At 69.0% G+C, this 57,671-nt stretch carries 42 protein-coding genes (1 of these 42 running past the window's edge); 17 read left to right on the top strand and 25 right to left on the bottom strand.

Going from position 1 to position 57,671, the window contains the following annotated elements:
- Both DI276_RS17285 and DI276_RS17280 read right to left on the bottom strand, forming a co-directional pair.
- On the bottom strand, positions 1-587 hold the 5' portion of the coding sequence (locus DI276_RS17285; RefSeq protein WP_112264498.1) for a sensor histidine kinase. 520 nt of this gene lie to the left of the window's left edge; the window shows 587 of its 1,107 coding nt (coding positions 1-587); the start codon lies at positions 585-587; its stop codon lies off the left edge, out of view.
- Entirely contained in the window at positions 584-1,243 is a 660-nt protein-coding gene (locus tag DI276_RS17280; protein ID WP_112264496.1) for a response regulator, read from the bottom strand. Before DI276_RS17280 ends, DI276_RS17285 begins: the two co-directional genes overlap by 4 nt.
- Before the next feature lie 332 nt (positions 1,244-1,575).
- On the opposite strand from DI276_RS17280, the gene DI276_RS17275 reads away from it, so the two are divergent.
- The 6 genes from DI276_RS17275 to DI276_RS17250 all read left to right on the top strand — a co-directional run bounded on the left by DI276_RS17275 (position 1,576) and on the right by DI276_RS17250 (position 11,090).
- On the top strand, positions 1,576-2,988 hold the full coding sequence (locus tag DI276_RS17275; RefSeq protein WP_112264494.1) for a cellulose binding domain-containing protein: 1,413 nt from the start codon (positions 1,576-1,578) through the stop codon (positions 2,986-2,988).
- Between the two features lie 344 nt (positions 2,989-3,332).
- Entirely contained in the window at positions 3,333-6,209 is a 2,877-nt protein-coding gene (locus tag DI276_RS17270; protein ID WP_112264492.1) for a glycoside hydrolase family 48 protein, read from the top strand.
- 11 nt (positions 6,210-6,220) lie between these two features.
- The gene (locus DI276_RS17265) at positions 6,221-7,480 is read left to right on the top strand and encodes a lytic polysaccharide monooxygenase (RefSeq protein ID WP_198680708.1); all 1,260 of its coding nucleotides are present in this window, start codon (positions 6,221-6,223) and stop codon (positions 7,478-7,480) included.
- On the top strand, positions 7,480-7,932 hold the full coding sequence (locus DI276_RS17260; protein ID WP_112264490.1) for a hypothetical protein: 453 nt from the start codon (positions 7,480-7,482) through the stop codon (positions 7,930-7,932). The genes DI276_RS17265 and DI276_RS17260 overlap by 1 nt, the downstream gene beginning before the upstream one ends.
- Positions 7,933-7,952: 20 nt before the next feature.
- Complete coding sequence (locus DI276_RS17255; RefSeq protein WP_112264488.1) at positions 7,953-9,671, top strand: glycoside hydrolase family 6 protein; 1,719 nt, start codon at positions 7,953-7,955, stop codon at positions 9,669-9,671.
- Positions 9,672-9,812: 141 nt separating this feature from the next.
- On the top strand, positions 9,813-11,090 hold the full coding sequence (locus tag DI276_RS17250; RefSeq protein ID WP_112264486.1) for a beta-L-arabinofuranosidase domain-containing protein: 1,278 nt from the start codon (positions 9,813-9,815) through the stop codon (positions 11,088-11,090).
- Between the two features lie 68 nt (positions 11,091-11,158).
- Here DI276_RS17250 and DI276_RS17245 read toward each other — a convergent pair whose 3' ends face one another.
- The 7 genes from DI276_RS17245 to DI276_RS17215 all read right to left on the bottom strand — a co-directional run bounded on the left by DI276_RS17245 (position 11,159) and on the right by DI276_RS17215 (position 22,273).
- Entirely contained in the window at positions 11,159-12,487 is a 1,329-nt protein-coding gene (locus DI276_RS17245; RefSeq protein ID WP_112264484.1) for a ricin-type beta-trefoil lectin domain protein, read from the bottom strand.
- A gap of 124 nt (positions 12,488-12,611) precedes the next feature.
- Complete coding sequence (locus tag DI276_RS17240; protein WP_112264482.1) at positions 12,612-13,901, bottom strand: ricin-type beta-trefoil lectin domain protein; 1,290 nt, start codon at positions 13,899-13,901, stop codon at positions 12,612-12,614.
- 18 nt (positions 13,902-13,919) lie between these two features.
- Positions 13,920-15,215, bottom strand: coding sequence for a cellulose binding domain-containing protein (locus DI276_RS17235; protein ID WP_112264480.1), 1,296 nt, complete (start codon positions 15,213-15,215; stop codon positions 13,920-13,922).
- Positions 15,216-15,260: 45 nt separating this feature from the next.
- A complete protein-coding gene (locus DI276_RS17230) occupies positions 15,261-18,098 on the bottom strand; it encodes a glycosyl hydrolase family 95 catalytic domain-containing protein (RefSeq protein ID WP_112264471.1) in 2,838 nt (945 codons plus the stop codon).
- A gap of 18 nt (positions 18,099-18,116) precedes the next feature.
- Entirely contained in the window at positions 18,117-19,421 is a 1,305-nt protein-coding gene (locus DI276_RS17225; RefSeq protein WP_112264568.1) for an extracellular catalytic domain type 1 short-chain-length polyhydroxyalkanoate depolymerase, read from the bottom strand.
- Positions 19,418-20,800 (bottom strand): glycoside hydrolase family 43 protein, encoded by a 1,383-nt coding sequence (locus DI276_RS17220; protein ID WP_112264469.1) that lies wholly within the window; start codon positions 20,798-20,800, stop codon positions 19,418-19,420. Before DI276_RS17220 ends, DI276_RS17225 begins: the two co-directional genes overlap by 4 nt.
- 81 nt (positions 20,801-20,881) lie before the next feature.
- Positions 20,882-22,273, bottom strand: coding sequence for an endo-1,4-beta-xylanase (locus DI276_RS17215; protein ID WP_112264467.1), 1,392 nt, complete (start codon positions 22,271-22,273; stop codon positions 20,882-20,884).
- A gap of 562 nt (positions 22,274-22,835) precedes the next feature.
- On the opposite strand from DI276_RS17215, the gene DI276_RS17210 reads away from it, so the two are divergent.
- On the top strand, positions 22,836-24,209 hold the full coding sequence (locus DI276_RS17210; RefSeq protein ID WP_112264465.1) for a glycoside hydrolase family 6 protein: 1,374 nt from the start codon (positions 22,836-22,838) through the stop codon (positions 24,207-24,209).
- 187 nt (positions 24,210-24,396) lie between these two features.
- Here the strand turns inward: DI276_RS17210 and DI276_RS17205 are convergent, their stop codons facing one another.
- Positions 24,397-26,772, bottom strand: coding sequence for an RICIN domain-containing protein (locus DI276_RS17205; RefSeq protein ID WP_232836722.1), 2,376 nt, complete (start codon positions 26,770-26,772; stop codon positions 24,397-24,399).
- A gap of 320 nt (positions 26,773-27,092) precedes the next feature.
- On the opposite strand from DI276_RS17205, the gene DI276_RS17200 reads away from it, so the two are divergent.
- The 6 genes from DI276_RS17200 (at position 27,093) to DI276_RS17175 (ending at position 35,459) form a co-directional block, all read left to right on the top strand.
- Positions 27,093-27,866 carry a FadR/GntR family transcriptional regulator gene (locus DI276_RS17200; protein WP_112264463.1) on the top strand — a complete coding sequence of 258 codons (774 nt, stop codon included), beginning with the start codon at positions 27,093-27,095 and terminating at the stop codon, positions 27,864-27,866.
- A gap of 175 nt (positions 27,867-28,041) precedes the next feature.
- Positions 28,042-29,094, top strand: coding sequence for a LacI family DNA-binding transcriptional regulator (locus DI276_RS17195; protein ID WP_198680707.1), 1,053 nt, complete (start codon positions 28,042-28,044; stop codon positions 29,092-29,094).
- 211 nt (positions 29,095-29,305) lie between these two features.
- Positions 29,306-30,325, top strand: a complete 1,020-nt coding sequence (locus DI276_RS17190; RefSeq protein ID WP_112264459.1) for a cellulose binding domain-containing protein — start codon at positions 29,306-29,308, stop codon at positions 30,323-30,325.
- A gap of 31 nt (positions 30,326-30,356) precedes the next feature.
- Positions 30,357-31,811: a non-reducing end alpha-L-arabinofuranosidase family hydrolase gene (locus DI276_RS17185; RefSeq protein WP_112264565.1), complete on the top strand. Its 1,455-nt coding sequence runs from the start codon at positions 30,357-30,359 to the stop codon at positions 31,809-31,811.
- A 73-nt stretch (positions 31,812-31,884) separates the two neighbouring features.
- Positions 31,885-33,519: a glycoside hydrolase family 27 protein gene (locus tag DI276_RS17180; RefSeq protein WP_112264457.1), complete on the top strand. Its 1,635-nt coding sequence runs from the start codon at positions 31,885-31,887 to the stop codon at positions 33,517-33,519.
- Positions 33,516-35,459, top strand: coding sequence for a family 43 glycosylhydrolase (locus DI276_RS17175; RefSeq protein WP_112264563.1), 1,944 nt, complete (start codon positions 33,516-33,518; stop codon positions 35,457-35,459). The genes DI276_RS17180 and DI276_RS17175 overlap by 4 nt, the downstream gene beginning before the upstream one ends.
- Here DI276_RS17175 and DI276_RS17170 read toward each other — a convergent pair.
- Together DI276_RS17170 and DI276_RS17165 are read right to left on the bottom strand one after the other, a co-directional pair.
- Positions 35,456-35,722 (bottom strand): hypothetical protein, encoded by a 267-nt coding sequence (locus DI276_RS17170; RefSeq protein ID WP_112264455.1) that lies wholly within the window; start codon positions 35,720-35,722, stop codon positions 35,456-35,458. The genes DI276_RS17175 and DI276_RS17170 overlap by 4 nt on opposite strands.
- A complete protein-coding gene (locus tag DI276_RS17165) occupies positions 35,719-36,555 on the bottom strand; it encodes a phytanoyl-CoA dioxygenase family protein (protein WP_198680706.1) in 837 nt (278 codons plus the stop codon). The genes DI276_RS17170 and DI276_RS17165 overlap by 4 nt, the downstream gene beginning before the upstream one ends.
- Before the next feature lie 72 nt (positions 36,556-36,627).
- Here DI276_RS17165 and DI276_RS17160 point away from each other — a divergent pair, with 72 nt between their 5' ends.
- Entirely contained in the window at positions 36,628-37,392 is a 765-nt protein-coding gene (locus DI276_RS17160; RefSeq protein WP_112264453.1) for an AraC family transcriptional regulator, read from the top strand.
- 4 nt (positions 37,393-37,396) lie between these two features.
- Here the strand turns inward: DI276_RS17160 and DI276_RS17155 are convergent, their stop codons facing one another.
- The 4 genes from DI276_RS17155 to DI276_RS17140 all read right to left on the bottom strand — a co-directional run bounded on the left by DI276_RS17155 (position 37,397) and on the right by DI276_RS17140 (position 43,877).
- Entirely contained in the window at positions 37,397-37,612 is a 216-nt protein-coding gene (locus DI276_RS17155; RefSeq protein ID WP_232836721.1) for a sigma factor-like helix-turn-helix DNA-binding protein, read from the bottom strand.
- A 105-nt stretch (positions 37,613-37,717) separates the two neighbouring features.
- Entirely contained in the window at positions 37,718-40,294 is a 2,577-nt protein-coding gene (locus DI276_RS17150; RefSeq protein WP_112264558.1) for a glycoside hydrolase family 9 protein, read from the bottom strand.
- A gap of 156 nt (positions 40,295-40,450) precedes the next feature.
- Positions 40,451-41,929, bottom strand: a complete 1,479-nt coding sequence (locus DI276_RS17145) for an arabinofuranosidase catalytic domain-containing protein (protein WP_232836720.1) — start codon at positions 41,927-41,929, stop codon at positions 40,451-40,453.
- A gap of 148 nt (positions 41,930-42,077) precedes the next feature.
- Positions 42,078-43,877 carry an RICIN domain-containing protein gene (locus DI276_RS17140; protein ID WP_112264449.1) on the bottom strand — a complete coding sequence of 600 codons (1,800 nt, stop codon included), beginning with the start codon at positions 43,875-43,877 and terminating at the stop codon, positions 42,078-42,080.
- 246 nt (positions 43,878-44,123) lie between these two features.
- On the opposite strand from DI276_RS17140, the gene DI276_RS17135 reads away from it, so the two are divergent.
- Entirely contained in the window at positions 44,124-46,127 is a 2,004-nt protein-coding gene (locus DI276_RS17135) for a glycoside hydrolase family 31 protein (RefSeq protein WP_112264447.1), read from the top strand.
- Between the two features lie 164 nt (positions 46,128-46,291).
- Here DI276_RS17135 and DI276_RS17130 read toward each other — a convergent pair whose 3' ends face one another.
- Genes DI276_RS17130 through DI276_RS17110 form a run of 5 tightly spaced genes read right to left on the bottom strand, consistent with a single transcriptional unit; the run spans position 46,292 to position 50,854 of the window.
- On the bottom strand, positions 46,292-46,624 hold the full coding sequence (locus tag DI276_RS17130) for an L-rhamnose mutarotase (RefSeq protein WP_112264445.1): 333 nt from the start codon (positions 46,622-46,624) through the stop codon (positions 46,292-46,294).
- A gap of 13 nt (positions 46,625-46,637) precedes the next feature.
- Positions 46,638-47,816, bottom strand: coding sequence for a mandelate racemase/muconate lactonizing enzyme family protein (locus tag DI276_RS17125; protein WP_112264442.1), 1,179 nt, complete (start codon positions 47,814-47,816; stop codon positions 46,638-46,640).
- 1 nt (position 47,817) lies between these two features.
- Positions 47,818-48,639, bottom strand: coding sequence for a carbohydrate ABC transporter permease (locus tag DI276_RS17120; protein ID WP_112264440.1), 822 nt, complete (start codon positions 48,637-48,639; stop codon positions 47,818-47,820).
- Positions 48,639-49,586: a carbohydrate ABC transporter permease gene (locus tag DI276_RS17115; protein WP_232836719.1), complete on the bottom strand. Its 948-nt coding sequence runs from the start codon at positions 49,584-49,586 to the stop codon at positions 48,639-48,641. The genes DI276_RS17120 and DI276_RS17115 overlap by 1 nt, the downstream gene beginning before the upstream one ends.
- 5 nt (positions 49,587-49,591) lie before the next feature.
- Positions 49,592-50,854 carry an ABC transporter substrate-binding protein gene (locus DI276_RS17110; RefSeq protein WP_112264436.1) on the bottom strand — a complete coding sequence of 421 codons (1,263 nt, stop codon included), beginning with the start codon at positions 50,852-50,854 and terminating at the stop codon, positions 49,592-49,594.
- Between the two features lie 146 nt (positions 50,855-51,000).
- On the opposite strand from DI276_RS17110, the gene DI276_RS17105 reads away from it, so the two are divergent.
- The gene (locus DI276_RS17105; RefSeq protein ID WP_112264434.1) at positions 51,001-51,777 is read left to right on the top strand and encodes a FadR/GntR family transcriptional regulator; all 777 of its coding nucleotides are present in this window, start codon (positions 51,001-51,003) and stop codon (positions 51,775-51,777) included.
- Here the strand turns inward: DI276_RS17105 and DI276_RS17100 are convergent.
- On the bottom strand, positions 51,764-52,369 hold the full coding sequence (locus DI276_RS17100) for a TetR/AcrR family transcriptional regulator (protein WP_198680705.1): 606 nt from the start codon (positions 52,367-52,369) through the stop codon (positions 51,764-51,766). The two genes, DI276_RS17105 and DI276_RS17100, sit on opposite strands and share 14 nt — an antisense overlap.
- Positions 52,370-52,454: 85 nt before the next feature.
- On the opposite strand from DI276_RS17100, the gene DI276_RS17095 reads away from it, so the two are divergent.
- Positions 52,455-53,021 carry an NADPH-dependent FMN reductase gene (locus DI276_RS17095; RefSeq protein ID WP_112264432.1) on the top strand — a complete coding sequence of 189 codons (567 nt, stop codon included), beginning with the start codon at positions 52,455-52,457 and terminating at the stop codon, positions 53,019-53,021.
- Here the strand turns inward: DI276_RS17095 and DI276_RS17090 are convergent.
- The 3 genes from DI276_RS17090 to DI276_RS17080 all read right to left on the bottom strand — a co-directional run.
- Positions 53,000-54,583 carry a cellulase family glycosylhydrolase gene (locus tag DI276_RS17090; protein ID WP_112264430.1) on the bottom strand — a complete coding sequence of 528 codons (1,584 nt, stop codon included), beginning with the start codon at positions 54,581-54,583 and terminating at the stop codon, positions 53,000-53,002. The genes DI276_RS17095 and DI276_RS17090 overlap by 22 nt on opposite strands.
- Positions 54,584-54,605: 22 nt before the next feature.
- Positions 54,606-56,624, bottom strand: coding sequence for a cellulose binding domain-containing protein (locus tag DI276_RS17085; RefSeq protein WP_112264552.1), 2,019 nt, complete (start codon positions 56,622-56,624; stop codon positions 54,606-54,608).
- A 111-nt stretch (positions 56,625-56,735) separates the two neighbouring features.
- A partial coding sequence (locus DI276_RS17080) for a LacI family DNA-binding transcriptional regulator (protein ID WP_112264411.1) occupies positions 56,736-57,671 on the bottom strand: 936 nt, incomplete at its 5' end.

Genomic DNA, 57,671 nt, shown 5'->3' with positions numbered 1-57,671 from the left:
TTGAGCGCGCCCGCCTGCACCGCGATCAGACTCACCTGGTGGGAGACGACGTCGTGCATCTCGCGGGCGAGCTGGTTGCGTTCGCGGGCGAGGATCGCCTCGGCGTCGAGTCGCCGCTCGTGCTCGCGGGCCTCCTTGACCTCCTCCAGCCGCAGCGCCAGCTCCCGCTGCGTGTGCAGGAACTGACCGAGCAGGATCGGTGCGAGTGCCGTCATCGTGAAGTAGATGACGCCGAGCAGCGCGTAGGAGTCCCAGATCGTCGGGGCGAACTCCGTGGTCGGGAAGACGAAGCTGGCGGCGGCGAGCAGCCCGCAGCCGGCGAGCAGCCACCAGTCGCGGTAGCGGCTCGAGACCACGTAGAGGGCGACGATCGCCGGGACGATCGCGCCGGGGTACAGCACGGCCGGCAGGGTTGCCAGGAACGCGGCCAGCGGCCAGCGTTCGACCACCACGAGCGCGAGCACGGCGATCGCGATCGGGATGAACCCGTACGGGTCGTCCTCGGTGATCGTGGTCAGCACGCCCTCGGCGACGGCGACCACGAGCACCAGGACTTCGACGAGCCGGTCGGACAGCCGGGAGCTCATGGCCGTTCCCCGTTCCCGTCGAGCAGGCCCGCCCGCTGCGCCACCAGTGCCGCCTGGACCCTGCTGCCCACGCGGAGCTTGGTGAGGATGGCGCTGACGTGGTCCTTCACCGTGCCGACGCTGACGTGGACGCGGGCCCCGATGTCGGTGTTGGACAGCCCTTCGGCGATCAGCACGAGCACGGCGCGTTCGCGTTCGGTCAGCAGGCCGACCTGCTCGGAGGCCTGCGAGCCCGCGCCGGAGCCGAGGTAGCCGTCGACGACCGTGCGGGTGACCTTGGGGGAGAGCACCACGCCACCGCTGACCAGGGTGCGCACCATCTGGGCGAGCTGTTCGGGCCCGGTGTCCTTGAGGATGAACCCGGCCGCGCCCGACCGCAGGGCCATGGCGATGTACTCGTCGGAGTCGAACGTCGTGAGCATGGCGACGACCGGCGGGTTCTTCAGGCCCTGCAGCTGGCGCAGGACGGTGAGCCCGTCCACGTCCGGCATCCGGATGTCGAGCAGCACGACATCGGGTTTGTGCAGGCTGATCTCGCGCACCGCCTGCGCGCCGGTCGGCGTCGCGACGACCTCGATGTCCCCGGCCGCCTGGAGGATCAGGCGGAACCCCGTCCGCACCAGTTCCTCGTCGTCCACGACGACCACTCGGATCATGTCACGCTCCTCTGTGGATCCTGCACGTGCTCAGTCTCGCCAACACCGGTGCGGTTCTGCCATCCGAAACCTGGCAGGTGGCACCCGCCGACTGACGGGTTCTCACCAGCCGGTCGGCGGGGGTCAGCATACGGTGGTTAAACGTTCAACTACTGCTCGTGTTGCACGCACTCGGCATCGACGACGTTTCGACGATTCACCGTCGAACGTCGTCGATTCGACGGAAAACGTTGTGCTGCAACGGTCTTCACGGTGTCGTGCGAGTCGGCTACGGTCCGCTTGAGAACGTTTCCATCGGATTCGAAGTCCATAGTGGACAAGAGGAGCTGGGTGTGCACCGGTCAACGTCGACGGCAGCTGCCGTCCTCGCCGCCGCACTGACGGCGGCTGTCACGTTCAGCGGCGCTCCCGAGGCGAAAGCCGCCGCCGGGTGCCGGGTCGACTACGAGGTGACCAACGAGTGGCAGGGCGGGTTCATCGCCTCCGTGAACGTCACGAACCTCGGCGACGCGGTCACCGGCTGGCAGCTGACCTGGTCGTTCGGCGGCGGCCAGACGATCACCCAGAGCTGGAACGGGACGGTGCGCCAGTCCGGCGCCCAGGTCGCCGTCGACAACGTGAGCTACAACGGCTCCCTCGGCACCGGTGCGAGCGCAGGCTTTGGCTTCGTCGCGAACGGACCGACGGCGCCGGTGCCGGCCAGTTTCGCGCTCAACGGCACGACCTGCACGGGCACCGCACCCGCGCCGGACGTCCTGGCGCAGGCCCACACGGCAGGCAGGGTCACGAAGTCCGGTCAGTACTCCTGGCCCGGCGTGTACTTCGAGGGCAGGTTCCGCGGCACCGGTGTCGGGATCGCGCTCAACGACTCGGCCAACGAGTTCGACGTGCAGATCGACGGCGCGACCGTCGCGCGGGTGACGAAGCCCGGCAGGACCACCTACTGGGTGAACAACCTGAGCAACGCCCAGCACACCGTCCGGCTGGTCAAGCGCACCGAGAGCACCTGGGCGTCGGGGGAGTTCGGCGGGTTCGTCGCCGCGGCCGGCGGCGAGATCCTCGCGAAACCCGCCGCGCGCACCCGGCAGATCGAGTTCATCGGCGACTCGCTGACCGCGGGCTACGGCAACCTGTCCACGACCCGCGACTGCTCGGCCAACGGCGGCGTCGACCGCAACACCAACACCGACGTGAGCTTCGGCGCGCTCACCGCCCGCTCGCTCAACGCCGACTACCAGGTCAACGCTTTCTCCGGTCGTGGCATGGTCCGCAACTACAACGGTGGCGATCCCGGCAAGAGCTACCGCACCTACTACGACCGCGCGTTGCTCAACGTCGAAGGTGACGTCTGGCAGAACCCCGGCACGTGGCACCCGCAGCTCGTCGTGGTCGGCCTGGGCACCAACGACTTCTCCACCGCGCTCAACCCCGGCGAGCAGTGGCCGGACCAGCAGAGCCTCGTGACCGCGTACAAGGCGGCGTACCAGGAGTTCCTGACCAAGCTGCGCAACCGCTACGGCTCCGGCACGACGATCCTCGTGGGCGTGCCGCAGGCCTCCGGCACGTTCGCCGACGCGGCCAGGCAGGTCGTGCAGGAGCGCGGCGACGGCCGGATCCGCCTCTGGAACTTCGGCGACGTGGCGGTGGACCTGCTCGGGTGCGACTGGCACTTCTCGCAGCGCGACCACCAGCTGATCTCGGGACGCCTGGGCGAGGTCATCGCGGGGCTGAACCTGGCCTGGTGATCGGACAGAGCCCGGACAACGGCCGGTGGGTCCCAGGCGTGCGTCCTGGGATCCATTGGTCGCCGTTTCCGGTCGTGCCAACGAAAACTGGTTAACTTTTCGGAATTTTTCGGCCGTGCGAAGTGTGGCAAGGGGCCAATACGTCTTCTGGGAGCGGTCCCAGGATTCCACTCGAAGGGAGCAGTAAGAGGGTTCGGCAGACGAGCGTCCGCTGCATCGAACCGCCCAAAGTGCAGCGACGACCGGGGTAATCGCGACTGCTCCGGTGCCCGATTGGCCGGTATGAGCCACGTTACAGTGCCGTGAACTCTGGGAGCGCTCCCATTTGTCGAGAGGGCGGCGGCATGACTCGGCGAACAACGGCACTGGCGGTTGCGGCGGTGATGGTGGCCGGCGGGGTACCCGCGATGGCGGCACCGCTCGCGGTTGCCTGCACAGTCACCTATCAGGTCACCAACGAGTGGAACAACGGATTCGGCGCCAGCGTGTCGATCCGCAACGACGGCGACGCGTTGAACGGCTGGAACCTCACCTGGACGTTCCCCGACGGGCAACGCGTCACGCAGGGCTGGAGCGGCAACTTCAGCCAGACCGGGGCCGTGGTCACCGTGACCAACCCCGACTGGGCCCGCACGATTCCGACCGGCGGTACGGCGCAGGTCGGTTTCAACGGCAGCAAGGGTGCGACCAACCGGCCACCCACGGACTTCGCGGTGAACGGGGTCGCCTGCACCGGCCCCAACAAGGCGCCGACGGTCGCGCTCACCGCGCCCACTGCGGGCAGCACCTACACCCTGCCCGCGCAGATCCCGCTGGCGGCGACCGCGTCGGACAGCGACGGCACGGTGGCGAAGGTCGACTTCTACGCCGGTGACACGCTGATCGCGTCCGACACCAGTTCGCCGTACACCGGCACGTGGACGTCGCCGACGGCGGGCGATCACCCGATCACCGCACGGGCGACCGACGACCGCGGGCTGGTGAGCAGCTCCGCGCCGGCGATGGTGAAGGTGTTGGCGGGACCCGCGGTGCTGGCCTCGCCGAGCACGGTCTCGGTGAAGCAGGGGCAGACGGCGACGTTCGACGTCTCCCTGGCCACGGCGCCGAGCCAGCCGGTCACCGTCACGCTCGCCCGCAGTGGCAGCGCGGACCTCACGGTGACGCCGGAGACGCTCACGTTCTCCGGCACGGCGAAGCAGACGGTGACGGTGCGGTCGGCGAACAACGGCGGTGAGCTCGCGACCGCGACCTTCACCGCGTCGGCGCCCGGCCACAGCCCGGCGACCGTCACGGTCAAGGAGATCGACCCGTCCACTTCGGACTTCAACAAGGCGTTCCTGGACCAGTACAACAAGATCAAGGATCCGGCGAGCGGCTACTTCCGCAAGTTCGGCGACCTGCTCGTGCCGTACCACTCGGTCGAGACGCTGATGGTGGAAGCACCCGACCACGGTCACCAGACGACGTCGGAGGCGTTCAGCTACTACCTGTGGCTGGAAGCGAGCTACGGCCGCGTGTCCGGTGACTGGGCGCCGTTCAAGTCCGCGTGGGCCTCGATGGAGAAGTTCATCATCCCGGCCAAGGCGGACCAGCCGACCAACGACTCGTACAACGCGTCGAAGCCGGCGACCTACGCACCCGAGCACCCGCGGATGGACCGGTACCCGGCCGTGTTGGACAGCAACATCCCGGTCGGTTCCGACCCGATCGCGGCCGAGCTGAAGTCCGCGTACGGCAACTCGGACATCTACGGCATGCACTGGTTGATCGACGTCGACAACACCTACGGCTTCGGCCGGTGCGGTGACGGCACGACGGCGCCGTCGTACATCAACACCTACCAGCGCGGTTCGTCGGAGTCGGTGTGGGAGACGATCCCGCAGCCGTCGTGCGACACGTTCAAGCACGGTGGCCCCAACGGGTTCCTGGACCTGTTCACCAAGGACGCCTCCTACGCCAAGCAGTGGAAGTACACCAACGCGCCGGACGCGGACGCCCGCGCGGTGCAGGTGGCACTGCTCGCGCAGGAGTGGGCGAACGCGCAGGGCAAGGGAGCCCAGATCGCGCCCGAGATCGGCAAGGCCGCGAAGATGGGCGACTACCTGCGGTACGCCATGTTCGACAAGTACTTCAAGCGCATCGGCAACTGCTCCAGCCCCAGCTCCTGCCCCGGCGGCACGGGCAAGAGCAGCGCGCACTACCTGATGTCCTGGTACTACGCCTGGGGTGGCGCGTACGACACGAGCGCCGGCTGGGCGTGGCGCATCGGTGACGGAGCCTCACACCAGGGCTACCAGAACCCGTTGGCAGCACACGCTCTCGCCAACGTGCCCGCGCTCAAGCCGTTGTCCGCCACCGGACAGCAGGACTGGGCGACGAGCCTGAGCCGGCAGCTCGAGATGCTGCAGTGGCTGCAGTCGGCCGACGGCGGCATCGCCGGTGGCGTCACGAACAGCTGGGAGGGCCAGTACGCCGCGCCTCCCGCCGGCACGCCGACGTTCTACGGCATGTACTACGACGCCCACCCGGTGTGGCGTGACCCGCCGTCGAACCGCTGGTTCGGCTTCCAGGTGTGGGGCATCGAGCGCACGGCGGCGCTGTACCGGCTGACCGGCGACGCTCGGGCGAAGAAGATCCTCGACAAGTGGGTGCCGTGGGCGATCGCGAACACCACCACGGGCACCAACTTCCAGATCCCCGCTGATCTGGAGTGGACCGGCGCACCCGACACGTGGAACGCCACCAACCCCGGCGCGAACGCGAACCTGAAGGTCCGCGTGTTGAACCGCAACCAGGACGTCGGTACCGCGGCCTCACTGGCCAAGGTGCTGCTGAACTACGCGGCGAGGTCGGGCAACGCGGCGGCGAAGACCACCGGCGAGGGACTGCTGACCTCCTTGCTGGCGCACCAGGACAGCCTCGGCATCGCCACGCCGGAGACTCGTGCGGACTACAACCGCTTCGACGACGTCTACAACGCGTCGAACGGTGAAGGCCCGTACGTGCCACCGGGCTGGACCGGCCGGATGCCGAACGGTGACCAGATCGGTCAGGGTTCGTCGTTCCTGTCCATGCGGTCGATGTTCCGCAACGACCCGCAGTGGCCCAAGGTCCAGTCCTATCTGGACGGTGGTCCGGTGCCGACGTTCACGTACCACCGGTTCTGGGCGCAGGCGGAGATCGCCACCGCCTTCTCCCTGCACGCCGAGATCTTCGGGTGAGGAGCATCGAGATGAGAAAACCAATCGCACTCCTGGCGATCGGCGCGGCGGTCGGCGCGCTTCTGGTGCAGACCAGCGCACCCGCGCTCGCGCACGGTTCGATGGTCTGGCCCGGCAGCCGCACGTACCTCTGCTACCAGGACGGCCGAGCGGGCAGCGGCGGTGGCGACCTGCAGCCGACCAACCCCGCGTGCGTCGCCGCGGTGGCGCAGGGCGGCAAGCAACCGCTGTGGGACTGGTACGGCAACCTGATCAGCAACGCCGCCGGCCGGCACCGGGAGATCGTCCCTGACGGCGACCTGTGCGGCCCGACCACGAAGTACGACGCCTACAACCAGCCGCGGGCCGACTGGCCGACGACCCAGGTGACCGCGAACGCCACGGTCACGTTGAAGTACAACGCCTGGGCACCGCACCCCGGTACGTGGGAGCAGTACGTGACCAAGGACGGCTTCGACGTCACGAAGCCGCTCAAGTGGTCGGACCTGGAACCGGCACCGTTCGACAAGATCACCAACCCGCCGCTGGGCAACGGCGAGTACAGCTGGCAGGCCAGGCTGCCCAACAAGTCGGGCCGGCACATCATCTACTCGCTCTGGCAGCGCTCGGACAGCCCCGAGGCGTTCTACAGCTGCTCGGACGTGGTGTTCGGCGGTGGCGTGCCGGACACCCAGCCGCCCACCGCGCCGGGTGCGCCGGTCGCGTCCTCGGTCACCGGCAGCTCCGTGCGGCTGGACTGGCCGGCGTCGTCGGACAACTTCGGGGTGACGGAGTACCGCGTCTACCGCGGTGACCAGGTGGTCGCCACCACGACCACGAACTCGGTCACGGTCAGGGGATTGTCGTCCAACACCGACTACACCTTCCGCGTGGTCGCGGCCGACTCGGCGGGCAACGCCTCGCCGTCGTCACCGGGCGTCACGGTGCGCACCGGCAGCGGCACCGGCACCGGCGCCTGCACGGTGACCTACACCAAGCCGAGCACCTGGAACGGCGGCTACACGGCCAACGTGAAGATCGCCAACGGCAGCTCGGAAGCCGTGCGCGCATGGGAGCTCGTCTGGGACTTCCCGGCCGGGCAGCGGGTTTCGTCGTACTGGTCGTCCTCGATCACCGTCGCGGACGGCAAGGCCACGGCGAAGGGCGCCTCGTACAACGCGGACATCGCCGCCGGCGGCACGGCGGAGTTCGGGTTCAACGCGGCGACGACAGGGGCGGTGACGGACCCGGTGAGCTTCACGCTCAACGGAGTCTCCTGCGCCATCCCGTGATGAGGGTCCTCCTCGCCCTCTTCGTGGCCGGTTCGGTCGTGTGCGCCATCTTGGTCGCACGCGCCGAACCGGCCCCGGACCCCGCGGGCGGCGTCGACGGGATCGCCGCCTGGCTGCAGCAGGTCACCGGGGAATGCACCGGCGTGCGCAAAGGCGAGGACTTCGCCGCGTTCGTCGGCCCGGTGCGGGCGAAGGTCTACGGGCCGTACATCGCGGAGTGGGGCACGTGTTCGAAGCCGCCCTACGAACAGCTGGGCCTGCTGGTGCTCCGGCCGGGACTGGAGGAGGGCTGGCGCGCCGCGCTCGCTCGCGGCGAGGTCAAGGGCGACCCGGACCTCGTGTTCGGGGACGGCTTCGCGATCACCGGCTCGACCGGTATGGAGCACCTCGGCCTGAAACGACTCGAGTGCACGCTCACCGCGTGCGCGCTCATCCCGATCAAACACCATTGACAGACAGGAGATCCGTGGCAATGAGGCTCAACGGACGAAGGCGGTTGGCCGCGGCAGGAGTCGTGGTCGCCACCGCCGTCGCGACGTTCGGGGTGGCGCTCAGCGCACCCGCGGGCGCCGCACCCGGTTGCCGGGTGGACTACACGGCGAACAACTGGGGCGGCGGCGGGTTCGGTGGCAAGGTGAAGATCACCAACCTGGGTGACGCCCTGTCTTCGTGGACACTGAAGTTCACGTTCCCGGGCTCGCAGAAGGTGACTCAAGGCTGGAGCGCCAACTGGTCGCAGTCGGGCGCGGACGTGACGGCGACGAGCATGTCGTGGAACGGCAGCCTGGGCACCGGCGGGTCAACCGAGATCGGGTTCAACGGCAGCTACACCGGTGCCAGCAACGTGGATCCGTCGTCGTTCTCCTTGAACGGCACGGTCTGCACGGGCGTGTCGCCGACGACCACCACCACGACGACCAGTGACACCAACCCGAACCCAGGTAACCGCGTCGACAACCCGTACGTCGGCGCGAAGCAGTACATCAACCCGGACTGGGCGGCGAAGGCCAGCGCCGAGCCGGGCGGCAGCAGGGTCGCGAACCAGCCGACCGGTGTGTGGATCGACCGCATCGCGGCGATCAACGGGACGGTCGACTCCCGTGGCGTGGCAGCGCATCTGGACGAGGCGGTGCGCCAGGCGGCGGGTGCGCCGCTGGTGATCCAGTTCGTCATCTACAACCTGCCCGGCCGGGACTGCTCGGCACTGGCGTCCAACGGTGAGCTCAAGCCCACCGAGATCGACCGGTACAAGACCGAGTACATCGACCCGATCGCGGCGATCTTCGCCAAGCCCGCCTACAAGGACCTGCGGATCGTCACCACGGTCGAGATCGACTCGCTGCCGAACCTGATCACCAACGTGACGCCGCGCCCGACCAAGGTGGACGCGTGCGACGTCATGAAGAACAACGGCAACTACGTCACGGGTGTCGGTTACGCGCTCGCGAAGCTCGGCGCGGTGCCGAACGTCTACAACTACCTCGACATCGGCCACCACGGCTGGATCGGCTGGGACGACAACTTCGGCCCGACCGCCGAGCTGCTGTACACCGCGGCCAACGCGTCCGGTAGCACGAAGGCGAACGTGCACGGGTTCATCGCCAACACCGCGAACTACGGCGCGCTGAAGGAGCCGTACTTCTCGATCAACGACACGATCGACAAGTCCGTGCGCGAGTCGAAGTGGGTGGACTGGAACCGCTACATCGACGAGCTGTCCTACGCGCAGGCGTTCCGGCAGCGGGCTGTGCAGGCCGGCTTCGACTCCGGCGTCGGCATGCTGATCGACACCAGCCGCAACGGCTGGGGCGGCGCGGCCCGTCCCACCGGTCCTGGCCCGCGCACGACCGTGGACGCCTACGTCAACGGCGGCAGGCTCGACCGGCGCATCCACCTCGGCAACTGGTGCAACCAGTCGGGTGCCGGCCTCGGCGAGCGCCCGAAGGCCGCACCGGAGACGGGTGTCGACGCCTACGTGTGGATGAAGCCGCCGGGCGAGTCCGACGGTGCCAGCAAGGAGATCCCGAACAACGAGGGCAAGGGCGCGGACAAGATGTGCGACCCGGCCTACACCGGAAACATCCGCAACGGCAACAACATGTCGGGTGCCCTGGCGGACGCTCCGTTGTCCGGCAAGTGGTTCTCCGCGCAGTTCCAGGAGCTCATGCGCAACGCCTACCCGGCGCTGTGACAACCGAGCTGTGAGCACAGGACTGCTGTGAACCGGTTCCCGCGCGACTTCCGCTCGTGCGGGAACCGCCCGCCGCCGTCGCGGCCGCACCCGCGACGGCGGCGCTCGGCATGCAAATCTCTCCGCGAAAGGCCAAGTGCCATGTCCGAAGCAACGGTCCTCCACGAGCCCAACGGCGTCGCCCGGCGCGACCTCGGCGTGTCTGCGGACCCGTTCCCGCTCAGCGCGGTGACGCTGTTGCCCGGACCGTTGCACGACCACATGTCCCGCACGCACGCCAAGCTGAAGTCCCTCGACCCCGACCGGCTGCTGCACACCTTCCGCCGCAACGCCGGCCTGCCCTCCGAGATGGTTCCCTGCACCGGGTGGGAGTCACCGGCCGCGGAACAGCGCGGCCACACCACCGGGCACGTGCTGACCGCGCTGGCGCAGGCGTTCGCCACCACCGGCGACCGGGCGTTCTCGGTGCGGGCGCACTACCTCGTCGACCAACTGGCGCTGTGCCAGGACCGGGCCAGGTTCGCCGGGTTCAGCACGGGCTACCTGTCGGCCTTCCCGGAAGGCTTCATCGGCAGGCTCGAGGCCGGAGAACCGGTCCAGGCGCCCTACGGCACGTTGCACAAGATCATGGCGGGCCTCCTGGACGTGCACCTGCTCGTGGGCGGCACGCGCGCGTTGACCGTGCTCACGCGGATGGCGGCCTGGGTGGGCTGGCGGATCGGCAGGTTGTCGCAGGCCCATCGGCACACCGTGCTGGCCACCGAGTTCGGCGGGATGAACGAGGTGCTCGCGAACCTCTACCAGGCCACCGGCGACCCCGCGCACCTGACGACCGCGCGGTACTTCGACCACGCCTACGCGAGGCTCCCTGCGGCACTCGGTGCCATCCGCCTGTACCACGCCACCGGCGAGACCCGGTACCGCGACATCGCCGTGCACTGCTGGGAGAACGCGGCCGACGAGTGCCGGTGCAGCACCCACGACCTGCGGAAGCTGACCCACCAGCTGTTCCGCGGTGATCCCGGCCAGATCCGGTACTTCGACTACTACGAGCAGTCGCTGAACGACCGGGAGCCGGACACCCGCGACGACTTCTCGTGCTGCTACGGCACCGGCATGGCGACCGAGCACCGCGACAGCATCTACTTCCACGCCGGGAACGTGCTGTACGTCAACCTGTTCGTCCCGTCCGTGCTCAGCTGGGCCGGCCGCGGTGTGCTGGTGCGCCAGGACCCGGCCACCAGGCTGACGATCACCGGTTCCGGCTGGATCGACCTGCGGGTGCGCGTTCCGTCCTGGGCACAGGGTGCGGTGCTGCGGGTGAACGGCGTGGCGGAGCAGCCCGTCACCGCTGGGACCTACGCACGCGTCGACCGCCACTGGGTGAGCGGAGACGTCGTCGACCTGAGCCTGCCGTAGCCCACCACCCGGCTGACGGCACGGCGAAAGCGGGCGGCGCGGGGGAGCGCCGCCCGCTCTTCGCTCGGCTAGGCCTTGGCCCAGCGCTGGTTGGTGCCGCCCGAGCAGGTTGCCACCGTCACCGCGGCGTTGTTGCCGGTGCCGGTCGAGTTGAGGCACAGTCCTGTTTGGACGCTGGTGATCGTGCCGTTGGCAGTGATGTTCCAGTTCTGGTTGGCGCCGCCGTGGCAGTCCCAGATCTGGACTCTGGCACCGGAAGGCGCGTTGGTGGGCTCGTCCAGGCACTTGCCCGACACCCTCAGGGTCTGGCCGTTCTGGGTGAACCGCTGGTTGGCGTTGGTGTGGCAGTCCCACGTGATCAGCTGCGTGCCGTTGGCCGTGCCCGCGCCGACGACGTCCAGGCAACGCCCGGAGGCCTCGCCGCGCAGCCGGAACGCGGTCGGGTCGGGAGGTGTCGTGGTGGTGCTGGTCGGGCCGGGGTCGCCCGTGAACTGGGAGATGAACTTCCACGCCTCGCCGGAGGTCCAAGTTCGCCAGCCGTCGCCGCCGCCGTCGATCGGGCCCGGAGTGTGGCCGCCGTCGAACGCCGCCCAGACCACGGGATAGCCGGCCCGGCAGCCGCTGTAGGCGGTGACGATGTGGGTCCTGCTGCCTGAACCCGGTTCGCGCGGGTTCTGCGCTGTGCAGCCGTTGTTGCGCACGAACCGGTCGCGCAGCCCGCGGCCCAGGCCGATGCCGAGCACGTTGTCGCTGATGCCGTGGATGCCCATGTAGGCGATGGGCTGGTTGCCGCCGTTGCAGCCGCTGAGTTCGGCGCCGGAGTAGACGACGACCGCGCGGAACACGTTGGCGCGTGCACACGCGATCGCGTAGGACATGCCGCCGCCATAGCTGAAGCCGCCGGCGAAGCGCTGGGTCGTGTCGATGCACAGGCTGTTGTCGAGCAGCCGGACCAGGTCGTCGATGAAGGTGAGGTCCTGGCCGCCGGGGTTGGCCCAGCCGTTGCCGTTGCCCTGTGGCGCGACGAAGATCGTGCCGTTGTTCGCGGCGTCGGACAGGCGCCGCAGCCCGTAGTACGACCAGTTGTAGCCGTCGGACCCGCCGGAGTCGACGTCGTTCATGGTGCCGCCGCGCCAGTGTAGGCCGATGAACACCCGATACTGGCGGTTGTTGTCATAGCTGGGTGGCAGCCGCAGGATGTAAGAGCGGTTCTGGCCGCCGCTGTTGATGGTGTGCTGGCCGCTGTTCAGGGCGGGTGGCTTGCCGCATCCCGCGGTCGCCGCGGTCGTGCCGGCGTGGCCGTCGGGGATCGTGCCGCCGAGCGCGATGCCGGCGGCGGCGAGGGCCACCACGGCGCCGGCGGCGATCATCGCGATCACGCTTCTAGGCCTGATCATGGCATCGCCCCTTGTACTGGTGGAACATCGTTGTCCCTTCCGTTCGTCACAGTGGTTGCCGTGGGAACCGCTTCGCCGCAAGCGGGTGACGACGGGCTGCGCGACCGCCGTCACCCGCTGCCCGCTAGGCCTTGGCCCAGCGCTGGTTGGCGCCGCCCGAGCAGGTCGCCACGGTCACGGCCGCACCGTTGGCCGTGCCGCCGGAGGTCAGGCACAGTCCTGTTTGGACGCTGGTGACCGTGCCGCCCGCGACGTTCCAGTTCTGGTTGGCGCCGCCGTGGCAGTCCCAGATCTGGACCCTGGTGCCGGAGGCCGCGTTGTTCGGCACGTCCAGGCACTTGCCCGTCACCTGCAGGGCCTGGCCGTTCTGGCCGAACTGCTGGTTGGCGTTGGTGTGGCAGTCCCACGTGATCATCTGGGTGCCGTTGGCCGTGCCGGCGCCGTTGACGTCGAGACAACGGCCAGAGGACTCGCCGCGCAGCCGGAACGTGGTGGGCGTGGGTGGGGTGTCGCCGGTGAAGAACTTCCACACCTCGTTCTTCACCCAGCTGCGCGCACCGCTCTCACAACCCGAGCAGCCGTCGACCGGTCCCTGCTGGTGTCCTCCGTCGAAGGGTGCCCACGCCACCGGGTAGCCGGTGCGGCAACCCGAGTAGTGGGTGGTGATGTGGGTGTTGCTGCCGCGGGACGGTTCAGGTGCGTTCTGCGCGGTGCATCCGTTGTTGCGGACCCACCGGTCGCGCTGACCGCGGCCGGAGCCGATGTTGTCGCTGATGCCGTGGATGCCCATGTAGGCCACGGGTGCGGTGCCGCCGGAGCACCCGCTGATCTCACCCGGCGAGGCGATGGCCGCGATCGCCTTGAGCATCGTCGGCCGGGAGCACGCGAGCGAGATGCTCATCGCGCCGCCGTAGCTGAAGCCCAGGGAGAAGCGCTGCGCGGGGTCGACGCAGAGGTCGCCCTCGATCCGGCTGACCATGTCGTCGAAGAACCGGACGTCCTCACCGCCGGAGTTGGCCCAGGCGTTGCCCAGACCCTGCGGCGCGACGAAGATCGCCGAGTTGTTCGACAGCGCTTTCAGGCCGTAGTGGGCGTAGACCGCGCCGTCGCTGCCGCCGCCCGCCACCTGCTGGGCGGTGCCGCCCCACCAGTGGAAGCCGAAGACCAGCCGGTAGCGGCGGTTGGGGTCGTAGTTGTCCGGCACGCTCAGGATGAACTGCCTGGACTTGCCGCTGCTCTGGATCGTGTGGGTGCCGCTGCGCAGCGTGGGTGCCTGGCCGCAGGCGGCGGCCACGGGATCGGAGCTCGCGGCCGGTGGTTCCGCGCCGGCGACACCGGCACCGCTGAACACCAGGGTGGCGGCGGCCGCAGCGACCAGCCACCGCACCCGTCGGAGAACGTTGTTCTGTTGCATGGGGTTCCGCACTCTCTGTCAGGAGGAGATGGCGCAGGTCTTGCCGTTGAGGGAGAACGAGGCCGGTGCCGAGGTGTTGCCGGTGTGCGTGGCCTGGAAGCCGATGCTGATCGACGCGTTGGGCGCGATGTCGGGGTTGTAGTTGACGTTCTTGGCCGTCACCTCGCCCGAGGCAGGGGAGTAGGTGGCGCTCCAGCCGCCCGTGATGGTCTGCCCGCCGGGCAGGGTGAAGACCAGTGACCATCCGCTGATCGGCGTGGTGCCGGTGTTCGTGATGGTGATTTCCGACGTCAGCCCGGTGTTCCAGGCGTTGATCTTGTCGCTGACCCGGCATTCCGTGTCACCGGGCGGAGTTGTGGTGGTGGTAGTGGTCGTCGTCGTGGTGCTCGTGGGGCCACCAGGTCCGAACTGGGTGATGAACTTCCACGCCTCGCCGGAGGTCCAGGTGCGCCACCCGTCGCCGCCGCCGTCGACGGGTGCCGGAGTGTGACCGCCGTCGAACGCGGCCCACACCACGGGATAGCCGGCCCGGCAGCCGCTGTAGGCGGTGACGATGTGCGTCCGGCTGCCCGCACTCGGTTCGCGCGGGTTCTGTGCCGTGCACCCGTTGTTGCGCACGAACCGGTCGCGCAGACTCCGGCCCTGGCTGATGTTGAGCACGTTGTCGCTGATGCCGTGAATGCCCAGGTAGGCGATGGGGTCGTTGCCACCGCTGCACCCGCTGAGCTGTGCGCCCGCGTACACGACGACCGCGCGGAACACGTTGGCGCGGGCACAGGCGATCGCGTACGACATGCCGCCGCCGTAGCTGAACCCACCGGCGAAGCGCTGCGTCGTGTCGATGCACAGGCCCGCGTCCAGCCGCCGGAGCATCTCGTCGACGAAGGCGACGTCCTGGCCGCCGGGGTTGGCCCAGCCGTTGCTGTTGCCCTGCGGTGCGACGAAGATCGTGCTGTTGTTCGCCGCGTCGGAGAGCCGTCGCAACCCGTAGTACGACCAGTTGTAGCCATCGCCGCCGCCGGAGTCGACGTCGTTCATGGTGCCGCCCAGCCAGTGGAAGCCGACGAACAGCCGGTACTGGCGGTTGCTGTCGTAGTTGGGCGGCAGCCGCAGGATGAACGAGCGGTTCTGGCCGCCGCTGCTGATCGTGTGCTGGCCGCTGTTGAGGCCAGGGGGCTTGCCGCATCCCGCGGTCGCCGCGGCCGTGCCGGCCCGATCGTCGGGGGTCGTGCCGCCGAGCGCGATACCGGCCGCACCCAGGAAGACCACGGCACTGGCGAAGGCCAACGCGATGACGGACCTATGCCGGGACATGGCACGCCTTCTCGTACTGGGGGAACATCGTTGTCCCTTCGGTTCTCACACTTGTTGGAGTTGGAATCGCTGGTTGTCGGCCCCGCTCGGGGTCCACTGGGAGATGCGCGTGCCGTCGGCGGTCGCCGCGCCCCAGACGTCCAGGGCGAGCCCGCTCTGCCGGTTGGTCAGGCTGACCACGCCGCCGCCGTGGTCCGTCACGCGCCACTGCTGGTTGGTCGCGTTGGTGTCGGCCTGCTGGGTGATGTCCGCGCCGGTGCTCGAGCTCGCGGCCTGGAGCACGAGACCGCTGTGCCTGGCCCGGATCCGGTGGTAGCCGCCACCCGCGTCGATGAAGTCGAACTGCTGGTTGAGGCCGCTGGTCTGGGACCACTGCTGCAGCAGCGCGCCGGGCGCGGTGGACACTCCGCTGATGTCGGCGAACTTTCCGCTGTGCCGGGCGACGAGCCGGTAGTGAACGCCCGGCCGCACGCCGGATCCCGAGCCCTGGCCGGACGCCCGGTATGTGTGTCCTGTTTGGACGGCGAACACGGCCACGTCGGCTTCCGGCTTGGTCGGCTGGATCGCGGTGCCGGTCGTGGTGTCCCGCAGCTCGAACGTACCGGCGAAGATCCGGTTGCGGACCCGGACGGTGCCGTCGCGATCCGGCGTGACGGTCAACGTGATGGCGCCGTCGGCACCCCACGTCGCGCCGACCGTGTACCCGCCGCGCCCGCGCAGTCCCGTGACGCTGCCGGCCGGCCACGCCGGTGGCAGCGCGGGCAGCACGTGCAGCTCGCCGTTGTGGCTGTGCAGCAGCATTTCCGCGATGCCGGACGTTGCACCGAAGTTGCCGTCGATCTGGAACGGCGGGTGCAGGTCGAACATGTTGGGCGCGAGCCGGTCCGTGGTCACCAGGGACCGGATCAGGTCGTGTGCCCGCGCGCCCTCCTCCAGCCGCGCCCAGAAATTGATCTTCCAGGCGAGGGACCACCCGGTGCCCGCGTCACCGCGGATCTCCAGCGTGCGGCGGGCCGCCGTGTGCAGCTGGGGAGTGCCGCGCTTGGTGATCTGGTTGCTGGGGTGCAGGCCGTACAGGTGCGAGACGTGCCGGTGCTCGCGCTCGGTCTCGACCCAGTCGTGCAGCCACTCCACGACGTTGCCGCGCGAGCCGATCTTCGTCGGGGCCAGGCGCTGCCGTGCTGATCGCACCTGGGTGCGGAAGTCGGCGTCGACACCCAGCACCTCGGACGCGCTCGCGCAGCCGTCGAACAGGTCGCGCAGGATCTGCATGTCCATCGTCGGCCCCGCGCAGACGCTGGCGTTCGCGTGGTGGTTGAGCTCCGGCGAGTTCGACGGGTTGGTGACGAGGTACCCGAGGCTCGGCTCGGTGACGAGCGTGTCGAGGAAGAACTGCGCGCACCCCTTCATGGCCGGGTAGTACGTGCGCAGGAAGTTCACGTCACCGGTGAACAGGTAGTGGTCCCAGATCATCGTCGAGAGCCACGCCCCGCCCGTCTGCCACATGCCCGCCGCCGCGAAGTCGACGACCGAGGAGCCGCGCCACGCGTCGGTGTTGTGGTGGGTGACCCAGCCGCGCGCGTTGTACTGCACCTGGGCGGTGCGCGCGCCGGTGACGGTGAGGTCGTTGATCATTCTGAACACCGGCTGGTAGCACTCGCCGATGTTGGTGGTGTCCGCGTGCCAGTAGTTCATCGGCAGGTTGGCGTTCAGCGTGTACTTCGAGTCCCACGACGGGGTCATCTGGTCGTTCCAGATGCCCTGCAGGTTCGCCGGTTGCGTGCCGGGACGTGACGACGAGATGAGCAGGTACCTGCCGTACTGGAACAGCAGCGCGGCGAACTGCGGGTCGTTCGTGCTCGCGTGCCGGGTGATCCGGACGTCCGTCGGCTGGTCGGCCGCAGCGGTGCGGCCGAGGTCGAGGCTGACCCGCCCGAACAACGCCTGGTAGTCCGCGACGTGGCGGGCTCGCAGGGTGTCGAAGGCGAGGCCCTGCGCGGCGTTCAGGCGGCTGCGCGCGATGCCCTGGTAGTCGCCGTTGACCGTGCGGAAGTCGACGTAGCTGGTGCCGATGGAGATCAGCACGGTCACCGCGTTGGCGTTGCTCACCCGCAGCGTGCCACCGGAGCTGGTGACCGAGCCGCCCTCGGCGACGGCTTTGGCCAGCGCGAGGAACCGGACGGTGCCCGCGATGCCCCGCTGGGTACCGGAAACGCCGTCCAGCGCGATGGTCGTGCCGTCCGGGCTGGACGCCGTCGTGCGCTGGGGCGAGCTGAACGACGCGGTGAACGTGATCGAGCCGGGTGTCTCCGCGGTCAGGCGGATCGCGATCACCTGGTCCGGCGCGCTCGCGAACACCTCACGCCGGTAGCGCACGTTGTTCGCCGTGTACGTCACGGTGGTCGTGGCCGTCGTGAGATCGAGCTCGCGCCGGTACCCGGACGCGGTCGCGGACGGCAACGCCAGCCGGAGGTCACCGACCGGCTGGAAGGCGAGCTGCCCTGCCGGGTTGCCGAGCATGGTCTGGTCGATCAGCGACTGCGCCTGCGTCCACTGGTTCGAGAACACGAGCTGCCGGATCTGGGCGAGCGCACCGGCACCGCGCGGGTTGCTGTAGTCGTGCGGACCGCCCGCCCAGACGGTGTCCTCGTTGAGCTGCAGGCGTTCGGTGTCGGTGTTGCCGAACACCATCGCGCCGAGCCGGCCGTTGCCGATCGGCAGTGCGCGCAGCCAGTCCGACCCCGCAGGCCGGTCGTACCACAGGGAAAGGTCGCCCGCGGCCTGGTGGACGGGTGCTGCGGCGGCGGTCGCTGTCCAGCCTGCCTGGGTCAGCACGGCACCCGCGCCGAGCATCAGGAGCTGGCGCCGGTTCAGGTCGGACATGCCGGTCCTCCAATGGGTTCAGCCGGTGGCACAGCGCTCGCCGTTGAGGGAGAAGTCACCGGCTGCCGTGCTGTCACCGGTGTGCGTGGCCTGGAAACCGATCGACACCGAGCCGCCGGGCGGGATCTGCGCGTTGTAGTCGACGTTGCTCGCGGACACCTCGCCGGTGGCGGGGGAGTAGGTCGCGCTCCAGCCGCCCGTGATGGCCTGGCCGCCGGGCAACGTGAACCGCAGCTGCCAGCCGTTGACCGCAGCCGCCGCCGTGTTGGTGATCTTGATCGTCTCGGTGAGGCCGGTGTTCCACGCGTTGACCGACGCGGCGATCGCACATCCGCCTGGGGGCGGAGTTGTCGTGGTCGTGGTCGTTGTGGTGGTCGTGGTCGGTGGGTTGCTGTCCAGGCCGAGGAAGGTGATCGAGTACGCGAGCATCCCGGCCATCGGCAGGCTGTGTCCGGTGCCCTGGATGCTGATGCCCTCGACGGCGCTGCCGTACCGGGTGCGGGTCCAGCTGGGCTGCGGCTGGTCGGTCGACGACGGCGTCCTGCTCACCGCGTGCACGTTGGTCCACTGGTCGAGCGCTTCACCGAAGTTCGGGTACGCCAGCGTGGTGTCGGTCGTGCCGTGCCACAGCTGCATCCGCGGGTACTTGCCGGTGTAGCCCGGGTACATCGCCCTGGCCTGGTCGCCCCACTGCTGCGGCGACTTCAGCAGGTTCCCGCTCGAGCACTGGCTGTTCCACAGCGATCCGTTGGTCGTCGCGAAGCAGCCGGCGGGAACTCCGGAGAACGCCGAGCCGGCGCTGAACACGTCCGGGTACTGGGCGGCCAGCACGTTGGTCATCATCGCGCCGGACGAGAAGCCCGCGACGACGATCCGCGCCGGGTCGACGTTGTAACGCTGACGTGCGTGCGACACCATCGACATGATCCCGGTGGAGTCGCTGCCTCCGTTGCGGCGCAACGCGTTGGCGGTCGACACGTCGAAGCAGCGACCGTCCCTGGTGGCCTCCGGGTAGACGATCACGTAGCCGAGGCGGTCCGCGGCGGTGACGTAGTCGCGTCCGTTGCCGTTGTGCACAGCGGACGCCGAACCGCTGCAATAGTGCACCATCACCAGCATGGCCGGACGTGCCGCGAGCCGGTCAGGTGCGTAGACGTACATGTTCAGGTTGGTGGGGTTCGTGCCGAAGTTCGTGACCCGCACCAGCGACGCGGCCTTCGCCGGTTGCGGCACCAGGGAGAGCGCGATGGCGGCGAGCAGCAACAGCACCGCCGCCACGAGGGCGACGATGCCGAAGCCGTCCCGATGTGATCGTGCGTTCATGACGCGGTGCGGGCGAGGTTGCCGCCCGTGCCGAACTGCCACCAGTTCATGTTGAGCAGGTAGTTGCTACCGCCGGCGAATCGCAGGTAGAGGTCGCGGGTGCCGGTCAGGCCGCTCACCGCGCACGACACGTTGGTCCACGACTGCCAGCCGCCGGTGTTGGGCACCGTGCAGCGACCGGCGAGCGCGCCGGTCGGGCTGCCGGACCGGATCTCGATGGAGCTGCCCGCGACGGTCGACGCGACCCTGGCGTTGAAGAGGTTCGCGCCGGCACCGAAAGCGACGTTCTTCACCTTGATGTAGTCGCCGTTGTTGATCCAGCCGACGTTCATCCCGCCTTCGCTGGAGGGCTCGGTCTCGATGCCGCTGCCCCAGGCGATGGTCTCGGCCTCCTGGCGGACATAGGGGTTGAGCGTGTCCGCGGCCGGTGGCCCCGCCGTGGTCATGTTCATCTGCGGGATGGTGCCGTCGGCGTTGTAGCTGAACTTCTCCACCGCGACGGACCGGGTGAAGCCGCCACCGCCGGGCAGGGCGCCGTTGTGGTAGAAGAAGTACGAGCTGCCCTTGAAGTCGATGATGCCGGGGTGGTTGGTGAAGCTGCTGCCCTGCGTGGGCATCACGGTGCCGCGGTAGGTCCATGGCCCGGTTGGACCGGGCGAGGTCGAGTAGCCGATGAACTCCGAGCAGCACTTGGCCGCGAAGACGTTGTAGTACAGGCCGTTGCGCTTGTAGACCCAGGGCCCTTCCTCGTACAGGGTGGGCCGGTTCGCGTCACCGGTGCGCGTGCCGAACCCGGCGGTGGTGAGCGGGATCCGGTTGACCCCGCCGGAGAACGAGATCATGTCGGGGTTGAGCTTGACGTACCAGAGGTTCGGGTTGCCCCAGTAGAGGTAGGCCTGGCCGTCGTCGTCGATCATGACCGACGGGTCGATCTCGCCGTTCTCCACCAGCGGACGGCCGATGGCGTCGCGGAACGGGCCGGTGGGGCTGTCGGAGACGCCGACACCGATGGCCGGGCGTCCGGTGGCCTTGGTGACGACGGGGACGTACCAGTAGAACTTGCCGTTGCGTTCCACGGCCTGGCCGGCCCACGCGTCCTGCTTGGCCCAGCTGAAGGTGGCGAGGCTCATCGGCGAGCCGTGGTCGGTCCAGTTCACCATGTCGGCCGACGACCAGACCCGCCAGTCCTTCATGGTGAACCAGGTCGAGCCGTCCTCGTCGTGTCCGGTGTAGAGGTAGACCCGTCCGTTGTGGACCAACGGTGAAGGATCGGCGGTGTAGATGTGTTGCACGATCGGGTTGTCCGCCTGCGCCTGTGCGGTCGCGGTCAGGAGCAGACCGACCACCAGCGCGAGGCGCGTCCAGAGCTTGCGAGCCATCGTCGTCTCCCGGAGGGCAGGGCGGCCCGGCGGATCGGCGCGGTCGCCGATCCGCTGGGTCCCTGCGGTGGTGTGGGTGCGTCAGCCTGCGGCGCAGGTCGGGTCGAGGCCCGCTCCGCTGCCGGTGCCCTGGAAACCGAACTCGGTGGACTGGCCGGCGGGCACGCTGGCGTTGTAGTCCACATTGGTCCAGGTGATGGATCCGCTGTTGCCGCTGCGGTTCGCGCTCCAGGAGTTGGTGACGGTGCCGTTCGACAGGGTCGTCGTGACCCGCCAGCCGCGCAGTGCGGAGGATCCGGCGGTGACCTTGACCGTGGCGACGAACCCTTCGTTCCACTGGTTCAGTGACACCGAGGCGGTGCAGTCACCAGGGCCGGGGTTGTTGGTCGTCGTCGTCGTCGTGGTGGTGGTGGTCGTCGTGGTGGTGGTGGTGGTGGTGGTGGTCGTCGTCGGGCCGGCCGCGTTCAGCGCGTTGAGCACCGAGTTGTACGCGGCCTTCTTGTTGCCGCCGCCGTCGAACAGCAGCGGGGTGCCGTTGGCACGCCACGAGTCGGTGTCGCGGATGCCCCACACGGTGATGCCGGTGCACCTCGTCACGGCGAGACAGGCCCGCGTCACGCGGTCGTAGTTGGCCGCCTGGGCGCTGCCGGAGCCCTCGATGTCCAGCTCGGTGATCTGCACGTCGACGCCGAGGTTGGCGAAGTTCTGCAGGGTCGTCTGGTAGTTGTTCGGCACCGGGCTCTGCGGGTTGAAGTGGGACTGCAGGCCGACGCAGTCGATCGGTACACCGCGGGACTTGAAGTCCTGCACCATCCGGTAGACCGCCTGGGTCTTGGCGTGCGACCAGTCGTCGGTGTTGTAGTCGTTGTAGCAGAGCTTCGCGCCGGGGTCGGCCGCGCGGGCCGCGCGGAAGGCGGCCTCGATCCAGTCGTTGCCGGTGCGCTGGAGGTTGGAGTCGCGCCGGGCGCCGCTGCTGCCGTCGGCGAACGCCTCGTTCACCACGTCCCAGGCGTAGATCTTGCCGCGGTAGTAGGTCGCGACCTGCGTGATGTGGTTCTGCACCGCGTTGCGCAGCGCGCTACCGGACATGCCCTGCATCCAGCCGGGCTGCTGCGAGTGCCACGCCAACGCGTGCCCGCGCACCCGCTTGCCCTGGTTGCGCGCGTGGTTCACGATCCGGTCCGCGTTGCCGTAGCTGAACCGGCCCTGGCTCGGCTCGGTCGCGTCCATCTTCATCTCGTTCTCGGCCGTGACCATGTCGAACTCGCGGTTCAGGATGCCGATGTAGGTCGAGTCACCCATCCTGCCCGCGGCCACCGCCGTGCCGAAATAGCGTCCGCTCTGCTGCGCGGCGGCGCCCAGAGTGGTTGCCGCGTTGGCGTTGCCGGCCATGATCAGGGATGCGCCGAGTGCCGCCGCCGCGACTGCCGAAACGATCGGGACGAGGGACACTGACCTCGATGTCAGTTTCATCTTCCACGCTTTCGAGAACTCGCCCGGAATGCGGGCGTGATGGGCAGGACGTCGATCCGGGCGCATGCGGGTGAGTTCCGGTGCGGCGGGCCGGGACTCCGGTGCGGGGGATCGCTCAGGTGGGCTGCTTCGTCAGCAGCGGCGCAGTGGCGTCGGGGCGGAACGTCTTCGCTGCCAACCGAAACTGTGCACTGCCGTCTCCTTCACTCACGTGCGGGTGAGCGTGATGAGCGGCCGCGAGGGCTCGCTGTGCAGGAGTGTTACAGCTCTGTGTTCGCGCTCACAAGATTTCGTTGCGAATTTCGCCCGGAGATTGAGCCGAACGGAGCAGAAAAACCAGGGAGCGCTCCCAATCCGCATGAAAAATGGCCTGAACCACTTCTGCGGGCGATGCCATGCGAATGGATATTGCTAAAGTTAGCGCTAACATTTTAGCTTTGACGGCCCGTGGTGCCGTGGCTACGTTGACCCCGAGCCCGGACCCGCTCTCCCCGGCGGCGCGGCCAGTTGTGAGAGCGCTCTCATATCCCCTGTATCAGCAACGACGCTGTGAGGAACCCGAATGCGCGATCCCTCATCACTCAGCACCCCTGTCGACGACCGGACCACGCGGTGGAAGCCGGCGGTGGGCGCCTGTGCGGCCGTCGGCGTGCTCGTGGCCGGCGCCGTCGCCCTGGCCGCGGGCGGGGGTGCCCCGGTCCGCGCCGCGGAGTCGGCGTTCTACGTCGACCCGGCGAGCTCCAGCGCGCGCTGGGTGGCCGCCAACCCCGGCGACTCGCGTGCGGCGGTCATCCGCGACCGGATCGCCTCGGTCCCGCAGGCGCGGTGGTACACGACCACCAACACCTCGTCGATCCGCAGCGAGATCAGCTCGTTCGTCGGCGCGGCCGCGTCGGCGGGCAAGATCCCGATCCTGGTGGTCTACAACATCCCCAACCGCGACTGCGGTGGCCCCAGCGGCGGCGGAGCACCCTCGCACGCGGCGTACCGGGCGTGGGTGGACGAGGTGGCCGCAGGACTGGCCGGTCGCCCGGCGACGATCGTGCTCGAACCGGACGTGCTGCCGTTGATGACGAACTGCCAGAACACCGACCAGCAGAACCAGACCAAGGCGTCCATGGCCTACGCGGGCAAGAAGCTCAAGTCCGGTTCCTCGCGCGCCAAGGTGTACTTCGACATCGGCCACAACGCGTGGCTGAGCCCGGCCGAAGCCGCGAACCGCCTGCGCGGCGCGGACATCTCCAACAGCGCCGACGGCATCTCCACGAACGTGTCCAACTACCACTACACGTCGACCGAGGTGAACTTCGCCAAGAACGTGCTCAACGCCGTCGGCGACAGCCGCCTCAAAGCCGTGATCGACACCAGCCGCAACGGCAACGGGGCGCAGGGCAGCGAGTGGTGCGACCCGCCCGGCCGCGCGATCGGCACGCCGAGCACGGTGAACACGGGCGACGCGAGGATCGACGCGTTCCTGTGGGTCAAGCTGCCCGGCGAGGCCGACGGCTGCATCGCACCGGCCGGCCAGTTCGTGCCGCAGCGGGCCTACGAGCTCGCGACCGCGGCGGGTCCCGACCCGACGACCACGACGACCACCACCACGACTTCGGGCGGCAACCCCGGCGGCGGCTGCCGGGCGAGCCATCGCCTGCTCAGCCAGTGGCAGGGCGGCTACAGCGCCGAGATCGTGATCGAGAACCGCGGCGCGGCCGTCAACGGCTGGACTTTCGGGTTCTCGGCTCCCGGCGTGACCGTCACGCAGGGCTGGAACGGGACGTGGACGGACAACGGGGACGCGGTCAGCGTCGCCAACGCGTCCTGGAACGGCTCGGTGCCGGCCGGCGGTCAGGTGACCATCGGGTACAACGCGAACTACGGCGGGTCTACGCCACCGTTCTCGGGACCGGTGCTGAACGGCACGGCCTGCTCGTCCTGACGTCCTGGCGACAGGGAGAAGGCGGTTCCCCGTCCCGGCCATCACCTCGGCCGGAACGGGGAACCGTCGCGTGTGGACGCGCGCTGCGGTTCTCTCGTCCTGGCTAGCCGTCCCGCGTTTCTGCGGTGATCGCGCGGAAACGCGGGACCGGGCGATACCCGGCCCCGCGCACCAGAACGTCAAGGCGTCAGTTGCGCAGACTCCACTGCTGGTTGGTGCCACCGTGGCACGTCCACAGCTGGATCAGCGTGCCGTTCGCCGTCCCGTTGCCGCTGGCGTCGAGACACAACCCGGACTGCGCGCCCGTGATGCTGCCGTCGGCGTTGACGTTCCACTGCTGGTTGGTGCCGCCGTGGCAGTCCCAGAGGATGGCCGCCGTGCCGTTCGCGGTCCCGTTGCCGCTGGCGTCAAGGCACTTGCCCTGCACGGTCAGCTGCCGCGAAGCGGTGTAGTTCCAGCGCTGGTTCCCGCTACCGCAGTCCCACAGCCGTGCCTGGGTGTTGTTGTTGGTGTTGGCGACGTCCAGGCATCGGTTCGACTGGGCACCGACGATCGTGACGTTCTCCCGGCCGCCGCCACCGGAACCGCCCGGACCTGCGTTCGCCATCACCGCCTGAGCTCCGGCCGGCCAGTTGTTGTTGGTGACGACGACGTTGCCGCTCACGACGTTGCCGCGGTCACCGTTGGTGATGTTGGTGCTGTTGTTGGTGGACCAGTTGTTGGTGACCCTCCAGTTGCCCATGTTCTCGCCACCCCAGTAGTTCGCGGTGGCCCAGGTGCCGGTGGCGGAGAAGACGTTGCCGTTGGCGTTGTAGTACTTGGAGCCCTCGTCGAAGTACAGCCCGAACCAGCCGTTGGTGCGCAGGCAGTAGTTGCCGCTGATCTCCGCGTTCGGGTTCCACGCGAGCGTGTAGATGCAGCCGCCGTCGGTCATCTGCTGCATCACGTCGTGGACGTAGTTGTTGATGAGCCGGTTGTTGGCCGCGGTGGTGGGCGTCGAGTACCGGGGCTGGTAGTTGTACAGGCCGCGGTTGGCGTAGTGGTTGCTGCCGCCCGCGTCGTTCGAGCCCCAGCCGTAGCCGATCGACAGGCCGGAGTACGGCATGTTGTAGACCTCGTTGTGCGCCACGGTCGAGGTGTTGACGTAGGTGTTGAGCACCGACACGTTGCCCCGGTACTCGACGGCGATGTCGTGGATCCTGTTGTAGCTGACCGTGATGTCGCGGTTGACCATGCGCTGGTCGCTCGGGTGGTGTGCGTCGGCGCGCACGCCGCCGACGACGATGCCGCCCGCCGACGTGCGGGCGATCTCCGAGCGGGTGACGGTGATGCCGGACGCGCCCAGGCCGACACCGCTGGCGTGCGCGTTCGCGTCGTTGCCGATGCCGATCGCGGTCTGGCCGAGGTTGAAGAACTTCGAGTCGGTGAAGGTGATGCCGCTGGCCGCCGAGACCTGCACCGCCGCCGGCATCTGGAACCAGTGCGGCCGCACCGCCTCGAACTGCGCGCAGCCCTGCTGGCACGAGTTGATGCGGTCGGCGGGCCAGTTCTGGTTGCCCGCCATGTAGGCACCGGTCTGCTGGTCGGCGAAACCCTGGTTGCTCGAAGGGCCGAGCCACGACGTGCCGGTGAAGGTGATGCCGCCGAACGTGATGTTGCGCGCGGGCGCGTCGTAAGTGCCGCCGACGTTCACCAGTGACTGCACGACCGGCAGTTCCACGTTGACGCTGTTCATGTTCTGCCCGGCGAGCGGGATGTAGTACAGCACGCCGGTGCCGGGATTGAGGTACCACTCGCCGGCCGCGTCGAGGAACTCGTAGGCGTTGGTGAGGTAGAGCGGGCCTGCGCGGTGCGGTTTGCTGAGCGTGTCGTAGCCGAAGGTGTTGTTGTTCCACGCGGGTTGTTGCATCGTGAGGAAGTTGCCGCTGATGCTCTGCACCGGCGAGTACCTGTCGGTGAACGAGTTGACGCTCTCCACGTCGACGCGGTTCTGGTTCGCGATGTTGTTGAGGTAGTTCAGCGCGCTGTTCGAGAACCGCATGCCCGTGTCGGTGAAGGTGAAGTCGGCCCGGTTCACCTGCGTGCGCGCGCGGGTGGCGATCGCGCCGTTGACGTAAAGCTGGCGGCTGTCGACACCGGTGCCGACGTTCGCGCGCCAGATGTTCTTGCCGGCGTCGGCGACCGACCACCCGGTGACCGCCCTGGCGCCGCTGATGACGGGCCTCGCCGACGCGGCGGCCTGCCACAGCACGCGGTAGCCGTTGTTGCCCGAGTCGGCGGCGGTGAACCGCAACGGTTGTGAGAGCCGGTACACGCCGTCGGCGAGCTCGACGACGATGTCACCCGACATCGTGCTGTTGCGGGACCGCACCGCCGCTTGTGCTGCCGGCAGCGAGCACGGCTCAGCGGCGGTGCAAGCCGTTCCCGTGCCGGCCGGGGAGGCGTACAGGGTCGTCGTGGCAGCGGAGGCAGGGGGAGCGGTGGCGATCGCTGCGGCCACCACCACCGCGACGGCGGCGAGTGCTGTTCGCCGCCGCACTGCGGTGAACGAGGACGTGGACAAGGGACCTCCTGAGGGTGGAATCGGCTGGATCGGCCTCCCGTGGCGGCGAACGGGACAGACTTGTGTCCTGTGTGGACATTCAGTGGCGGAAGATCAAACAGGGCGCAGCGATTTGTCGAACGGCGGAGCCACGAATTCGACGATGACTCCTGCGAACCGGAGTGGGCGCTGCTTCATTGCGGCTCACTTCTCCAGGGCCGATCCGGCCGTCCTGGCCGGCTGCGGAACAAGGCGAAAACTAACTCGTATGACGTGTGACGTCAATGGTGTTACCTATACTGTGGAGTCCAGCAACAGGCCGCGGCGCAACGGAGTCGAAGATGACAGCGAGAGGTCGCCAGCCGGAACCGGGCACGTCCGCGCCGCCGGGATGGACGCGCAGACCGGCGAGCCTCGCGGTCGCGGTCACCGCGGAGCTGGTGCAGCGCATCGTCCGCGGCACGTACCCCTCCGGCGCGGCCCTGCCGCCGGAGCCGGTGCTCTGCGAGACGTTCTCGGTGAGCAGGACGGTGATCCGCGAAGCGGTGAAGGTGCTGCAGGAGAAGGGGTTGGTCCTGGTCCGCCAGGGCGCGGGCACGATGGTCAACCCGCCGGTGCGGTGGAACATGCTCGACGAGCTGGTCCTCGCCGCCACGATCGCCGAGGACGAGAGCCTCGCGGTCCTCGACGACCTCGTGGTGACCAGGCGGTTGCTCGAGTCCGACATGGCGCAGGTCGCCGCGCAGACGGCCGACCAGGACACCGTCGAGCGGTTGCGGGCCCTGGTGGACCGCATGGACGAGCTCGTCGACGACGTGCCCACGTACGAGGAGCACGACCGCCTCTTCCACGACGAGATCATGCAGGCGTCGGGGAACCGCATCGCCCGCGGTGTGGTGCGCTCGCTGGAGGCGCAGGCCATCACCGTGGCCGGCTACCTGGGCAAGAGCGGTCGTGAGCTGTGCCAGGCCTCCAATGCGGGACACCGGCACATCTACGAGCGCATCGCGGACCGGGACGCGGCCGGTGCGGCCGATGCCATGTTCACGCACATCACCGAGGCGTGGCTGGTCCGTCGCGGTGAGGCCGGGGATCCGGACCGGCTGAAGAGGTGAGTACGTCCGCCGCGCGGCCCCTCCGCCCAGGCCGCACGGTGAGGACGGGTGATCATCGGCATCGTGTTGCTCCGGTTGCGACAAGTCGGCCGGGGCGCGGGTGTTCACCTGCATTTCGTGGTACTCCGGCCGCGAGAGCGGCCGGCGCGAACGGTGAATGGGAGGCGGATCGGCGGTGGGACGGACGCGGGTGACGCTGGCCGACGTTGCGGCGGCGAGCGGGGTGTCGGTCACGACGGCGTCGTTGGTGCTGACCGGGCGCGCGCGGGAGCTCCGCATCTCCGCGGACGCCGAGCGCCGAGTGCGGTCGACGGCACACGAACTGGGTTATCGGCGCAGCGCCGGGACCGCGCCGCCGCGCGCGGGGCGGTCGCAGACGATCGGGTTCGTGTCCGACACGGTGGCGTCGTCGGGCTGGGCCGGTGACATGGTCAAGGGCGCGGTGGATGCCGCGTACCGGCTCGGGTTCATGCTGTTCGTGGCCGAGTCCGGCGGAGATCCGGTGGTCGAGCGGGCGCTGGCCGACGCGATGCGCGAACGGCGCGCGGACGGCGTGGTGTTCGCCTCCATGCACACCAGGACGGTCGTAGTCCCGGACTCCTCGTACGACAGTCCCGCCGTGCTGCTCAACGCGACCTCCACGACCCGCACGGCGGCTCCGGCGGTGTTGCCCGACGAGGTGCAGGCCGGCCGGTCCGCCGCGCGCGTCCTCGTCGAGGCGGGGCACGACCGCGAGATTCACCTGATCGGCGCAGGACCGGGTCCGTGCGATCTTCCGCCGCACGGCATCGCGGCCGCGGAACGCCTCCTCGGCCTGCGTGAAGTCCTCACCGCCGAGGGGATCGAGGTCGCCAGTGCCCAGTGGTGTCCGAAGTGGACACAGGAGCACGGCTACCACGCCACCGCGGCACTGCTGCGCGAACACCGGCCCCAGGCGCTGGTGTGCCTCAACGACCACCTTGCGTCCGGGGCGTACCAGGCACTCGACGAGGCCGGCCTCTCGGTGCCGCAGGACGTCTCGGTGATCGGGTTCGAGGACCACCCCGTCGCCTCGTGGCTGCGACCGCGGCTGACCACGGTCGCGTTGCCGCACTACGAGCTCGGGGTGCGGGCGGTGAAGGTCCTGGTGGACCTGGTCGTCCGCCCGCGCGGCGCGCGAGCTCCGCTGACCCATCGAGTGCCGATGCCGGTGCGTCAGGGCGGATCGGTGGCAGCGCCGCGCGGGTGAACGTGATGTTCACGCTAACAGCGTAGGGCTGCGGTCGTTCCGAACCCGCTGTGCAGGCGCGAGCATTTCTCCTGCAGTCGAACGGAAATTCGACATAATCGACTGCTGCGAGCTAAAAGTGAACGCTCACAAGTTTAGCTTTGACCGGGTGTGACGCCGTCGTTACATTGCTGGAAGTCCCTGTCACCTCGGTCTCCCGGGAAGGCTCTCCATGCCGAACCCGTTGAAGGCGCTGTGCGGTGTGTTCGCCGCCGTCCTGCTGGCGGCGTCACCCGCGGTCGCCCATTCGTCCACTGCGGACTCCAGAACTGCTGCCGCCGCTCCGGTGCGGGTGATGCCGCTGGGCGACTCGATCACCCAGGGCGGCTCGATCGGCGGCTACCGGCTCGACCTCGGGACGTCACTGCGCAACGCCGGACGCTCGGTCGACTTCGTCGGTTCCCTGACGGACGGACCGAGCAGCATGCCCGACCGCAACCACGAGGGCCACCCCGGCTGGACCATCGCGCAGATCGACGCGAACGTCGTGAACTGGCTGCGCACCTACACCCCGCGCACGATCATGCTGCACATCGGCACCAACGACATGTACGGCAGCGATCCGGCCGGCGCACCCCGGCGGCTCTCCGCGCTGGTGGACAAGATCACCAGCCAGGCGCCGGGCGCGGACGTCTTCGTCTCCACGATCATCCCGATCCGGTTCGCCGACGCGACCGTGCGCAACTACAACGCCGCCATCGTGCCGCTGCTGCGGGCGAAGGCGGCGGCGGGCAAGCGGGTGCACGTCGTGGACATGTACCCGGCGGTGCCGATCTCCGACCTGCCCGACGGCATCCATCCGAACGCCGCCGGCTACCGCAAGATGGCCGCGGTCTGGTTCCGGGCGTTGTCGTCGGTGCCCGGCAGCATCGGCGACCCGGGGCAACCGGGCAGCACCTGCACGGCGACGCCACAGGTGACGCGCACCTGGAACGGCGGCTTCCAGGCCGAGGTCACCGTTGCCAACCCCACCGCGTCGACGATCACCGGCTGGACCGTCCGGTTCACGCTGCCGAACGGCCACACCGTCACGCAGACCTGGGGTGGCACGGCCAGCGGTTCGGTCACGGTCACCAACGCCGAGTACAACGGCACGATCAGTCCCAACGGCTCCGCGACGTTCGGCTTCCTCGCCTCCGGTGCCGGCACAGCGGCGATCAGCGCCGCCACCTGCTCCGGCACCGGCCCGTGATCCAGATTCCCTCCGACGACGAAGGGTGATCATGTTCTTCGCGCGACTGTTCAACTCCCGGCGGGCCCGGCTCGCGGTGCTCGCCGCGGTGCCGCTCCTCGCGGTGACCGCGATGTCGGCGGCGACGCTTCCGCCCGCTGCCGCCGCACCCGGTTGTTCGGTGTCCTACTCCGCACCGTCGCAATGGGACGGTGGGTTCACCGCGAACGTCAGCATCACCAACCTGGGCGACGCGATCAACGGCTGGACGCTGACCTGGAGCTTCAGCGCCGGCCAGCAGGTGAAGCAGGCGTGGAACGCCGACGCGACCCAGTCCGGGGGCGATGTCACCGCGCGCAACGTGTCCTACAACGCGTCGATCCCGACCGGAGGCAAGGTCGAGTTCGGGTTCAACGGCTCGTCGACCGGCATGAACAACCCGAACCCCACGGAGTTCTCGCTGAACGGCACCTTGTGCACCGGCGACGTCGGCCCCACCACGACGACAACGACGACGACCACGACGGGCAACCCGCCCGTGGGCAACCTGCCGTCGAGCTTCCGCTGGTCCTCCAGCGGCGCGTTGATCGGCCCCAAGCCGGACGGCGCGCACCCGAACGTCTACTCGGTGAAGGACCCGAGCGTCGTCTACCACAACGGCAAGTACCACGTGTTCGCCTCGGTCTACACCACTGGCTACAACCTGGTGTACATGAGCTTCAGCGACTGGTCGCAGGCCTCCTCGGCACAGCACCACTACCTGGACCGCACGGCGGTCGGCAGCGGTTACAAGGCCGCGCCGCACGTCTACTACTTCGCGCCACAACGCCTGTGGTACCTGGTGTACCAAACGGGCTCGAACGCGTCGTACTCCACGACCACGGACATCTCCAACCCCTCGTCGTGGTCGGCGCCGAAGAACTTTTACGCCAACGGCATGCCGCAGATCATCCGCGACAACATCGGCGACGGTTACTGGGTCGACTTCTGGGTGGTGTGCGACAACGCCAAGTGCTACCTGTTCTCGTCCGACGACAACGGCCATCTCTACCGGTCCGAGACGACGATGGCGCAGTACCCCAACGGGTTCACCAACACCGTGATCGCGATGCAGGACCCGAACCAGAACCGGTTGTTCGAGGCCTCCAACGTCTACAAGATCGCCGGCAAGAACCAGTACCTGCTGGTGCACGAGGCGATCGGGTCGGACGGCAGGCGCTGGTTCCGCACCTGGACCGCACCGGCGATCACCGGTCCCTGGACCCCGCTGGCCGCCGAGGAGAACAACCCGTTCGCCAGGCACAACAACACGACGTTCCCGAATGGACAGTGGACGCGCGACATCAGCCACGGCGAGATGATCCGCACCGGCATCGACCAGACGATGGAGATAAGTCCGTGCAAGCTCCGCTTCCTGTACCAGGGCATGGATCCCAACGCGGGCGGTGAGTACAACAAGCTGCCCTGGAAGCTCGGCCTGCTGACCCAGACCAACTCGACCTGCTGACCTGCCAGGACCGACGCCGCCGGACCCCCGACCCGGCGGCGTCACCCTTGTTGAGCACCAGAAAGGGGCACCGATGCCCGTCCGGTCCAGGAAACTGCCGCACCTCGCCGCCGCCGTCCTGGTGGCGTTCGCGACCGTCACCGCACAACCCGTCGCGCAGGCCGCACCCGGCAGTCCGGCCGTGACCCCGCCGATGGGCTGGAACAGCTGGAACAGCTTCGGCTGCGGCATCACCGAGGCCCAGGTCCGCCAGGCCGCGGACGCGATGGTGTCCTCCGGCATGCGTGACGCCGGCTACCAGTACGTGGTCGTGGACGACTGCTGGTTCGACCCGCAGCGCGACTCCGGCGGCAACCTGCGGGCGCATCCGACCAAGTTCCCGAGCGGCATGAAGGCGCTGGGCGACTACATCCACGCGCGCGGGCTCAAGTTCGGCATCTACCAGGCACCGAACGAGAAGACGTGCGCGCAGGGCGTCGGCACGCACCCCGGTTCGACCGGCAGCAAGGGCCACGAGGTCCAGGACGCCCGGTCGTTCGCGTCGTGGGGCGTGGACTACCTGAAGTACGACTGGTGTTCCGGCAGCGGCACCCGCGACGAGCAGGTCGCCCGGTTCACGATCATGCGCGACGCGCTGCGCGCCACCGGCCGCCCGATCGTCTACAGCATCAACCCCAACAGCTTCCACGCGCCCACCGGCGACAAGTACAACTGGGGCGAGGTCGCCGACCTGTGGCGCACCACCGAGGACCTGCTGGACATCTGGCAGAACGGCAACGTCAACAGCTATCCGATGGGCGTGGGCAACGTCGTCGACATCACCGCGCCGCTCGCCGTCCAGGCAGGCCCCGGCCACTGGAACGACCCGGACATGCTCGTCGTCGGACGCCCTGGCCTCACCCTCACCGAGTCCCGCTCGCACTTCGCGTTGTGGTCGCTCATGGCCGCACCGCTGATGGCGGGCAACGACATCCGCACGATGTCCGGGGACGTGAGCGCGGTCCTGCGCAACCAGCGCCTGATCGCGGCGAACCAGGACCGGCTCGGCATCGGCGGTCGCCGCGTGCGCGACGACGGCGCCACCGAGGTGTTCGCCAAGCCGCTTTCCGACGGCACGGTCGCCATCGGACTGTTCAACCGCGGCAACGGCACCGCGACCGTCTCCACCACGGCCGCGCAGATCGGCTTGTCGGGCACCAGCTTCACGCTCACCGACCTCTGGACCGGCGGCACCTCCACCACCTCGGGCGCGATCTCCGCCTCGGTCCCGGCCCACGGCGTGGCGACGTACCGGGTGAGCGGCGGCAGCCCGATCACCGCCACCACCGCCCGGCTGCGCGGCACGGCATCGAACCGGTGCGTCGACGTCGAGAACGCCTCCACCGCTGCCGGTGCCAACACGACGATCTGGGACTGCCACACCGCGGCGAGCCAGCAGTGGACGTCCTGGCCGAACGGGGAGATCCGCGTCTACGGCGACAAGTGCCTCGACGCGTACAACCAGGGCACCGCCAACGGCACCCGCGTCATCGTCTGGCAGTGCAACGGCCAGGCGAACCAGCGCTGGACGTTGCAGGCCGACGGAACAGTGCGCAACGCCAACGGCGGCCTGTGCCTGGACGTGGAACGGTCCGGCACCGCCAACGGCTCGCGGCTGGTGCTGTGGACCTGCAACGGCCAAGCGAACCAGAAGTGGACGCGGTCATGAGGCGGGCGCCGGTCGCGGCAGCCCTGGCCGCACTCACCCTCGTGGCCGGAGGACTGGCCGCGAGCACGGTGGCACAGGCCGCTCCCGGCTGTTCGGTGACCTACACCAAGACCTCCGAGTGGCAGGGCGGCTTCGGCGCGTCCGTGTCCATCACGAACACCGGTGACGCGATCAGCGGCTGGACGCTCGAGTGGACGTACGCCGCAGGCCAGAAGGTCGGGCAGCACTGGAACGCCGAGATCACGCAGACCGGCGAGCAGGTCGGTGCGCGCAACCTCTCCTACAACGGTTCGGTGCCCACCGGCGGCAAGGTCGAGTTCGGCTTCAACGGCACGTTCACCTCGGCCAACCCCGACCCGGCGGCGTTCCGCCTGAACGGCGTCACCTGCAACGACACCGGGAGTCCGCCCACGTCGACGACGACCACCACCACGCCGCAGGCCGGCACGTTCAAGAACCCGGTGATGTGGCAGGACTTCGCGGACGGCGACATCATCCGCGTGGACGACACGTACTACTACTCGGCGTCGACCATGCACTACTCGCCGGGTGCGCCGGTCCTGCGCTCCTACGACCTGGCGAACTGGGAGTACGCCGGACACTCGGTGCCACGACTGGACTTCGGCGCCAAGTACGACCTCAACGGTGGCCGCGGATATGTGCGAGGCATCTGGGCCTCGATGCTGAACTACCGCAAGAGCAACAAGACCTTCTACTGGGGCGGGTGCGTCGACTTCGCCCAGACCCACATCTACACGGCCGCCGCGGTGGACGGGCAGTGGTCCAAGCTGTCGACCATCCCGAAGTGCTACTACGACGCCGGCATGCTGATCGACGACAACGACACGATGTACGTCGCCTACGGCAACACCCAGATCAGCGTCGCGCAGCTCTCGCCGGACGGGAAGTCCGAGGTGCGCTCCCAGCAGGTGTTCCAGACGCCGTCGAACATCGGAACGCTGGAAGGCGCCCGGTTCTACAAGCGCAACGGCAGCTACTACATCTGGCTGACCAGGCCCGCGAACGGTCAGTACGTGCTCAAGGCGTCCAGCCCGTTCGGCCCGTACACCGTCCAGCAGGTGCTGCTGAACATGCCCAGCCCGGTCCAGGGCGCCGGCGTGCCGCACCAGGGCGGCCTGGTGCAGACGCAGCGCGGCGACTGGTACTACATGGCCTTCATCGACGCCTACCCCGGCGGTCGCATGCCGGTGCTCGCGCCGATCACCTGGACCGCCGACGGCTGGCCGCGCATCACCACGGTCAACGGCGGCTGGGGCGCCACCTATCCGATGCCGAACCTGCCGCCGCCACCGCGCCAAGTCAAACCGATGATCGGCGTGGACACGTTCCAGGGCACCGCACTCGGCCCGCAATGGGAGTGGAACCACAACCCCGACACCACGAAGTACAGCGTCAACAACGGTTTGCGCCTCTCGACGGCGACCGTCACCAACGACCTGTACAACGCCCGCAACACACTCACCCACCGCATCCAGGGCCCGTCGTCCACGGCCACCGTCACGCTCGACCTGACGTCGATGCGCGACGGCGACCGCAGCGGTCTCGCGATGTTGCGGGACTCCTCGGCCTGGATCGGGATCAAGCGCGACAGCGGCCGCAACCGGGTGGTGATGGTCAACGGCCTCACCATGGACGGCAACTGGAACACCACCGGCACCGGCACGGAGATCGCGAGCACGAACTTCACCGGCACCCGGATCTGGTTGCGCGCCAACGCCGACATCCGGCCGGGCAGCGGCCGGCAGGCGCGGTTCTCCTACAGCACCGACGGGGTGAACTTCACCTCGCTCGGCACCGGCTTCACGTTGAAGAACGAGTGGCAGTTCTTCATGGGCTACCGGTTCGGCATCTTCAACCACGCCACCCAGGCACTGGGCGGCGCGGTCACGGTGTCGAGGTTCGAGCTCTCCACGCCCTAGAGGAGCTTCTCGAAGAAGAACTCGTGCTTGAGGAACGACGTGCCGTACTCGACCCCCGGCTGGGGTGGCAGCAGCTGGGACGCCTGGATGAGCCGCCAGCCGTCCCGCAGGGCCGCCACGCCGTCGGGGTAGGGAGGTTCGTCGGAGTCGCCCGTGGTGGGCTGGGTGGCACCCGTGCCGTCGTAACGGGACCAGCCCACCACGGGCGAGTCGAGCGCGGAGTTGGAGAGGTACAGGACCAGAACCTGTTGCCGGATGCTCATGCGTGGCTCCTCAGTGCCGAACTCGGGGCCGAACTCAGGGCGGGGCGGTTGGTGACGCGCGTGACCCAGTGCTCGACGTCGAACGACGGGTCGCCGGTCAGCGCGCGCCACAGCAGCACGCGGTTGTAGATCTCCAGCCGGCCGGTGGCCTGCTCGTACCACGGGAAGTAGCGGCTCAGTTCGGCCGCGACCTCGGGGTCGGCCATGTCGGCGGTGTCCCACAGGCGCACCTGCGGCACCGTCGGGTTGAAGCGGATCTTGAACATGTACCGGCGGAGGTCGCTGTCGTTGCGGCGCCCGCCGTGCCAGATCCCGTGGTGCAGCAGCAGAACGGTGCCCGCCGGGCAGACCAGCCTGGTCTGGCCGCGCAGGTTCTGGTAGCGGCCGGTGTCGCTTTCGTTGGTGCGGCGCAGGTGACTGCCCGGCACCACGAGCGTGCCGCCCATGTCGGGGCTGACCCGTTGCGGGTAGTACATGAGCTGGACGTCGAACGCGTCCGGCCGCACGTCGATGATCGCGTCGCCGTGCAACGCCTGGGCGTGACCCTCGTGGGGTTCGCGGACGTGCACCGCGTGGTGGTCCACGGCCGGGTCCGGGCCGACGAGGGCCTGCAGGGCGCCGGCGACCTCGGGCAGTTCGAGGAGGCGGCGGGGGAAGGACCCCGACGGGTAGGCGTCGGCGACCGGGATGCCGTACGGCACGTCCGGAATCCCGTTCGGGAGCAGTTCCAGTGCCTCCTGGTTCATCTCGTCCGGCACGACGGCGTCCATGCGCAGATAGCCGTGCGAGACGAAACGGGCCAGCTGCACCGAGGTGAGCAAAGTGGTTCCCATGCGACGAACGTAGGTACGCCGTCCGTGCTGGGCGTGGGTTGTAATCACCCAGTACTGGTAGTTTTTCACCTCGTGCGTGAGGTCGTGCTGCCGCTGAGCGAGCCGCCCCTGGTGGCGGACGCGGGTGTGGGCGTGCACGGGGTCACGACGCTGGAGGACGTCTTCCTGCTGCCCGACCTGTGGCAGCTGCACCTCTACAGCTACGAAGGCGCGGTCGAGGCGGGCGGCGTGGTGCACCGCATCGCCCCCGGCCGCGCGAGCCTGATCCCGCCGGGCACCGAGGTGCGCTACCGCTACCGCGGCCGGTCCGAGCACCTCTACGCCCACCTGCGCCTGGACGGCAGCACCGAACACCGCGTCGCACCGGTGATGCAGGACGCGGGACCGAACCGGCCGCTGATCGCCGGGCTCATGCGGGGAGCACTCGCGGCGGCACCGGCACGGGCGGCGGCACACCTGTGGACGGTGCTGTGGCAGCTCACGGACGCGGGTCCGGCCGGTCGCGAGGTGGCCACCGATCCGTTCGCGGTGGCGGCCGCGCACATCGAGGCGAACCTGGCCACCTCGTTGTCGGTGGCGGAGGTCGCGAAGGTGGCCGGCGTGTCCCACAACCACCTGACGCGGTTGTTCCGCGCCCGCACCGGAACCACGGTGGTGGCCCACATCCGGCGCCGGCGGGTGGAACGGGCGCGGCACCTGCTGACGGCCTCGACGTTGTCGGTGACGGCGGTGGCAGCGGCCGTCGGGATTCCGGATCTGCAGGCGTTCAACAAGGTTTGCCGCCGGGAGTTGGGGGAGTCGCCGCGTGGAGTGCGGCGGTGGCTCAAGGCCCGGTGACGGTTCACGGCACGGTGACGCCGTTCTCCTGCAACGCGCGACGAAACGCCCGCAAACCCTGGTGCAGTCGGGACTTCACGGCATCCGCAGGCACGTCCAGCGCCTCGGCGAGCTCGTCGACGGACTCGCCGCGGTAGTAGGCCCTGGTGATCACCTCGCGGTGTTCGGGGGTGAGCTGCGCGAGGGCGTCCGCGATGAGCCGAGGGGAGTCCTGGTCCACAGCGGTCTCCTCTCGGGGTCTCCTCTCGGGCGGACGACGCTGCCGCACAGGCCGGGCGCGTCGACCTGTGCGGCAGCGGTCAGGCTGGACCGGGAGTGAGCCCGGTCAGCCGGTCCGGCACGCCTTTCCGTTCACGGTGAAGGCGGTCGGGTCGGATCCGCCGCCGGAGGCGTTGAATCCGATGTAGACGGACTTGCCCGGTTCGACGCGGCCGTTCCACGACATGTTGGTCGCGGTCACGTCGCGGCCGGTCTGGTTCCAGTTCGCCGACCAGCCCGTGGTGATCTTCTGCGTGCCGGGGAACGCGAACGCGAGCTTCCACGCCGTCCACGGGGTGGTGCCGGTGTTGGTGAGCTTCACGTGCGCGGACTGGCCGCCGTCCCACTTGCTGGCGCTGTAGCCGACCTCGCAGTCCGGCTTGCTGACCGGCGCACCGGACTTCTCCGCCGCCCAGCCGGCGACCCAGGCGAGCGCGGAGTTCCAGTTGATCGCCACCTCGTTCACCGAGTAGGCACCGATGTCGTCCACCCAGCACTTCTGCTGCGGGCAGCCGACCAGCAACCGCTGGACCACCGGGTCCTGCAGCGCGCTGTTCGGGCCACCGGACAACGAACCGGGCGGCGCGATCGGCAGCGCCGGGTCGTTCTGGCGGGCCCAGAACCGGTGGTGGATGTTCTGCACGGCCTGGTCGCCGTAGCCCGCCACGTACGACGTGCTCAGCGGGTTGCGGCCGAGGAGGTAGTGCAGTGCCTCGAACACGCCGTCGCGGTACTTCTCGGCACCGGTGAAGTCGTGTGCCAGTGCGAGCACCGTGGCGTTGTTGAGCACGCCGGAGTTCGATCCCCAGACGTACCCGTCGACGCTGTTGTCGTACGGCGTGGCGTAACCCATGCCTGCCATCGCGGTGAGGTGCTGGTCCGCGACGGAAGCGAACGCGGACTTGATCGCGGTGATGTCCGCCGCGGGCAGTCCGTTGGGGGCCAGGGCGAGCGTGATGTCACCCAGTGGAGCCGTGCCGCCCCAGAAGAAGCCGGCCCTGGTCAGGCTGGCCGCTTTGTAGTGCGAGGAACCGGTGACGTCGGTCCGGTACGCGGCCTCTCCGGTCGTCGCGTACAACTCCGCTGCCGCCCAGTAGAACTCGTCCGTGACGGTCTTGTCGTCGTACGCACCGCCACCGACGTTGTCGGCCGGGTCGGCGAGCTTGGCAGGGTTCGCCTTCGCAGCGGTGTACGCCTTGCGCGCCGCCGCGAGCAGCTTCGCGGAGTAGGTCGCGTCGACACCGCGCCAGAGCCGGGCGGCCTGCGCGGCCACCGCGGCCAGGTTCAGCGTCGCCGCCGTGCTGGTGGCGGACAGCCTGCGCGGCTGGTCGTCCAGCTCGGGACGGGTGGGCAGCGCGGTCCAGGCGGCGTCGTGCATCTTGTGGTGCGCCATGCCGTCCGGCGCCTGCATCTTCAGCAGGAAGTCGACCTCCCAGCGTGCCTCGTCGAGGATGTCCGGCACGCCGTTGGACTTCTCCGGGATGGCCAGGGTGCCGTCGCGGTACGCCGAGGCGTCACCGACGCGGGAGGCCCGCTCGTAGGCGTTGAGCAGCTGCCAGGTCGCGATGCCGCCGTTGACCACGTACTTGCCGTGGTCGCCGGCGTCGTACCAGCCACCGCGCACGTCGAGCGTGTAGCCGCAGTTGAGATCGGCGCGGCACGGCACGTTGTTGTCGCCCTGGTTCGGCGCGACGTTGATGTGACCCGCCGGGCGCGCGTACTGGTCGCCGACGTACTGCGCCTCGATCGGCGTGCCGCTGCGCTGGTGGTAGAAGAACGCGAGCGAGTCGTAGCGCAGCCGCTTGATCGCGTCGGCGGAGATGTCGAACGGGAAGCTGCTGTCGGTGCCGACGGACAGCGTGTACCCGGTGCCCGCGGTGTCGAACGACGAGAAGTCGATCAGGTGCACCGAGTCGCCGGACGTCGCGTCCGCACCCTTCGGCGTGCTCTGCCCGGTGGCCACGGCCGCGCCGGCGGAGTTCTTCAGCGTCCACGTCTGGGGCGTGGTGGCGGTGGACACGAGGGTGGCGCGCTTGGGCAGGCCCGGCACGTACCCCACGAGGTCGACCTGAACCTTCTTGGTGGGGTTGGGGACGACGCCGCCGGGCGGCTTCACCCCACCGATCACCGAGACGTTGTCCACGCAGATCGTGTTGTCGGCCGCCTGGCCGCCCAGCTGGAAGGCGACCTGACCGTTGCCGGCGTCCGGGAAGTCCAAAGTGGACGTGAACGTGAAGGTGTAGCGCTGCTTGGCGGTGGTGAGCGCGAACTCCTGCCGGGCGATGCCCCGGTACGGGCTCACGGCTTCACCGGCCGCCGCCGCGATGGTCTGCGCGGTGGTGGCGTGCGCGTCGAACGAGAAGGTGTAGGACTGCCCGCTCTCGAACGGGACGCCGTTCTGTCCTACCAAGGCGTCCCAGGGGTTCGTCGTGCCGCCGGTGACCGCCGCGCACAGCTCGCCGCCGGTCACCCGGTTGGTCACGCCGGCACTGCTCCACCAGGGGTCGGCGGAGCCGCTGTCGAACTTGCCGTTGAGCACGCGCTCGTACTCCGCCGCACTGGCGGTTCCCGACGCCGCGAACGTGGTCGCGGCGAGTGCCGCCACCAGTGCGGCGGCGAGCAGGCGTGGGGGTTGCGATCTCATCTCGTGAGGTTCTCCGTCCTCGTCGACGGGCTTCTGGGAGCGCTCCCACATGACCGTAGGGTGAGCTGAACGGCATCGACAAGCGCCGTTCAGCCGCTACCCACGAACGCCGCACGGACCAGTCGGGTGAGTCCGTGTGCGGTAATCGCGACTACGTCAGCCGAAGGACCACTGCTGGTTGCTGGCGCTGTGGCACGTCCAGAGAATGATCTTGGCGCCGTTGGCGGTACCGGCGCCGTTGACGTCCAGGCAGATCCCGGACTGCGTGCCGGTGATGGTGCCGTTGGCGTTGAACTGCCACTGCTGGCCTGCGCTGCTGTCGCACGGTGCGATCACCACGGCGGTGCCGGGACTCGTGCCGTTGTTCTGTGCCGCCGCGCATCTGGTGGTGTCTCCACTGTAGACAGTCAGCTGACCGGACGCGGTGCGCGTCCAGGTCTGGTTGGTTCCGCTGTGACAGTCCCAGATCTGCAGCGGGGTGCCCGCCGCGGTGCCGCCGGCGTTGACGTCCAGGCACCGGCCGGAGCCGAGACCGCGGACCGCTCCGGTGGCACCGCTGCCGCCTGTGCTGTAGCCGGCCGCGATGATGTTGGCCTGCACGGCGTTCTCGGTCGCGTCGGACGGGTAGCCGGTGACCATCGCGCCCTCGTAGAACGTGCCGGCGCTGAGGTTGGCGCCACCGCCCGGTTTGCAGCAGTCGCCACCGCTGCCGAGGATGATCGCGCCCTGCTTCTTCATGGGGCTGTAGCCGGGCGGGAGCGAGCCGTCCCACAACGTCGTCATGGTGCCGGACTGCGCGTTGCCGCCCTTGATCGCGAACCGCGTCGTGCCGTTGTTCTTCAGCATGGCCGTCACGAACTTGTTCGGGAACGCCCGTTGGTTAGGGTTCCACTGCTGGCTGCCGCCCGAGTAAAGGCCCCACTCGAGATCGGCCTGGACCCAGGGACCGGTGCCCTGGCAACCGCCGAACCAGCACTGCGTGCTGAAGTTGATGGCGTCCATCGCGCCGGCCGCGTCCGCGCTCCTGGTCGTCTCGCTGTTGCCGTAGTCGAAGCAGCAGCCGCCGTTGACGTGCGTACCGCTGGTCACCATGTACATGCCTTCCGGCGCGCTGCCGGTGGGGACGCCGGTCAGGTGTCCGTCACGCCAGTAGCTGTTGCCGGGGTTGATGTAGAGCGAGTAGGCCTTGTCGCCCCCGACGGTGAGCGACTCGGAGGTCGCGATCGCCGGTCTGCTCTGGTTCGAGCCGGGCACGACGCTCGATCCCTGGTACCACAGTTCGTTGCCGCGCCCGGACTGGTCGTAGACCACCGTGATCACGCACGTCGTACCGGCGCAGAACGCGTCCTGGGGTGCCGAGCTCGCGTTGCCGCCCGCGGTCAGCACGCCGATGTTCCTGGTCGTGTTGTCCGACGAACGCCTTACCTGGTAGAGGTTTCCGTTGTACGAGCCGTAAAGCGCCCGCACGGTGCTGTGTGCGGCGACGCAGGGTGTGCCGCCGGAAGCGTAGATGTCGCACGGGCCGGTGGTGGCCGCGGATGCCGGGGTCGACGAGCTCATCGCCGCCACCGGCACCACGGCCAGCACCATTGCCACGCACATGCCCGCCGCGCTGCTTCGAACCTTCGCTGTCATGAGCCGCTCCACTACCTTGTGGTGCCAGCATGTATCTGACTCATCCAGAACCGGCGGCGAGCAGTCTGGGAGCCTGGATAACACATAAGAGCGGGCCCAGGACGTGCGGTCAAGCTATGAGACTGACTTATCGGAGCAATTCGACCATCTAGCGGCCCCAGAGCCGCCACGTCTGGTTGAGGTCACCGGTCTGGCCGGAGGGCTTGCAGGTCCACTGGATGATGCGCGCGCCGGCTGCCGAGGAGACCCCGTTGACGTCGACGCACTTGCCGCTGTGCCGGGCGACCAGTTGGTAGTCGTGCGGATCGTTGCCGCTGTAGGTGACCTTCCGCAGCGTGTACTGCTGGCTGGCCGAACCGGGGGAGCAGGTGTTCTGCGCGACCGTGGCGCCGTCGGCGGTCGAGGAACCGCTGACGTCCAGACACTTGCCGGACTGCTGGTTCACCACGGTGTAGGTGTCGGTCGCGCCGGCCACCGGAGTGAAGTTCCACAGCTGCTGATCGCCGCCCTCGCAGTAGAACTGCTGCTGCAGGTTGCCGTCGGCACCGCTCAGGTTCGTGTTGTCCAGGCATTGCTGGGAATGCTGAGCGGCGGCCACGGTCTGGAACCCGCTCTCCGACGGCGGCAGCAACGTGATCGTGTACGTCTCGTCGATGTTGTTGTGCGGCACGTTCACCGTCGTTGCGTTGCCACTCAACGACACCACCGTGTTCTGCACGGTGACGGGCCCTTGGACAGCACCGCCGTTGTTGTAGGGGATGCGCTGGACGAGCACCCGAACCTGGTTGTTCTGCACGATGCCGCTGGTGGTGTCCAGGCGCTGCAGGGAAACCGCGACGTTGCCGGTCGTTCCGCCGCCGCCGACGAGGACCTTCGCCACGCCCTGAGCCTTCGTGGCGAACGGGTCGTACGACTGGCTCGGTGTCGAGGCGACGATCTGGCCGGTCTGCGAGGCGTAGAACCGATAGGCCCACCACTCGCCCTTGGGCTGGTGCTGCCCGGCCGAGTTGCGCACGAGCAGGTTGCCGAGATCGTTGTGCAGGTTCCCGGCGCTCGCCCAGTTGGCCCGCAGGCCGTCCGCTCCGGCCCGCTCCAGCCGGGCGATGTACCACGCGCCGTCGCCGGGGTTCTGCTCGTTGCCGGCCCCGTACTCGTTGATCTGGTACGGCCGCGGGTGCGGGATGCCGCGCGAGTCGAGCGTCTGGTTGGCCACCTGCACGTTCGTGACGGGGTCGCCCGGCAGCGAGTGCCAGCTGACGATGTCGGGCACGACGTTGTTGGCGCGCACGAAGTCCAGGTACTGCGGCCACCACCCGCCGGTCGACGGAACCCCCGCGAGGCTCGGCCCGACGATCAGCTGCGTCGGGAAGGCCGCCCGGACGCGTTGGTAGGTGCGCCGCCACAGTTCGAAGTACTGCGCCTGCGGACGGTTCCAGAACAGCGTGATGTTGGGTTCGTTCCAGATGTCCCACTGCACGGGCACACCGGTCGCCCGCACGTCGTTGATCACGCGGGTGAGGAAGTTGTCGTAGTCGGTCCAGTTGCCGTTGTCACCGGGGAAGCGCGAGATCGGATACCCGTCGGCACCCCACAGGTCGTGGGGCAGCAGGACGAACTCGCCGCCGAGCGCACGGGTGCGCAGCAGCTGGGCGCGGGTGGAGTTCCACCGGCGGTCGTACTTGCCGGACACCCAGCCGCCGGGACTGTCGAGCTGGGCGCCGCCCGCGCGCATGTACCGGAACTTGATGTCGCGGAAGAAGTGGTCGGCGGGACCCGTGCCGTTCTCCGTCATGCCGTAGATCCAGCCGGAGGCGCGGTAGGTGGGTGTGCCGGTCGTGACGGAGAAGTTGACGCTGACGGACTCGTCTGCGGCGTGGGCCGGTGCCGTGAACGCGAATGCGGATGCCAGTACGGCCAGCAGGGCCGTGCTGGTTCGTCGTTGAACCATGAGGGCTCCGAAACAGGTCAGGGGTCACGGAGGTCGAACCGGTTCGATCGTGGAGTGAACGTACGCGCAGTGTGGCCGGTCGAGCAAGGATCTAGAGAGTCGAACCGGTTCGTCTTCGGCCGGGCAGGCGGGGTGTTCGACGAACGATTCGTCGAACCCCGTCGAACATCCGGTCAATCCTTGTGCGCTCGACCGCCCTGCCCGCATCCTGCTGGAGTTTTGCCGTGAGCTGATCGAGAGGCACCCATGCCCGTTCTTCTGCCTGACACCGGTGGTCTCGAGCTGCGCACGTCGCAGGAGGTGCTGCGGGTCGAGCCCTGGGGCCCGCACGCGGTGCGCGTCCGTGCCGCCGTGACCGCGATCGAGAGCGGGCTGCCCGGCGCCCTCGACGCGACGCCGCCACCCGCACCCGGCGTCGAACAGACCGTCCTCGACGACGGATCGGCCCGTCTGGTCAACGGCCGGCTCGCCGTCGAGCTGAGTGCCAACGGCATGCTCCGGTTCCTGCACACCGCGACCGGCCGTGAGCTCCTCGCCGAGCAACGGCCGCAGCTCGGCCACCGCGGGCCGCGGATCTTCGCACCGCGCGGTGACGGCGGCTACCACCTCCAACAGCACTTCGCCGCGTACGACGACGAGCGGATCTTCGGTCTCGGCCAGCACCCGAACGGGCGGTTCGACCAGAAGGGCGTGGTGGTCGACCTGGTCCAGGCCAACGTCGTCGCTGCCATCCCGTTCCTGCACTCGTCGCGCGGCTACGGCCTGTTGTGGCACAACCCGGCGCTGGGCCGGGTGGAGCTGGGCGCGGACGGCACGCGCTGGGTCGCCGAGTCCACCGGCCAGCTCGACTACTGGATCACCGCGGGCGATACCCCCGCCGAGATCATGGCGAGCTATGCGGACGCCACCGGCCATCCGCCGCTGCTCCCGGAGTGGGCCAGCGGGTTCTGGCAGTCGAAGCTGCGCTACCGCGACCAGGACGAGCTGCTCGCCGTCGCCCGCGAGTACGCCCGGCGCGACCTGCCGCTGTCCGTCGTCGTGTGCGACTTCTTCCACTGGCCGCACATGGGGGACTGGCGCTTCGAGCCCGCCGAGTGGCCGGACCCGGCGAAGATGGTGCAGGAGCTGGCCGAGCTCGGCGTGCAGCTCGCGGTGTCCGTGTGGCCCACCGTGGAGCCGAGCAGCGACAACCACGAGGCCTTGCGCACCAACGGGTTGCTGGTCCGCGATGTCCAGGGCGGCCTGCTCACAACGCACTGGCCGTCCCGCGAACCGGGACCCGCCTACCAGCCGATGGCCTGGTACGACGCCACTCACCCACGCGCTCGCCAGTTGCTGTGGCAGCAGCTGAGCGAGCACTACCGCGCGCACGGGATCACCCTGTTCTGGCTCGACGCCTGCGAGCCGGACGTGCCGCAGCATCTGGCCGCCCGCGCCGTCTACGCCGCCGGGCCGGGCATCCAGGTCGGCAACCTCTATCCGTTGCTGCACGCCCAGGGCGTGGCCGACGGCCTGCGGGCGGCCGGCGTGGACCGTCCGCTCACGCTGATCCGCAGCGCCTGGGCGGGCAGCCAGCGGCACGGCGCCGCACTGTGGTCCGGCGACATCCCTGCCACGTTCGAGTCGCTCGCCATTCAGGTCAAGGCCGGCCTCAACGTCGCGTTGAGCGGCATCCCGTGGTGGAACACGGACATCGGCGGCTTCCACGGCGGCAACCCGGACGACCCGGCCTACCGCGAGGTCCTGGTGCGGTGGTTCCAGTACGGCACCTTCAGCCCGATCATGCGGCTGCACGGCGACCGCGAGCCGAACCAGGCCTTCGGCACCTCCATGACCGGTGGGCCGAACGAGGTGTGGTCGTACGGCGAGGACACCTATGAGATCCTCGCCGCACACATCAAGCTGCGCGAACGCCTGCGCCCCTACCTCGCCGAACTGTCCGAGCAGGCCCACCGCACCGGCGCTCCGCCGATGCGCCCGCTGTTCTTCGACTTCCCCGCCGACGAACGTGCGTGGGCGGTGGACGACCAGTTCCTCCTCGGCCCCGACGTGCTGGTCGCACCGGTCACCGCAGCAGGGGAGCGGGCCAGGTCCGTGTACCTGCCGGCGGGAACCCGTTGGCAGGACACGGCGACCCGCACTGTCCACGATGGAGGGATGACGGTCGAGGCCGCGGCCCCGCTCGACCGCATCCCGGTGTTCGTGCGCGAAGGTGCGGCGGTGGGAGCCGCGTTCGAGGCCAGGGCCTAGTGGTGTGGCCCTGAACGTTGCCGGGGGAATTCGCGGTCAGACGGGTGCATCGTGGTGCCGCCCCCGCGTCCTCGTACTGGTTGTACGGGGGCGCGGGGGCGGTGCCGCGAGGCGCCCTGCTGAGCGTGAATTACCTCGCCAACGTTCCGGGACGCGCCACTAGCTCAGTCCAGGTGCCAGACCTCCTGCATCGGCGCCCACCAGTGCCCGGAACCGGCCGGTGCCAGTGACTCCTGGCACGGGTCGGTGAAGGTCCACCAGCGCTGGGTCTCCTGGTCGGCGGCGATGCGGGCCTGGTCGGCCTCGTGGTCGTCGCCGACGTACTCGTAGTAGCCGAACAGCAGGTCATCGCGCAGGAAGATGGTGAAGTTGCGAATGTTGGCTTCGTGCAACGTCTTCTCGACGGCGGGCCACACGGCCGAGTGCAGCCGCAGGTACTCCGCGCGGCGTTCCGGGCGCAGTCGGATCACCATGCCGTAGCGCTGTGGGTGGTTCATCTCTGCTCCTCGATCACGGATGTGCGTTGAGCACGGCGGTTCCGTCGACACTCGCCGGGTGCAGGCGCTGGCCCGCGCGTTCCGGCCGGATGTGCGAACCGCCGGAGGTCGGGTGGGGGACCAGGTGACCGGCGGCGGCGATCGCCTCCTCGTCGAGGCGCACGCCCAGGCCGGGACGGTCGCCGAGCACGTAGGCCCCGTCCTCGACGTGCAGGTCGACCGAGACGCCCACCGGTGGCTGGAGGTCCTGCAGTTCGCTCACCAGGTGGTTGGGAACCGACGTGGCGGCGTGCAGCAGGCCGACCGGCGTGGTGCCGATCGGACTGACGGGCAGGTCGTGCGCGTGCGCGAGGACGGCGACGCGCAGGAAGTGGGTGATGCCCCAGACCGCGGCCGTCTGCACGATGTCGACCGCGCCGGCCGTGATGAGCGATCGATGTTGTTCGAGGCCGGTGAGGTTCTCGCCGGTGGCGACCGAGGCGCGGATGCCGCGGCCGACCGTCGCGTGCCCGTCCGCGTCCCACCGCCGGACCGGTTCCTCGATCCAGGTCAGGTCGAGCGTTCGCTCCAACTCGCTGACGTGGCGCACCGCCTGTTTGCGGGTCAGGGCCTCGTTGACGTCGAGCATCAGGCTCGGCCGTGCGCCGTGGCCGGTGTCGACTAGGAGGTCGCGGATCAGGGCGAGCCGGTGCCGGTCGCGGTCGACGTCCAGACCGCCCTTGAGCTTCGCCGCGCGCAGCCCGTGTTCGGCGTAGGTCCGATACACCGCAAGGAGTTCTTCGTCGTTCAGCGCGATGCACAGGCCCGAGCCGTAGGCGGGCACCCGGCGGTCACGTCCGCCGAGCAGCCGCCACAGCGGTTCGCCCGCCGCCTGGGCCTTGATGTCCCACAGCGCGGTGTCGAGGGCGCCGATGGTGCCGAACACCGCACCGGCGTGGCCCGCCTTGAACGTGCGGCGCAGCATCCGGTCGTAGAGGGCGGTGACGGAACGCGGGTCCTCGCCCTCGATGGCGGCGAAGACGTTCTCGATCTCCACGTGCGGGCCGAGCCCGACGCCGGTGATGCCCTCGTCGGTCTCCACGACGACGAGGGGAACCCGAACGAGGCCGTCGGCGTAGACGCCGTTGGCGTCACCGACCGGCCGGCCCCAGTCCTGGACCGTGGTGAGCGTCCGGTAGCGAGTGATGCGCATGTCAGCCCTTCGTGGACCCGGCGGTGACACCGTCGGCGATCTGGCGTTGCAAGAACAGGTAGACGACGAGGACCGGTACCGCCGCGATCAGCACACCGGAGGCGAACGTGGGGATGTCGTCGGAGTACTGGCCGCGCAACGACGTGACGCCGACCATGAGCGTGCGGTGCTCCGCGGACGGCATCATCAGCAACGAGATGAGCACGTCGTTCCAGCAGAACAACGCGTTGAGCACGCCGACGGACAACAACGCCGGTGCGCCGATCGGGAGCATGATCCGCCAGTAGACGCCGTACACGGTGTTGCCGTCGATGCGGGCGGCGTCGACGATCTCCGCCGGCACGGTCGAGTAGTAGCTGGTCAGCAAGAAGATCGTGAACGGCAGGAACTGCGCCACGTAGGCGAGGACCAGGCCGGGATAGGTGTCGACGAGACCGGTGTCGGCCATGATCCGCGTGAGCGGCACCATGATCACCTGGAACGGGATGAACAGCGCGGCGAGGATGCCGAGGAACAGCGCGGACGAGCCGCGGAACCGCAGCCGGGCGAGCGCGAAGCCCGCCATCGACCCGAGCAACAGCAGCAGCGCGACCGAGCACGCCACGACGATCACCGAGTTGAGGAAGTAGCGGGACATCCCGACGCTCGTCCACGCCTTGACGATGTTGGCCCAGCTCAGGGAGTCGGCCGGGGAGAACCGGTCGAGCACGTACTCGCGGCGGGTCTTCATGGCGACGTTGGTGGTGAACACCAACGGGTAGATCGTGGCCAGTGCGAGCACGGCCATCGGGATCGCGACGAACCAACGGGGCAGCTTCGGCATCACTCCTCCTTGCCCGCGCGTCGCAGGACGGCGACCTGGGCCAGTCCCACCACGAGCATGATCAGGAACAGGACGGTGGACGCCGCGGAGGCGAGCGCGGGCTGGTTCAGCTGTCCCTGCTGGATCCAGACGTAGTACTCGGGCAGGTACGTCGACCCCTCCGGCCCACCGCTGGTCATCACGTAGACCAGGCCGAACATCGACGTCAGCATGCCGATCATGGTGGTGACGAAGACGAACTGGATGGTGCGCGAAAGGCTCGGAATGATGACGTGCCAGATGGTCTGCGTCAGCGACGCACCGTCCACTTTGGCCGCGTCGAGCAACGACGAGTCCAGCGTGGCGAACCCGGCGAGGAACACGACGAGCGCCATGCCGAACGTCGCCCAGACGTGCACCCCGACGACCGCGAAGATCGCCACGTCCGGATCGCCTAGCCAGTCCACGGGCCCGAGGCCGAGCCCGCCGAGCAGTGCGTTGAGCGGGCCGTCGAAGGCCAGCAGCAGGTTGAAGATCGCGCCGACGATCACGGGGGAGAGCACGGCGGGGAAGAAGTAGACGCCCCGGTAGAGCCGGTGGCCGGGCACCTTCAGGTAGATGAACGTCGCGAGCAGACCGGGGATCGCCACCGCCACGGGCAACAGCAACACGAGCAGGCCGACGTTGCGCAGGGCGGTGCGGAACAGCGGATCACCGAGCAGGGTCAGGTAGTTGTCGAGTCCGACAGCCACGCCGTTGCGGTCGCCGTCGCCGGTGAAGGAGAAGTTGACACCGAGCACGAGCGGCCACAGCCGCAGCCCGACGATGATCAGGATCGCCGGTGCCAGCAACACCAGCGGAGCCAGGCGTTCCGCCCGCGAGCCCCTGCGGTTGCGCCGCGCCGACGTGACCCCCGCTGTGGACGCGGGCACGGCCGCGTCCACAGCGGACAGAGATTGTGCGGCCACGCTGCTCAGCCCGTCTTGTCGGAGGCGGCGAGCTGCTGGAGCACCTCGTCCACCGTGATCGAGCCGCTGAGCAGCTGCTGGGACAGGCGACCCATGAGGTCGACCGTCTTGGAGCCCAGCGCGACGTGCAGGGCGGGCTTGCCGGTCTTGACCTCGGAGACGATGGTCTTGACGGCCGGGCCGCCCGCGGAGGTGTCGATCGAGGTGTCGGACGCGATCGCGCCACCGTCGAGGTAGAACGCCTTGAGCGCCTCGGTGGAAGTCAGCGACCGCACGAGGTCTGCGGCGACCTTCGGGTCCTTCGTCCACTTGGCGACCGCGTAGCCGATGCCGCCGTCGTAGGGCAGGCTCGGCTTGGCGGCGGGGTTGACCTGGGGTGCGAGCGTGACGCCGACCTTCTCCGGGGTGAGGAACTCGGCGAAGTCCTTCCAGTGCCCGACGTCCGACATCAGGCCGATGATGTTGGCCGCCTTGCCGGAGTTGAAGGAGGCGAACGCGTCGTTGAACATCGCGGTGGAGTTGGCGCCGTCGGTGTTCAGCCCGGTGGCACCGGCCTGCTGCCACAGTTCGAAGATCTTCTTGACGTCCGGGGAGGTCCAGTTGCGCTTGCCGGCGATCCAGTCGTCGTACTCCTGCGGCGTCAGCACCGCGGAACCCAAGGCGGACAACCAGAACTGGATGCCGATGCCCTCCTTGTTGCCCAGCGCGAAGCACTTCGCCCCGGTCTTCTGGGTGATGACACCGCAGTTGCCGATGAACTCGTCCAGCGTCTTCGCGGGAGCGGTGAGACCGGCCTTCTGGTAGAGGTCCTTGTTGTAGTAGATCGGATGCCCCTGCAACGTCACAGGCTCGGCGTAGACCTTGCCGTCCTTGGTGAACGCGTCCCAGCCCGCCAACCGCTGCTTGTCGTCGCCGACGTGGGAGTCGAGCGGCGCGAGAGCGTCGGCGCGGTCGCGGATCTGCCCGCCGCCGTTGAAGAGGATGACGTCCGGACCCTTGCCGGCCTGGATGGCCGCACCGAGCAGCGTGTAGTACTGGTCGAACGGCTGTGCCACGAACTCGACGGTCACGCCGGGGTGCTTCTTGGCGAAGTCGGCCTTGGCCTTCTCGACGTAGCCGGCCGCCTTGGCGTCGCCCGACTTCCAGTCCCAGACCACGAGCTTGTCGCCGGAGCCGGTCGAGGAGCCCGGCCCGGACGCGCTCCCGCAACCCGCGGTGAACGCCAACCCCACCGCCAGGGCGGCTAACCATGATGTGCGCTGCTTCATCGCTGCTCACTTCTCGAGGTGGTGGCCGGGCGTCGCGCGGCCCGACGAGGTGTGCTGAACGTAAGTCGTATGACGTATTACGTCAACGCCCGATCGGCGGTACACTCGCCGGCACGTTCCCAGTGCGCGGCACCACCGGAGGAAAGATGACGGCATCAGGCCGGCAGCCGACCAGAAGCCCTTCCGCAGCACCGGACTGGGCACGCCGGCCGATGAACCTGACCGGGGCGGTCACCGCGGAGCTGGTCGGCCGCATCGTGCGCGGCGAGCACCCGTCCGGGTCGTCGCTGCCGCCGGAGCCCGCGCTGTGCGAGTCCTTCTCGGTGAGCAGGACGGTGATCCGGGAAGCGGTGAAAGTCCTGCAGGAGAAGGGTTTGGTCCAGGTGCGCCAGGGTGCGGGCACCACGGTCACCCCACCGTCGGCGTGGAACATGCTCGACGAGCTCGTCCTCGGCGCCGCCGTCGCGGAGGACGAGACGCTCGGCGTGCTGGACGACCTGGTGGTCACCCGTCGGCTGCTCGAGTCGGACATGGCCCAGGTCGCCGCACGCGAGGCCGACCAGGAGACCGTCGAAGCGCTGCGCGGCCTCGTCGATCTGATGGACCAGCTGGTGGACGACCCCAACGCCTATCGCGAGCAGGACACCGCCTTCCACGACCGGATCATGCAGGCGTCCGGCAACACCATCGCCAGAGGCGTGGTGCGGGCGCTGGAGAGCCAGGTCTTCCACACCGCCCGCTACATGGGCCGCACCGACCGCGAGCTGTGCGCGGCCTCCAACGCGGGGCACCGCCGCATCTGCGAGCGGATCGCGGCGCACGACCCGGCCGGTGCCGCCGAGGCGATGTTCACCCACATCACCGAGGCCTGGCTGGTGCGGCGCGGCGACGTGGGCGAGCCGGGCCGGCTCAACCGCGAGTGACCAGCCGGTCGACGAGGTCGTGCCAGCCGGCCTCGATCCGTTCCAGCGACATGCCGCGGGTGCGGACGAGGTGGTCCACCAGCACCGTGTCCACTGAGGACAGCAGGGTGTGCGCGAGCAGGTCGGCGTCGGCGTCCGGGAGCACGGCGCGCACGAGAGCCACCACGTGGGTGTGGCGCACCCGGTCGGCCGGAACCGTGAACCGCCGGTCCGGAGGCGGCTCGGCAGCCAGGTAGAGGTCGAGGTGCGCGCGCTCGTGGCGCAGCAGGGCCGGTCCGAACGCCCTGAGTCGCGCGACCGCGTCGGCGCCGGGACCCAGTGGTGGCGGGCCCGCGAAGTACGCCTGCTGGAACTGTTGTTCCGCGTGGTCCAGCAGGGCCAGCAGCAGTCCGTTGCGGTCGCCGAAACGGCGGGACACCGTGCCTTTGCCGACCCCTGCCGCGGCGGCCACCAGCTCCATCGTGATGGCGGCCGCGCCGCGTTCGGCCGCCAGCCTGGCCGCGGCTTCCAGCAGTTTGGTGCGGTTGCGCACCGCGTCCGCACGCAGGGACGTTTCCTCGCCGATGAGGGGCAGGCGTGTGCCGTCGATCACGTCTGCAGCCTAGCCGGAAGATAACCGGGCCGCGTCCCGTTTACGGTGGGGACCGTTCCACCCACACCGCACTCGGGAGTACGACATGGCCCGCATCCTCACCCTCGTCGGCAGCCTCCGTGCCGGATCGCACAACCGCAGGCTCGCGGAGGCCGCGGCGCAGATCGCCCCTGAGCACGTTGAGGTCGACCTGTTCGACGGCCTGGACACCGTGCCGTTCTACAACGAGGACATCGACGCCGAGGGCACCGTTCCGGCCGCGGCGGTCAAGCTGCGCGAGGCAGCCGTCGACGCCGACGCCCTGCTCCTGGTCTCGCCGGAGTACAACGGGACCATCCCGGCCGTGCTGAAGAACGCCATCGACTGGCTGTCCCGCCCTTACGGCGCCGGCGCCCTGGTGGACAAGCCCGTCGCCGTCGTCGGAACCGCGTTCGGCCAGTACGGCGGCGTGTGGGCCCAGGACGAGGCCCGCAAGGCCGTCAAGATCGCCGGTGCGGCCGTCGCCGAGGACCTGACCCTGTCGATCCCCGGCTCGGTCGTCCGCTTCGCCGAGCTGCACCCGGTCGACGACCCCGAGGTCACCGAGCAGCTGACCGTCGTCATCGAGGGCCTGGCCGCCCGCGCCACCGGTCAGGTCGCGCAGGCCGTCTGATTCAGCGCGACGGCTGAGGGAGCAGCGGTCGTGCCGTTGGCGGTGAAACCCAGCGACACGGCCGCTCCCGGTGCCAGAGCTGGACTGTGCGATGGCGCCGTCACGGTGACCGTGCTGCCGGACTGGCTGAAGGTGCCGTTCCAGCCGTTGGAGATCGTGGTCCCGGCGGGCAGCGTGAACGTGACGGTCCACGGGTTGGCGGCACCGGCCCCGGTGTTGGTGACGGTGAGCGCGCCCTGGAACCCGCCCTGCCAGGAGTTGTCCAGCTTCCAGGCCGTTTTGCACGTACTCGTCCCGCCGCCGGTGGTGGTGGTCGTCGGGCCTGGCCCGCCACCGGTGGGCGGGATGAGGTAGGGCTGCAGGATGCTCTGCTTCGCCTGGTTGACCGTGCTCCAGTCGTCGCCGACGATGCCGCCGGTGTCCCCGCTGTTCGGGTTCCACGACCAGTACGTGAACGAGATGCCGTTGACGCCGGTTCCGGTGTAGGCCATCAGGTTCTCGAGCCACACCTTGTCGACCGGGTTCGCGAGCGTGGTGCCGAACTCGCCCATCATCAGCGGCGCGATGTTCTGCTTGTGCAGATAACCCCAGTACTTGTCCCAGATCGCCGGCATGTTCCGCGGGTAGTCGGGAGCGCTGAACCACGGCTGGTTGTACACCGACGTGGCGTACTCGTGCGGGGAGTAGACCAACCGGTTCGGCACGGACAGGCGCACCGGGAACTGGCCGGCCTTCGACAGGTTGCCGCCCCACCAGCCGCAGTCCTCGTCGTTGGACGGGTCGCCGTCCCACACGTTCGACAGCCCGCCGCTCGGGCAGCTCACGCCCTCGACGAAGATCAGCCAGTTCGGCTGCACGCCGAGGATCGCGTTGCCCGCGCGTTCGGCGGCCAGCCGCCAGTCGCGGTTGGTGTCGCCGCAGCCCCAGCACGCGCCGGTCGCAGCGGGGTTGGTGCCCTCGGCGTGCGGCTCGTTGTGCAGGTCCGCTCCGATCACGGTGGTGTTGCCCGCATACCGCTGGGCGAGCATCTTCCAGTCGTTGATCCAGGTGCTCTCCGGAACACCCGCCGTGTACCAGAGCGCGGACTGGCCCGCGCTGGTCGGCCGATGCCGGTCGAGGATCACGCGCATCCCCTTCTGGCCCACGTGGTCGATCACCTTGTCCAGGATCTGCAACGGGGACAGGCCCACCAGGTCCGGATTGGTGTAGTCGTTGATGCCGGTGGCCCGCGCGTCAGGTTTCAAGGCGTCGTTGGAGAACGGGATGCGCAGGGTGTTGTAGCCCAGCCGCGCCATGTGGTCGAGCTGCTGGCGCCACGTCACGTTGGCCCACAGACCGTGGAAGGTCTTGTTGTCGGTCTCCATCCCGAACCAGTTGATGCCGGTGATCCGCACCGTCGCGCCGGTGCTGTCCAGGATCTTGTTCCCGCTGGTGTGCAGGTATCCGGTGCCCGTGCCGCCGGCCGCGACCGCTGCGGTGCCGGTCGTGCCGATGGCGAGCATGGCGCTCGCGGCTGTCACCGCCGCGATCAGCGCGCCCAGAACCTTGTGCCGCCGCTTCATCGCTCTCCTTTGAGCAAGAGGGTCAAGACGTCGTGTGGCAGAGCGTGCCGTTGAGCGTGAAAACCGTCGGCGGGATGTTCGGTCCGCTGTAGTTGCCGACGTACCCGACGCCGACGGTCCCGTTCGGTTCGATGCGGGCGTTGCCGGTGACCGTGACCGTGCTGCCGGTCTGGGTCCACGTCGCGTTCCAGCCCGACCCCACCTGCTGACGGCTGGTGGGCCAGGTGAAGGTGAGCGTCCAGTCGGCGAGCGCGTTCGGGCCGGTGTTGGTGATGTCGATGCCGCCCACGTAACCGCTGCTCCAGTCGGTCACAGTGGACAGTCGGATCCGGCAGGTGCTCTCGGCTGGGCTGCCGGTGGTGACGGTGAGCGGGGGAGAGGCCCAGGACAGCCCACCGGCGGCGTCGCGCGCCAGCACGTTGACCGTGTACCTGGTGCCGGGGTTGAGGTTCCCGGCGGTGAACGACGTGCCGGACGTCTCGCCCCACTGCTCGCTGGTCGTGCCGACCTGGCGGTGGACCTCGTACTTCACCACACCCGGGACGGCAGGCCAGCTGATGGTCGCGGTCCGGTCGGTGGTCGAACCGGTGGGTTGTCCTGGCGTGGCGGGCAGGTGCGGGGTGCCGGACGGACGCAGGACGAGTGTCGTGAGCGAGAACGGCGGCAGGGTCTGGCTCGTCGCCGTGCCGTCGGTCGACGTCACGACTTCGGTCGCGCCGTTCGTGAACGTGTGCACCGTCGGCGCCGCAGCGGAAGGCGTGTAACCGGCGTAGTCGATGGCCACCGTACGGGCGTTGTTCTCGTCGGAGTTGAGCAGCATCACCGCGAGATCGCCGTTCGGCCGGCGTGCCGCGTGCGCTCTGATCGCCGGATCGCCGGAGCCTGCCCGGATGAGCTGATCACCGGGACGGGCGAAGAGACTCAGCATCTTCAGCGCGTGGTACGGCGCGAACGGCGTGTTCAACGGCGGCTGGCACACCCCGTCCGCCAGACATCCTCCGCTGGACAGCAGCCCGAAGTCGTTGAAGTCCGGCTGACCGCCCACAGTGGACGCTTTGTCGGGACCGTTGTGGACGTTCCACCAGTCGACGTTGAAGACGCCGTTCTCCAGCAACGAGGTGTAGGCCTCCGCCGCGAACAGCGCGCCAGGCTGGGTGTTGCGGCCGTAGTTGCTGTTCACCTCGGTCATCGCGATGCCGAGGCGGTCCGCGTTCGGCCCGCCGTACCGGGTGATCTGCTGCCGCAGCAGGTACATCATGTCGGTGAGCTGGTCCGTGCTCGCCAGCACCTGCTCGGTCGTCGACCCGCCCGGATACCAGTGCACGATCACGAAGTCCACGTGCGGGCCCGCGATCGACAGCACCGTCTGGTTCCAGCTCGCGGCGTCTCCTGGGCCGACGATCGCGTCCGGCCAGTTCGCCGGCGTGGTGAGCACAGCGCCGACCTTGATCGTGGGGTCCGCCGCCTTCATCGCCTGGGCGAACGCGACGGTCTCCCTGGCGTATCCGGCCGGGCTCTTGTCCGGGTGGTTGTCGGCCTCCCAGTTGGCGCCGTAGTGGCCGTTGCCGTAGAGCTCGTTGCCGATCTCCCAGTACTTCACGCCGTAGCCCTTGGTTACGTTGGCGTAGCGCACCCAGTCGGCTGCTTCCTGCGGCGTTCCGGTGCCGTAGTTGGCGATGATGATCGGCTGCGCGTTCGCCCTGCGCACACCGGCCATGAAGGTGTCGAAGTCGGTGTTCGGTGCCACGTACCCGCCGGGGGCCGTGTGGTCCTTCCAGTGGTAGATGTCGCCGTAGGAACCGCCGGGGTAGCGCATCATCCGCACGCCGGCGTCGCCGAGCAGGTCGTTCACCGCGTTCGTGCCGAGCTGTCCGTCCCAGATGGCGTGGTTCACGCCGATCGCGGTGTCCGGCACGGTCGCCAGGCCCGCCTTCGCGTTGACCACGACGGTCGCGTCCGGTGCGGCGGCCGCGCTGCTCGCCACCGCGGGCAGGCAGGCCGCCACGAGCGTGATCACCAGGAGAAGCCTGCGGACTGCCATGCGCACCACGTCCTCGTCGACGGTTCTGGGAGCGCTCCCAGACTCCCGATTGGGCGATCGGCGGTCAAGACGGCGTTCGGAGCCTTCGGTCGAATCGGGAGTCGAACGCCGTCAGGCGCTCGCCCTGCGCACGAGTGATGTCGGCAGCAGGATCGAGTGCGGCAGCTTGTCGTCGCCGGCGAGCTCGGCCAGCAGGCGCCAGGTCATGGTGCGGCCGAACTGCTCGACGTCCTGCCGCACGGTGGTGAGCGGCGGCACCGCCGTCGCCGCCACCACCGAGTCGTCGAACCCGACCACGGCCACGTCGTCCGGGATCCGGTAGCCGTGGGCCTGCAGCACCCGCAGTGCGCCGAGCGCCATGATGTCGGCGGCGACGAAGACCGCGTCGAGGTCGGGTGCTCTGCGGAGCAGTTCCTCCATCGCGTGCGCGCCGGCCTCAGGGGTGAAGTCGCTGTGCACCACCAGTTTCACGGGCATGCCGTGTTCGGCCAGGCCGCACCGCCACCCGCTAAGCCGGTCCATGCCCACGGCCATGTCGGCGGGACCGGCGATCGTGGCGATCTTCTCGCGGCCCAGGGAGATCAGGTGGCGCACCGCCTCCAGGGCGCCGTTGAAGTTGTCCGAGTCGACGAACGGGATCGGGCCGCCCGCGAGCGGGCGGCCTCCCACCACGATCGGCAGACCCGTTTCGTGCAACGTTCTCGGCAACGGGTCTTCGCCGTGCAGGCTGACGACGAGGGCGCCGTCGACGTGGCCGCCGGTGAGGTAGGCGACCTGGTCCTGGCCGTCCAGGGGCTGGTTCATCATGAGCAGGAGTTGGACGTGCCGGCCGGCGAGTTCGGCGTGGACGCCGCGCAGGACTCTGGCGAAGAAGGGGTCGGCGAGGACTCGGCTGCCCTGCTCGGAGATCACGAGCGCGATGGCGTTGGCTTTGCTGCCGGCCAGCGTGCGGGCGGCGTGGTTGGGGCTGTAGCCGAGCAGGGCGATGGCGCGGTGGACGGCTTGGCGGGAGCGTTCGCTGACGTACTTTTCGCCGTTGATGACGCG

The sequence above is a fragment of the Lentzea terrae genome (assembly GCF_003265345.1).
In the GTDB taxonomy this organism is placed as follows: domain Bacteria; phylum Actinomycetota; class Actinomycetes; order Mycobacteriales; family Pseudonocardiaceae; genus Lentzea; species Lentzea terrae.
Note: the sequence above shows the minus strand (reverse complement) of the source record. Positions and strands in the feature narration are given on the sequence as shown.

Bases quoted from the DNA above. Each gene is read 5' to 3' on its own strand.
- DI276_RS17280 (WP_112264496.1), bottom strand. From the start codon at position 1,243: ATGATCCGAGTGGTCGTCGTGGACGACGAGGAACTGGTGCGGACGGGG.
- DI276_RS17270 (WP_112264492.1), top strand. From the start codon at position 3,333: ATGACTCGGCGAACAACGGCACTGGCGGTTGCGGCGGTGATGGTGGCC.
- DI276_RS17265 (WP_198680708.1), top strand. From the start codon at position 6,221: ATGAGAAAACCAATCGCACTCCTGGCGATCGGCGCGGCGGTCGGCGCG.
- DI276_RS17260 (WP_112264490.1), top strand. From the start codon at position 7,480: ATGAGGGTCCTCCTCGCCCTCTTCGTGGCCGGTTCGGTCGTGTGCGCC.
- DI276_RS17255 (WP_112264488.1), top strand. From the start codon at position 7,953: ATGAGGCTCAACGGACGAAGGCGGTTGGCCGCGGCAGGAGTCGTGGTC.
- DI276_RS17250 (WP_112264486.1), top strand. From the start codon at position 9,813: ATGTCCGAAGCAACGGTCCTCCACGAGCCCAACGGCGTCGCCCGGCGC.
- DI276_RS17245 (WP_112264484.1), bottom strand. From the start codon at position 12,487: ATGATCAGGCCTAGAAGCGTGATCGCGATGATCGCCGCCGGCGCCGTG.
- DI276_RS17240 (WP_112264482.1), bottom strand. From the start codon at position 13,901: ATGCAACAGAACAACGTTCTCCGACGGGTGCGGTGGCTGGTCGCTGCG.
- DI276_RS17235 (WP_112264480.1), bottom strand. From the start codon at position 15,215: ATGTCCCGGCATAGGTCCGTCATCGCGTTGGCCTTCGCCAGTGCCGTG.
- DI276_RS17230 (WP_112264471.1), bottom strand. From the start codon at position 18,098: ATGTCCGACCTGAACCGGCGCCAGCTCCTGATGCTCGGCGCGGGTGCC.
- DI276_RS17225 (WP_112264568.1), bottom strand. From the start codon at position 19,421: ATGAACGCACGATCACATCGGGACGGCTTCGGCATCGTCGCCCTCGTG.
- DI276_RS17220 (WP_112264469.1), bottom strand. From the start codon at position 20,800: ATGGCTCGCAAGCTCTGGACGCGCCTCGCGCTGGTGGTCGGTCTGCTC.
- DI276_RS17215 (WP_112264467.1), bottom strand. From the start codon at position 22,273: ATGAAACTGACATCGAGGTCAGTGTCCCTCGTCCCGATCGTTTCGGCA.
- DI276_RS17210 (WP_112264465.1), top strand. From the start codon at position 22,836: ATGCGCGATCCCTCATCACTCAGCACCCCTGTCGACGACCGGACCACG.
- DI276_RS17200 (WP_112264463.1), top strand. From the start codon at position 27,093: ATGACAGCGAGAGGTCGCCAGCCGGAACCGGGCACGTCCGCGCCGCCG.
- DI276_RS17190 (WP_112264459.1), top strand. From the start codon at position 29,306: ATGCCGAACCCGTTGAAGGCGCTGTGCGGTGTGTTCGCCGCCGTCCTG.
- DI276_RS17185 (WP_112264565.1), top strand. From the start codon at position 30,357: ATGTTCTTCGCGCGACTGTTCAACTCCCGGCGGGCCCGGCTCGCGGTG.
- DI276_RS17180 (WP_112264457.1), top strand. From the start codon at position 31,885: ATGCCCGTCCGGTCCAGGAAACTGCCGCACCTCGCCGCCGCCGTCCTG.
- DI276_RS17175 (WP_112264563.1), top strand. From the start codon at position 33,516: ATGAGGCGGGCGCCGGTCGCGGCAGCCCTGGCCGCACTCACCCTCGTG.
- DI276_RS17170 (WP_112264455.1), bottom strand. From the start codon at position 35,722: ATGAGCATCCGGCAACAGGTTCTGGTCCTGTACCTCTCCAACTCCGCG.
- DI276_RS17165 (WP_198680706.1), bottom strand. From the start codon at position 36,555: ATGGGAACCACTTTGCTCACCTCGGTGCAGCTGGCCCGTTTCGTCTCG.
- DI276_RS17150 (WP_112264558.1), bottom strand. From the start codon at position 40,294: ATGAGATCGCAACCCCCACGCCTGCTCGCCGCCGCACTGGTGGCGGCA.
- DI276_RS17145 (WP_232836720.1), bottom strand. From the start codon at position 41,929: ATGACAGCGAAGGTTCGAAGCAGCGCGGCGGGCATGTGCGTGGCAATG.
- DI276_RS17140 (WP_112264449.1), bottom strand. From the start codon at position 43,877: ATGGTTCAACGACGAACCAGCACGGCCCTGCTGGCCGTACTGGCATCC.
- DI276_RS17135 (WP_112264447.1), top strand. From the start codon at position 44,124: ATGCCCGTTCTTCTGCCTGACACCGGTGGTCTCGAGCTGCGCACGTCG.
- DI276_RS17130 (WP_112264445.1), bottom strand. From the start codon at position 46,624: ATGAACCACCCACAGCGCTACGGCATGGTGATCCGACTGCGCCCGGAA.
- DI276_RS17125 (WP_112264442.1), bottom strand. From the start codon at position 47,816: ATGCGCATCACTCGCTACCGGACGCTCACCACGGTCCAGGACTGGGGC.
- DI276_RS17120 (WP_112264440.1), bottom strand. From the start codon at position 48,639: ATGCCGAAGCTGCCCCGTTGGTTCGTCGCGATCCCGATGGCCGTGCTC.
- DI276_RS17110 (WP_112264436.1), bottom strand. From the start codon at position 50,854: ATGAAGCAGCGCACATCATGGTTAGCCGCCCTGGCGGTGGGGTTGGCG.
- DI276_RS17105 (WP_112264434.1), top strand. From the start codon at position 51,001: ATGACGGCATCAGGCCGGCAGCCGACCAGAAGCCCTTCCGCAGCACCG.
- DI276_RS17095 (WP_112264432.1), top strand. From the start codon at position 52,455: ATGGCCCGCATCCTCACCCTCGTCGGCAGCCTCCGTGCCGGATCGCAC.
- DI276_RS17090 (WP_112264430.1), bottom strand. From the start codon at position 54,583: ATGAAGCGGCGGCACAAGGTTCTGGGCGCGCTGATCGCGGCGGTGACA.
- DI276_RS17085 (WP_112264552.1), bottom strand. From the start codon at position 56,624: ATGGCAGTCCGCAGGCTTCTCCTGGTGATCACGCTCGTGGCGGCCTGC.